The sequence below is a fragment of the Frankia sp. R43 genome, assembly GCF_001306465.1.
GTDB classification, from domain to species: Bacteria; Actinomycetota; Actinomycetes; order Frankiales; family Frankiaceae; genus Parafrankia; species Parafrankia irregularis.
This window is the reverse complement of record NZ_LFCW01000006.1, coordinates 692,058-749,728: the sequence shown is the minus strand read 5'-3', so window position 1 is coordinate 749,728 and position 57,671 is coordinate 692,058. Positions and strand designations below refer to the sequence as shown.

Sequence of the window (57,671 nt, the reverse complement as noted above, 5' to 3'; positions counted from 1 at the left end):
CCAGCTCCCCATCGGGCAGGGCACGATCAACTACCGGGCGACGTGCGCGGACGGCGACGTCTTCGTTAAGAACTACCTTCCAGGCACCGACCTGACCGGCGAGGCCGACGCGATCGAGCTGTCGGCGCTCGGCGGACAGCACGGTGTGCCGGTCGCCGAGCTGCTCCGTAACAATGCCGGCCACCTGATCGACGCCAGCACCCCCTACCCGATATCCGTGTGGGAATGGATGCCCGGGAAGGTCGTCACCACCGCGCTCACCGCGGGCCAGGCACGTGGCGCCGGCAACGCCCTCGGCCTCATCCACACCACCTTCGCGGCCCTGCCCGCGAGCGCCGCACCCTCCACGCAGGCACGCAGCTGGCTCGCCGTCGACGTCGCCGAGCTTGCCGCGACCATCGACCGCCTCACGGACATCGCCGAGGCCCGCCTCGCGACAGGCCCGGTGGACTCGTTCGACGCCGTCGCCGTCCGCACCCTCGCCGAGCGGCGACAGGTTCTCGATGAGATCCCCCGCCTCCTGGCTGACCTGCCCACGCTCACCACACAGGTCCTGCACGGCGACTACAGCCCGGTCAACCTGCTCTTCGACGACGACCGCCTCCGCGCGGTCATCGACTTCCGGCCGCCGGACCCGTTCTTCCTGGCATACGAGCTGGGCCGGGTCGCCTTCTACCCCAACACCGTCGCCACGACGACGGACTGGCTCGCCACGGCCCGCACACTGATCGAAAGCTACCTGGAGGCCAACCCCCGAGCTGCGGCCGACGACATCCGCGCCTGCGCCCGGGTCGCGCTACTGCAGCTGCTCACCAGCCTGTACGGCGTCAAGCAGCACTACCTCAAGCCGGGCCTGTTCCAGGACGCCCTCGACGAGTTCTGGCTCCATCGCCACCGGGCCGCGCGCATCCTGCTTGACCACCAAGCCGCCACCGACGCCCTTCTCCACGAGCTGACCGCACGCCGCTGACACCGCCGCCGCCCCCAGCGAGGGACATCATGACCACTCCAGCCCTGACAGCCGCACCGCGCGACCAGGAATGGCGCGTCGTGCACGGCCCGCTGAGCCCAGACGAACTACGCGCGGCGCTCGTGCAGATCACCGCCGCGCACGGACTGCCGGTCGAGTTTCCGCACCCCGACACAGCGGTCGTGCCGTTGAGCGGTGGCGCGCCAGCGGACCTCACAGTCCGCTGGCGCGCCACCTACCCGCCCGTTCCGGACGCCCAAGCCCACCCGCTGGAGTCCGAACCGCACCTTGAGATCCTGCTCGACTCCCACCCCGCTGGCGCACGGGAAGCGGCCCGGCTCATCGACGAGCTGGTGATGCGGCTACGCCGCCACAGCAGCGGCGAACTGGACCGCATCCGCGCCCATCTCCCGCTCATCGACCGGTACGCCACCACAGATCTCGGCCTCGAATGCTGGGCTCTGATCTTTCGCGATCACTACGTCGAGAACACCCTCGGCTTCCTGCTGGCCATCCACCGCGCAGGAATCCCCGCATCGAGGATCTACGCCCTCGCCAAGGGTGACCGCACCCAGCGGCGCGACCGGGTCCACGCCACCCTGCTCGCCCACGGCATCGCCAGCGCCGTCCTGGACAACACGGCCATCAACGCGCCCGAAAGCCACCACAGCGAACTGGCGGCAGCGCGGGCAGGCGTCGATGCCTTCATCGATGGCGCCCACGCCGCCGGATGCCGGGTGCTCGTCATCGACGACGGCGGGTTCATCGCGCAGGGCTATGGCAGCAAGGACGCCTCCCGGCGTGTCGACGCCGCCGTCGAGCTGACCGTCTCCGGGCTCAAGCGCATCGCCGCCGCCGGGCCATTGGCGATCCCAGTGCTCAATCTCGCCCGCTCCGAGCTCAAGACCCGGCTCGGCTACCCGGAGATCGCGGACTCCTGCGCCCGCCGCCTACGCAGCCTGCTGGCCGCCCACAAGATCATCGGACGCCAGGTGCTCGTGATCGGTTTCGGCGAGCTCGGCTCCCGGCTCGCCGGGAACCTGCGCGCCCAAGGCGCCCAGGTCCACATCGTCGACACTGACCCGCTCGCTCTCATCCTCGCCGCCGAGTCGGGCTACCCCACCCACCGCCGTGTCGCCGATGCACTACGCGCGACAGCCCCGTTCCTCATCGTTGGCACCACGGGGGATGACGCCCTGACCACCGCGGACCTGGCGCTCCTGCGCGACGACGTGTTCCTCGCGCCCTTCGCCACCCAGGACTTCAGCCTGCTGGCCACCACCCGCTACGCAGAACAGGCCACGCCCATCCCCGGCATCGGGCGCAGGTACCGTCTCGCCGGCGGGCACCACGCCACCGTCCTCGGCGACGGCCGGTCACTCAACCTGTACGAAGCCGACGCGATACCCAACCAGGGTTACGACGCCTACCGAGCCGGCACGCTGATCGCCACCGGTTGGCTCTGCCGCACCGCTGACCAGCTCACACCTGGAGTGCACACCGAGGCCGTCGACGACCTCCTCCGATCGGCCGGGCTCTACGAGGCGTACTACGACACCTACCTCGCGGGACCGCCAGCCCGCGATCCGGCCCCGACCGGTGATGCCCGCACCACCCCGTCCGATGTCAGCGGGCTGCACGCCTGTGTCGTCGGCTACGGCGTCGCCGGACGCCTGCACTCTGAGATCCTCGCCAAAGCAGGCGCCTCGCTGACCATCCTCGATCCCAAGCACCAGGACCTTCCCCGGGGATTCCGTAGTTTCACCTCCGGCATCGACGGGCTGCCCGACGCCGTCGCGTCGGCCGTGGCGCTGTGGTCGATCTGCTGCCCCACCGCCGATCATCTGCCGGTCCTCCGCGCCATCCTGGGCCGAGACCCGGCGGCACGGATACTGCTGGAAAAGCCTGCCTGTCAGGGACACGAGATCGCGGAGCTGACCGCGTTGCTGGCAGCCCACCGTGGCGCCCGGCTGGCCCTCGTCGATCAGTACCGACACAGCCGCGCACTCGACACACTGCGTCGACTCATCGCCGAGCTGGAGCCCGACGCGCCGCTCGACCACATCGGCATCACGTTCAGCAAGGACCGCACCGCCGACATCGCCCGCGGTCGCTTCGTCGATCGCTCCTACGGCGTGCTCGGCTACGAATGGCTGCACATGCTCACCGCGCTGCGCCAGTTTCTGCCCGCCGACGCCTGGGCCACCTACCTCGGCGACGACCCGCGGCGCTGCGAGCTGACCGCCACCTACGACCCGCGCATGTTCGTCTCCGCGCTGACCGAAAGATCGACCCTCGCCGTCGACGGCCATGCCACAAGCCTCGAACTCGCCTCGACGATCACCGGGTCTACCATCGTCCTCGGCGGCGCGCCCAGGACCGGACAGGTCAGCGACCGCCACTGGAGCCGAGGCCGGCGGCCCTCCGACGACAGGCACCGCCACATCACCGTGCACGCCGGGCGAACCAGATTCACCGCACACCTCGACCCCGTCACTGCCCCGGACGGCTGGCAGCTCGACCGCAACCAGCACCGGATCACCGCCCACCAGGACGGCCGTCTCCTGCACGACACGGTCATCGACGACTCGCCACTGCACACCGCCGTCGGTGAAGCGGTATCCCGCCTTCTCAGCGAGGATCCCCTGCCACGGCCGGACCTGGCCCCACTGACGCGCATCGCCTCCCTCGCCCAGTTCCTCCGCGCCCAGCAACCCACCATCGCGCTCACGGCGAACTGAGCGGCCACCACAGCCCGATATCCCCAGATCCTCGGAGACGCTCATGGTGACCCTCTGCATACGGCTCGACGACATTCACAGCGGCACCCCGCCGCACCTGCTCACACTGCTCGACCGGGACGTCTGGCGCGGCCGGCCCATCGTGCTGGGCGTCGTTCCTTTCCCCGCCTCAGGATGTCTCGGCGAGGCAGCGACTCGCCGCGAAGCCTGCGGACACCCACGCCGCTCCCTCGCGGACCGCGGCCTGCGTACCTATTTCGACCAGCAACTCAGCCTCGGGAAGGCGGACATCGCGGTCCATGGACTCACCCATGCCGACCACCCAACCGCTCACGGCCCCGGCACACCCGAACTCGTCGCCCCCAGCCGTAGACGGGTGGATCTACTCCTGCAGGTGTTGCGCGCTTTCCGCGACGATCTCGGCACGTCGACGCTCATACCACCGCACAACTTCATCGACGAGACAGTGGCCGCTCGCTGCACGACCGCGGGGTTCCACCTCAGCCGTGCCCTTATGAACCACGAAGTCCAGGCCCTCGGCCTTGATCCCGACCAGCCGGAAGACCGCGCAGAGGCAAAACGGCGACGCCCCTGCTACACAGCAGGCTCGGCAACGGTGATCTACCAGACCACGTCGGTATCACCCAGAAACATGCGCCAGAACACTCCACGTGAAATCGCGGCATTCGTGATGAACATCGCCAAGCCAGCCGGGATGGGAGTAATCACCTTCCACTGGTGGGACTTTCTCCACGACAACGGCACGATCAACGAAGCCTTCGCCACGTTTGCATCCCATTTCCTGGATGCCTGCCAGCATCTCGGCGCAGACAGCTTTACCAGCATCGCCGACCTCGCGCGCACAGCCTGCGGATCTCGGTGAGTGTCGCGTTCAGGCTGGCGTCACCCGGCACCGAATTGATCATCACAGCGCCGGCTCCCGGCCGCAGCGAGGAGCGCCGCGCGGTTCTCGCTGATGAAATCCTTGATCTTCGCGGGCCTGAGGTCGTACTCGGCGAGCTGATCAAGCGGTATCCGCTCCACCTCATAGCCGCCCCGGCCGGCGTCGGCGTACTCATCACCGGATCGCAACGACGCATCGAGCCTGATCAAACGAGCCGCGAAGAAGTACTGCACGGACTGGCCGCCATCAGCTGGTGTCGTTACCAGCGTCACCTCCTGACCCACGACAGCCGTCGCGCCCAGTTCCTCCAGCAGCTCACGCTCCAGCGCCGCCTGCCTGCTCGGATCGTCCGACTCGATCCCTCCGCCCGGCGTCGTCCAGTACGGCGCCGCCCCGGGCTTGGTCCGTTTGATCGTCACCAGCCGGGCCTCGTCATCGATCAACACCGCACGAGCCGACCTGCGCACAATCGGCACCACCGGCCTCGATGCCATCGTGACCTCCTGCTCTAATGCCACCTGGCCTATTTTGATCATGCTGCTGTCTGGGGTTCTCACGGGGTTGGCGGGCTCTGATGTCCGCTGGTCTTCGAAGCGGGGGCAAAGGCACTGGCCTAGCCAGTGGGCTTCCGCTCAACCAGGTTGGCAGTCACCGTGCCCAAGGTGGCTGATCAGAACGATCCGGGTTCGATGATCTCCTCGCCCTCGCGGTGAGGGGCCTCAAAGCGGGCGTAGAAGTCGTCGAGCGCGGACTCCGTCACCGTCAGCGCGTTCGCATCGTCCCGCAGGTTCCGCGCCGCCAGGCGCCGCAGTAGTTCCGGATGGGGGACGGGAAAGTACAGCAGCCGCCACTGCCCGCCGGCGTCCTCGACGACCTGTTTCCACTCCCGACGGGTGGAACGCAGCCATAGGCCGTGGTCCAGCACGACGTCCCGCCCCGCTACGACCAGTTCGACGAGGCGGGCACGCACCTCGGTGATGACCGGGGCCTCCAGAGCGAAGTAGTCCCGCTCCAGGTAGTCCACGCCGTATCGGCCGTGCCGGGCATGGACGAGCTCGTCCACGGACAGTCGGACCGCGCCGGCGGGCTCCAGTCGCCAGGTCGCGTAGGTGGTTTTACCCGACCCGGTCAGACCAACTAGCAGGTAGACCACCGGTTCGGCTTTCCCCTCGGAGCCGTTCCCTCGGGCCGGTACCGATGTCTCCACCACGTCGCCGATCATGGTCCTTCGAGGCCGATGACGGTCCCGAACGGGTCGATGATCTGGCAGATCCTTCGTCCTGCCGACACGGTGAGCGGGCCGCGATGGTGAACGCAGCCCGCGGTGAGGAGGCGCCCGCGGGTGGCGTCGAGGTCGGTGACGGCCCAGTAGACGACGGGTGACCCGCCGCGGGGGTTGCGGTCGTCGTCGGCCTGGTGGAAACCGATCTCCACGCCGGCGACGGTGAGCCAGGCGTAGACCGACTCCCCGTCGACGTCGAGATGAACCTCGGCGCCAAGCAGGCCTGCCCACCAGCGTGCGGATCTCTCGGGGTCCACGGCGAAGGTCATGACGGTGGTGACGGGACCGAACATCGGTGGCTCTCCGCAGGCAGGCGATGCTCTGGAGAGGCTACCCAGTCGTGTCCGTTGGCGAGGTCGGTCCGGTGGCACCGGAACCCATCGGGGAAACCACGACGTACACCCTGGCGATCGTCCAGGCATCGCGGCCTCGGCGCCGTGGGCACCGGTACCTCGTCGGGCGGGACGAAGCCGGCTGCCAGACTGGCGCCATGCGCACCCCGCCGCTGCGGAAGGCGGCCCGAGCCGTCGTTCTTGACCCCGACCAGCGTGTCCTGCTGCTCCACTACGACGAGAACGACGGCTTCTGGGCCAGCCCGGGCGGGGGCCTGGAACCGGGCGAGGACTACCCCACCGCCGTGCTCCGGGAACTACGCGAGGAACTCGGCGCCGAGAAGGTCGACCTCAGCGCCCAGATCGCCGAACGCAGCACGCATCACCCGGTCGGCGGCCTCACGGTCCGCCAGGTCGAGAAGTACTTCCTCTCGCGTATCGCACCCGGCGACATCGACCCGGACCGAGCCACCCAGACAGACAACATCCGATCCCACCGCTGGTGGACGCTGGAGAACCTGCGGACCACCCGCGAGACGGTCTACCCTCACGGCCTCAGCGAACTCGTCACCTGGGTACTCGCCGAAGGCCCACCCGAGAAGCCGATGATCCTGCGTTGACCCGTGCCCTGGAGGACTCCGCAGTGTGCCCCGTCTCCAGCTCAGGCCTCGTCAGCGGACCTCGCGCGAGGAGCTGGTCATCCTTCCAGGCGCGTAGACGCATCAGCCGGCGTCGTAGCCGCGGATCACCTGCTCGGTCATGACCGGCGGAGGCGCGCAGGGCAGCCGTCGCCGCGTACCCGGCCCGCTCCCCGGGCGAGGGCACCGTCGGCGGCTGTCTCCTCCGGACCGCCGTCGCTGTTCAACTCGCCGGAGCGCATCCACCGCATCAGACGGGCATCGACCAGCCGATAAAGTACGATCAAGGAATCCTTGTGATCATTTGGATTAACGGTCCGTTCGGAGTCGGGAAAACCACCACGGCGGATGCGCTGAAGGCCCTCATCCCACACGCGATCGTCTTCGACCCCGAAGAGATAGGTTTCCTGCTCCGCGACCTCATCCCTGTCCCGACCGGCGACTTCCAGGACCTTCCTGCGTGGCGGCGCCTCACGATCGCTACCATCGCAGAAGTCGTCGAGTCCACCAGCAGAACCGTCATCGCTCCCATGACCCTCCTGGAAGAGGCATACGCGGAGGAAATCTTCGCCGGACTCGCGAAAAGGAGCCTGGACACCCTTCACGTCGCTCTCCACGCGGACCAACACGCCCTCCGGGAAAGAATCGTCATGCACGATCTGTTCCCCGGCGACCCGGAACGAAGCAGCGCCGCCCGCGACTGGCGCCTGAGCCACCTCGCCACCTACAGCGAGGCACTGCCATGGATCACATCCCGCGCCCACCTCATCGATACCACCGATCTCGCACCGGCGGAGACCGCCCAGGCCATTCTGGCAGTCCCCTAGAACTATCGGCGCCTGCACCGCCTCGAAAGCCGCCCTCGAAGGACTCATCCGCGCCCTCGCCATCGAAATCGCCCCACACACCCACCGCAACACCATCGTGCCCGGCATCATCCCCCTCGATCAGGCATCACGCGATCCACGGATCTCGCCCCTATCGTCACCCTGTCGCATGTCAGTGCCACAGAGTTCGACGAGGGGGCCATGCCGGATCACCGCGCCGTACGCCAGCATGGTCGTACCGGCTTCGCTGCGCCTGATCCCCACGCCTTCCCTGATGGTGCTCCAGGCCCTCGGCGCTCCTGTCTCCGACCTGGCACACCTCGGAGACAGCGGGGAGCCGACGTACCCGGAGCCATGCGGGCGGGCACGCGCCGGCCCGAGTCCACCCGGGAGATCGTCCTGATCGGAGACGCACGACACCGCTTGCGGCCGACAACCCACCGGCCACGGTTCACCTTCTCCGCCCACATGTTCGCTGCTAGTCTCGCCGAGATCGCGAAGGATGGGTATGAGCAATTTTGCAGGCGCGGCCGGCTACTACAGCAAACTCCGGCCTGGAATCCCACCCGAGGTTGCCCATGTCCTGACAGACGCCGTGGCTGGTGAGCCTCACCGGGCACTGCTGGATCTCGGGACTGGCACCGGTCAAGTGATTCAGGCCCTCCACGAATCGTTCATCGACATTATCGGCGTCGATCCCGATCCCGAGATGCTGGAGCTGGCAGAGAACAACTGCCAGCCATTTGCCTCCCCAGACAGAATGATCAGATTCTTTAGCGTCTCCGCCGAGAGTTTCACTGCTCCCGCCGGCTGGCAGGCCTCTCTCGTGACCATCTGTCGCGCCTTCCACTGGATGGACCAGCCGCGAGTGCTGGCGTCATTGGAGCACATCATCCACGATGGCGGTGCCGTCGCTATCTTCGGCGACAGCGGCTTCTGGGAGGCCAGCAACGAGTGGAAGAAGGCCGTGCGGGCGGTCATCCAGGAGTTCCTGGGCGAGCAGCGGCGAGCCGGCAGCGGAGTGTTTTCGCACCATGATCTCTCCTACAGTGAGATTCTGTCCGAGTCCCCGTTCCACAAGGTCGAAGAGGTGAGGGTTCCCGTCAGAAGGATCTGGACCGCCGATAGCATCCTGGGCTACCTGTACTCCACCTCTTTTGCGGCACCCCCACTCTTCGGGGCGAGGATCGACTCCTTCGAGGCGCGCATTCGTGAGGTACTCGCCCAGCACTCCAGTTCCGACACCTACGAGGAAGACAACGAGTTCCTCATCCGCCTCGGACGCCCAGGCGCGGACGAGTCTCCGTGCTTGGGAGGATGACGGATGGCCATGGGGAGGCCGGTGCTGGCCGTCGTCAGCGGCCCGCCAGGAACCGGCAAGACCACCCTCGCCCGCGCGATCGCCGCGATGGTCGGCTGCCCGGCGGTGATCCGCGACGAGATCAAGCAGGGGATGGTCCTGGCCAGCCCCGGCTACCAGGCCGGCGGAAACGACCCCCTCAACATCCCCACCCTCCACGCCTTCTTCGGCGTGCTGGAAACCCTCACGAAGGCCGGTGTCACCCTCGTGGCCGAGGCCGCGTTCCAGGACCGGCTCTGGACACCTCACCTGGAACCACTCACCGCCCACGCCGACGTGCGGATCATCCGCGCCACCGTCGACCCGGCCGTGGCGCACCAGCGGATCGCCACCCGCGCCGGGCTCGACCCCCACCGCGCCGCCCACGGCGACCAGAACCTCCTCGACGACATCGCCGCGGGCCGCCACGCCCTGGACGCCTTCGCCGACATCCGCCTGGACCTCCCGCGGCTCACCGTCGACACCAGCGACGGCTACCACCCCGGCCCGGAGGCGATCACCGCTTTCCTCACCAAAACGGCCTGACGCGGGCTATCGGGGTGGCCTCTCAGGCGACGCGGCAACCGATGCCGTGGCGTAGCCGATGATCCAGCTCCCACAGGGCGGTGCGGTTCGAATCCCACCGCACGGCCCTCGCCGCGCCGTCGAGACCGAACCAGCCGTACTCGGTGTGCTCGTCCGACAACGTCACCTCGGCGTCCTCCGCTCGGACACCGAACGCGTACTCCGGGATCACCAGCACCTCGGCCCCCAGGTGAACTCCCCGTGACGTGGACGACGGGGATCGTGGCCCGCGCGTCCAGCGGGACGAACTCGCGTTCACCAACCAGGCCGGCTTCCTCGGCGGCTTCCCGCCGGGCGGCCCGCAGCGGGGACTCACCCGCCTCGCCACCACCGGCGACACCCTGCCAGCAGGCCGCGTCAGCACGCCGGAACAGGGCGTACTGCGTACCGTGCCCGGTCGGCCGGTAGGGCAGGACCAGGACCTGAAACGCTGCACGGCCACCCACCGCGTCGGTCACCCCACCACCGTAGGACCCAGCCGCCGGCCAGTGCCTGGCGGAAACCGAACGAGGTCGGGCTGGTAACCCGAAACGCGGAAGGCCGCCTCCTCGATCCCGATGCACAGGTAGCCACGCCGGGATGACGTCACCGTAGCGGTCCACCCGCCTTGGCGTCCTTCGCGAGCACCATGAGCGCCACACACTTGCGGAGGCCGGGACGACCATGCCGGGGCGGATGGTGGGGGCATCCGTTCCGCGGGATGGCGATCGTCCGCGCCCGCAGCGCCGCCACCGGCCCCGACTGCGCCGTGGACGCCCAATCCCCGTGCCGGGGTGACACGGGGTGAGGCGGTGCGTCGATAGCCGTCAGCCGACGCGCGTCGTTCTCGACGATCCCACCCACATCCCAGTACGACCGAAACTAACGGAATGTAACCGTCATCGGGGTGGTGTCGCGACCGCAGGCCCCGGCCTCGGCCGACCAAAGATGGCACCCGAACCAAGATCGCCCCAGCGCGCCAACGCGAAATGCGCACACCATGCGCACACCAACCCGGTTTGATCTTGAATAGATGATCTTCAACTTTGCAAAACCGCAGGTCAGGGGCCATCTATCTGGAGCCGGCGAGGGGACTCGAACCCCTAACCGCTCGATTACAAGTCGAGTGCGCTACCAATTGCGCCACGCCGGCCGGCCGCTCCACGATACCGGACCGAGGTCGCCGCGTTGCCAACACTGCGCCGACCCTGCCACCCGTCCGCGGAGAGGCGCCACCCGATGTTCGGTCCCGTCACCACCGTCATGACGTTCGCGGACGACCCCGAGACATCCGCACGCTGGTGGGCCGCACAACTCGGCGCCGACGTCCACCTCGACATCGACGGCGAATCGGTCTACGCCTGGCTCACCGTCGCCGGAGTGGAGATCGGTTTCCACCAGGCCGACGACGACCGCAACCCCCGCGGCGGATCACCCGTCGTCTACTGGGCCGTCACCGACCTCGACGCCACCCGCCGACACCTCCTCACCGCGGGCTGCCTCCACCATCGCGGCCCGCTCACCGTGTCGGAAGGACGGAGGATCTGCCAGATCATCGACCCGTTCGGAACCGTCATCGGCCTCGAAGGACCCTGACCGTGACCGGCCGGCCGGCGGCAGTGAAGTGGCGGCGTCTGCACCGGGCCGGAGAAACCGGCGCCGACGGGAAGCGGGAAGGCAGCACCCGTGGTCGACCTGCTGGTGGGGCTGACCGGCGAACTCCGACGCCGGAACCGGTGGACGGAAACCGCGTCGACGCGTCCTCTGATCATGACTGATCGGCGGCTACGCGAAGGTGGACATCGCCGATGCAACAGCGCGACTCGATCTGCACAGCACGAGGGCCAGGCGATACCAAGTCCACGAACGAACCAGCGAGCTCAGAACACCAGGGGCCACTTGCCTGGCGTCGAGTTTGCGTGATGTACCACGAGATCCGGATTTGCCCCTGCCAGGTCGAGCTCGGTAAGCGGAACGGGCCCCGCCGGGCGTGACCACCAACCCAAATGCTTTCGGGAGACGAAGAATCCCACGACGACGCCGAGGGCGGCGAGCTGCATACCCAGGTCGTCGCCGTGGAATTCTTCTCGTGTTACCGAGGGTTCACCGAAAAGGTTCCTACGCCGCCGATCCGCGGTAGGCGACCGGGCCCTCGCCGGGGAACTGCGCCGCGCCCTGGAACGACGCGCCGTTGTCGAAGAACGTGATGCTGCCGTTGCCCTGGGGGCCCGACCAGGTCACCTGGGTCCCGGTCTCCGGCCGGCCCGACGAGGGCACGACCTGGTTCCGGTTGCCGATGACGATCTGCAGGTCGGCATCCTTGTGCCATTCCGCCCCCGGGCCGCCCCACTGGATCTCAGTGTGATAAAGAGACATACGCCTACCCCTTCTGCCGGCGCGACCCGTCAGGTCACGCTTTAACTGGAACAGCGGGTACTGCGAATTCTGTTCGCCCGACGCCGACCCAGACAGGTCGGTCCACTCGTGTCAAGACACGGATCCCCCGAACAGGAAGTCGGCCGCTAACAAGTCGAGCGAACCTCCGCGGATTCAGCGTAACAACTCCGATACCCGGCGACAACGAAGTTTGCAGAACAACTGCAGCTTCACCTGATTGCCCGAGCTATGCTTGGAAATGCGGCTTTAGTTCCTTTTGATATACGGTGTGATTGTCAGGGATCAATGAATGTGACCTGCCGGGCCGACGTGAACATCTTTTTCGGTCAGGAACAGGCCGGTGAGAACGTGCTCGCCTGTCCACCGCCGCGCCACGGCCGCCGGCACCTGGTCCGCAGCCTTGGTCAGGGTCAGGTGGTGGAGCCGCCGTCGATGACAAGATCCGTGCCGGTGGTGTAGGACGACGCGGCGGATGCCAGGTAGAGGGCTCCTTCGGCGATCTCGTCGGACCGGCCGGGCCGGCCCATCGGGGTGCCCGCGGAGACCCGTTCGGCGGCTCCGGGCGGCAGCATCGGTGAGTCGATCGCCCCGGGCAGGATGCAGTTCACCCGGATCCGCGGGGCCAGTTCCAGGGCCGCGACCTTGGACATGCCCCGCAGCCCCCATTTCGCGGCTCCATAGACGCCGTGCCCGCGGAACGCCTTCACGCCCGCGATGGAGGCGATGTTGATGATGGAGCCGCCATCGCCCTCGAGCATCAGCGGCACGCAGGCCTGGATCCCGAGGAAGGGGCCGCGCAGGTTGACCGCGAGCAACCGATCGAGGTCGGCCGCGTTGTCCTCGAGCAGCGGGCGGATCCAGTGGATGGCCGCGTTGTTGACGAGCACGTCGAGCCGGCCGAACGAGGCGCGCAGCGCCGCCACCGCCGCGGCCCAGGCCGTCTCGTCGCTTACGTCCAGTTCCTGGAAGACGGCGGCGTCACCGAGCGAGGCCGCGACCTTCGCGCCCTCGGCGGCCAGAATGTCAGTGATCATCACCTGGGCGCCGGCCGCCACGAACCGACGCGCCGTCACCTCGCCCTGCCCGCGGGCCGAGCCGGTGATCAGGGCGACCTTTCCGGCGAGCGGGCCGGGCCGACCGAGCGGGCCGGGCGCACCAGCCGCGCGGGTGGTTTCGGTGCCGCCGGTCATGCCGACACCACCGGAGCCGAGGCGGATGCTGTGGCGGATGCAGTGGCGGCCAGTGCCTCCTGCGCGGCGCGGATCCCGGGCCGGGCGGAGGGATCGGCGGTGCCGGGGGCTCGGAACCGCGGGATCACGTTCTCCCCCCACTGCCGGATGGTCTCCAGACAGATCTCCTGCTCGACGGTTCCCATCTGGATCAGGCACATGACCTCGTCCACACCGGCCGCCTCGAGCTCGCGCACGTAGTCGATGGCCGTCTCCGCGTCGCCGTAGGCGTGGTCGATGTTGAAATTGGCCGCCGCGAGGGAGCGATCCTTCACCATCGGCAGCTCGCCGCGGTCGTAGCGGGCGGTCATCTCGGCCGCGAGACGCCGCATGTAGGCGATGTTGTCGTCGTCGTGGGTGTGGTCGCCGGCCGGGGTGGGCCGCCGGCCGCCCCAGTAACCGATCGACTCGCCGAAGAACCGCTGGCCGCGGGCCCCGACCCGGCGCGCCTCGGCGGCATCGTCGAGCACGATGGTCGGTGCCAGGGCGATGAAGCTGTCGTTCACGACCGACGAGACGAACTCCTCGCCGGTGCGGGTCGCGACGGTCTCGGCGTGCATCCGCTTCTGCAGCCGGACACTGTCGAGTCCGGCGAAGCCGAAGATCAGGGCCCCGACGCCGTAGGAAGCCGCACGGCGGACCGTGTCGGGCTTGGTGCAGGCCAGGAACAACGGCGGGTGTGGACGTTGGACCGGGCGGGGCAGGATCGTGTGCCGTTCGTTGCCCTCCGGGGCGGCGATGTCGAGCAGCGCGCCGTGCCACTCGAACGTCTCCTCCTGCCAGGCCCGGCCGATGATGCGCAGCGCCTCCTCGATCTCGGCGTAGGTTCGCTCGGGGTCGACGTTGGCGAGCGCCGCCTCCTGCGCGGTCGCCCCGCGCGCCGCGCCGACGTCGAGCCGGCCGCCCGAGAGCACGTCGAGCATGGCGATCCGTTCGGCGACCCTGGTCGGGTAGTTGAAGTTGAACGGCATGCAGACGGCGCCGTGCCCGATCCGGATGCGGGAGGTACGGGCCGCCACCGCGGCCAGGAAGATCTCCGGGGCGCTCATGTGTGAATAACGGGTCAGCGAATGGTGCTCCACAGCCCATACACCGTCGAAGCCGGCGGCCTCGGCGGCCACCGCCTGCTCGACACAGTCCCGCAGCAGTTGTCGCTCGCGGTCGGGCGTCGGCGAGGCGAGCTGGGCCTCGAAGATCATCGAGAATCGCATCGATCTGCTCCCTGCGTTCCGGGTCACGGTCTTCCTGGCCCGGCCGCTTCCTGCGGTCGGATCGCCCCTTCGCCCCTCTGGGGGCTGGGGGCTGGGCCGACGTGATCCACACGTCCTCTTGGGCCCTGCCTGCCTCGACCGAGAGCTAAGACCTATCGACCATAAAATGGACTATGAGTCCAGTCAATGGCATACGAGTCTTCCAGAACGAGTGAGGACACCTGACACGGGGCACCAGGACGCCTGGGCACCTGGGCACTCCGTCGGATGCGCCCAGCGGGCGGAGATCACCCGGCCGCCGCGTGCGACTCGGCGGCGGCACGCACGAACGGCCCGCTCGCCATCGGGGCAGTGCGGAGATCTCGCCAGGCGGCCGACCGGATCAGGCTCGGCAGCCAGTCGGATCAGAAGGGGCAGTGGCCAGCGGGCCCGGCGGCGCACCACCGGGTCGAGAGCCCGACCGGACCGCAGGCCAGCCCCTTTGCGTCGTGGTGCGACAGGGGCACCACCTCCGGGCTGATCAGCCTCGGGAGCGCGGCGGGGCGCCGTGGAGGATGATCGCGAGCCAGGCTGAGGCGAGCGCGTCGAGCACGCGGTCGATGTCGACCTGCTGACCGTGGATGAACTTGCTGAAGAAGTGCTGCAGCGGCATCAGCAGGATGGCCGCGGTGATCTCGGCGTCGGCCTGGGTCAGATCGTCACGCGCGGCGGCGAGCGCCGCGGCGAGGTACTCGACCTGCCTGTCATAGTCGCCTTCGGTGAGCGCCCGGATCTCCGGCTCGACGACCGCTCCCTCCCACAGGGGGGCCACATAGTCGCGCACCCGCTCCCAGCGCTCGACGGCGCGCGCCAGCCAGGCCCTGATCCCCTCCCAGGTGGGAGCCCGGGTCAGGTCGCCGAGATCGACATAGATGCCGTCGAAGGCCTCCAGCACACGCCCGTTCAGCTCGACCAGGATGTCGGCCTTGCCGCGGAAGTGCAGGTAGAAGGTCGCCTTGGTAGCCCCGGCGCGCTGGACGATCTCATCGATGGTGGTGCGGACGTAGCCGTGCTCGGCGAACGCCACCACCGCCGCGTCGATGAACCGGGCACGGGTGAACGCCCGCTGCGCGACCCGCAGTTCGCTACGCCGGCCCCGGTTCCCGACCCCGGAGGCCTCGGCCACGCCCGGCACCTCCCACCACACCGCTCCGATCCCGCCGCCTGCTCGACGGACACGATAGCCACTGACGGGACGTCGGAGCGGCGGCGCAGGCCGCACCGAGCCGGCGGGGCACTGGCCGGAGAACAACGGGCACCGCCCGAAGGCCGAGACCGCCGCGGATCGCGACCAGTCACCCAGGCACCCAGGCACCCCGGTTCCCAGGCGCCCAGGCACCCAGGCACCCGAGCCGACCAGCGGACCCGCACGAGCAGACCTCAGCGGTGCGTCACCCGGGCGAAGGTATTCGGCTGTCGGCATTCCGATGAACCACAGCGCGCGGCCGGCGCGGCTTCAACGGAGTATCCGCAAGCGAGACCTCGACCCCCTTTCGAGTCTCACATTCCCTCCCTATGATCCCTGAACTGCCCGGCGGCATACGCAGGCGAAAGACTGCGGAAAGTGCCGCGCATTCAATTTGCCCTGAGGCGAAGGAGTTGATAGTTGCCGTGTTCACAGGCAAACGAAAGAGGACAGGCGCGCTCGGAGCGGCCGCGGCGTTCCTGGCGGCCGGAGTCGGGCTCGGCTTAGGTCCGGCACCTACACCGGCGGCCGCGACGACCCCGGCGAGCTGCACCGGGACGCACTGGGTCGCGAGCTGGGCCGCGAGCCCCACGGACTCGATCGTGCCCACGGACGCCACCGGCGCCCTGACTCCGCAGACCCTGACCCGCCAGACGCTCCGGATGATCGTGACTCCGCACCTCGGCGGATCGAGCCTCCGAATCCACCTGTCGAACCGCTTCGGCACGACTCCGGTAACCTTCGGCCGGGTCACGGTCGGTGTGCAGACGAACGGCGCCGCGGCGAGGGACATCGTGCCCCTGACCTTCCAGAACTCCACTTCGGTGACGATTCCCGCCGGCCAGGATGTGGTGAGCGATCCGGCCGCACTGACGTTCACAGCCTTTGAGTCGCTGGCGGTCAGTCTCTATGTTCCCGGAATCTACATCGCGCCGACCAAGCACTGGAACGCCAACGCGACGTCCTACTACTCGCTTTCCCTGAGCGGCGACCTCAGCCAGCGCGAGTCCGGTGGGAGCTATCTCGGGCGGACCGGCGCCTGGTTGTTCGTCAACGGAGTCGACGTGGTCGCTCCCGCCCAGACCAGCGCGGTCGTCGCGTTCGGTGACTCCATCACCGACGGCTTCGTCGGAGCCACCGCTCTCAGCATCCCCGCCGACGCCTCGGTGGCGGACAAGAACGGACGGTATCCCGACAGGCTCCAGCGCCGCCTGGACGCCGGCGGCATTCCGATCTCCGTCGTCAATGCGGGAATCGGCGGCAACCAGCTCCTCACCGACGGCCAGCCGCTGCAGACCGGTCCGAGCGGCCTCGCACGTTTCGACGTCGACGCCCAGGCCTTGGCCGGCGCCGCGGGTGTGCTGGCGCTCGAAGGCATCAACGACCTGGGCCTGGGCGGCGCGACCGCCGACGAGCTCATCACCGGATACACCCAGCTGATCGACCGCGCGCACGCCGCCGGCCTCAAGATCTGGCTGGGAACCATCACACCGGCGTCCAACGCTCTGGTCGATGGCACTCTTCTCGCACCCGACAGCGAGCAGCACCGCCAGACGATCAACACCTGGATCCGCACCCAGACGCTCGCTGACGGTTTCGTCGACTTCGACGCCGCGCTGCGCGACCCGGCCAATCCGTCCGTTCTTCGGTCGGCCTACGCCTCGGTGGACAACCTCCACCCCAACCTCGCCGGCTATCAGGCGATGGCCGATGCCGTGAACCTGGAGCTGCTCCGCTCCGTCACCTGCCACGGCTGAACCGACCCATCCAGCCCGTCGAGAACCCACTGCCGAAGCCGCATCGGCCGCTGGACCCGCGCACTGCACGGGTCCGGCGGCCGATGTCCCGCCTCTTCCCATCTGGACCGGCCTACCCGTGGGTGGGACGAGTGAGCTGACGCCCGGACCGGGGTCAGGCACGCCCAGGCCACGCCCGCGGCAGCGCCGCCGATGACGGTGCGCCGGTCTGGGGGCTGGCCCTACCCCACCGATACGCCTGCGCTCGCCGATCCGACGTGGTGCGCTGCCGAGACCGCCGGGCCCACCTTGACACTATGCGAGCACCGATCGCATACTCGCCAACGGATAAGCGACCACTAGTCGCATAGGGGGTGGGTGTGCAGCCACGATTACCACGTCGACCGTCTCGTGCCGTGACGTGCCTCGCGGCCGCCACCGGAGATGAGACAGGAGCGTGTACATGACCGCGGTGATGCAGGGGGTGCGGATCCTCGAGGTCGCCGAGCACACGTTCGTACCCGCGGCGTCCGCGCTGCTCGCCGACTGGGGCGCCGACGTGATCAAGATCGAGCACGTCGAGCGCGGTGACGCGATGCGCGCGCTGGCCTCGTCCGGCGTGGCGGTTGTGCCCAAGGACGTCCACGTGCTGATGGAGCACTCCAACCGCGGCAAGCGCAGCCTGGGCCTCGACCTCACCTCCGAGGCCGGCCGCGAGATCCTCTACCGGCTCGCGGGCACCTGCGACGTCTTCCTGACCAACAAGCTGCCCAGCGTGCGGGCCAAGCTGCGCGTCGACGTCGACGACATCCGCGCCCACAACCCGCGCATCATCTACGTCCGGGGCACCGGCCAGGGCGAACGCGGCCCCGAAGCCGACCGAGGCGCCTACGACTCGCTGGCCTTCTGGTCCCGGGCCGGCGCCGCTGTCGGCGTCATGCGGCCCGAGTACGGCCACGTCCCGGTTCCGCCCGCGCCCGGCTTCGGGGACTCCATCGGCGCCATGACCATCGCCGGCGGCATCATGGGCGCGCTGTTCCATCGCGAGCGCACCGGCGAGGCCACCGAGGTCGACGTCTCTCTCATGTCGACCGGCATGTGGGCGATGGGCCAGGCCCTCGCTCTCTCCCTGCTGCTCGACATCCCGTGGACCCCGCCACCCGCCGACGCGCCGCGGTCCAACCCGCTCACCGGCAACTACCAGACCAAGGACGGCCGCTGGCTTTCCTTCACCTGTCTGCAGGCCGGCCGATACTGGCCACCGATGTGCGAGGTCATCCGTCGTCCCGATCTCGCGACCGACCCCCGGTTCGCCGACCACGCCGCCCTGATGGCGAACAGCAGGGCGGCCATCGCCATCCTCGAGAGCACCTTCGCGGCGCACCCGCTGGCCGAGTGGCGCGAGCGGCTGGCGGGCTTCGTCGGCCAGTGGAGCGTCGTCCAGGACACCCTGGAGGCCGCCGCGGACCCGCAGGCCGTCGCCAACGGTTACGTCCAGGAGTGCACCACCGCGACCGGCATCCCGTTCCGCCTCGCCGCCGCCCCTGTCCAGTACGGCAACGAGCCCGCGCCGGCGGGACGCGCGCCGCTGTTCAACGAGCACGGCGACGAGATCCTCGCCGAGCTCGGTCTCGATCAGGATGCCGTCCTCGATCTGAAGATCCGCGGCGTGGTCGCGTGACACGCACCTCGACGAAGAGCCTGGAGACACTGACATGACGCTGTTCGACGCCTTCCGCTTCGACGGGAAGCGGGTCCTGGTGGTCGGCGGTGCCACCGGCATGGGCGCCGCCGCCGCCGAACTCGCGCTGAGTGCCGGCGCCGAGGTGCTCGTCGCCGACTACGCCGAGGTCACGCTTCCGGGCGCCAGTGCCATCCACGTCAATCTCGCCGACGCCGCCTCCATCGACACCGCCGTCGACCGGCTCGGCGGCCCCGTCCACGCCCTGCTGCTCGCCGCCGGCGTCGCCGACGGAACCCCTGGCATCGAACGCATCAACTTCATCGGCCACCGCTACCTCATCGACCGCCTTCTCGCCGGCGGGCTGCTGCCCCGCGGCTCCGCCATCGGCTTCATCTCCTCCGCCGCCGGTCTGGGCTGGGAGTCGGACCTGCCGCTGCTGCGCGAGTACCTCGCCATCTCCGACTTCGACGAGGCCACGAAGTGGGCGGTGGACCACGGCAAGGCCGACTACATGTGGAGCAAGCGGGCCGTCTGCGCCTACGTCGCGTCCCAGGCGATGCCCCTGCTGAAGCAGGGCGTGCGGATCAACGCGATCTGCCCCGGCCCCACCGACACCCCCCTCGCCCGGGCGAACGAGGAGCGGTGGCTCGGCTTCGGCACCGACTACCGCGCCGAGGTGGGCTCCCTGCCCGCGACCCCGCTGGAGCAGGCCTACCCGCTGCTGTTCCTCTGCAGTGACGCCGCCTCGGCCGTCAACGGCATCACCCTCACCGCCGACTCGGGCTACTTCAGCGCCGGTATCGCCGAGTCCTTCCCCCCGGCCACGCCCGTCGTGAAATTCCTTCTCGGCCGATGAGCTGGCCGAAGCCCCGGGCCGGCTGCGCAGGCCCACCGCCCAGCAGATCTTCGACATTCACGAGGGACAGAAGACGATGAAAGAGCAGCGTCGGGGCCGCCGGATCGCCATGAGCCCGGCTGAGATCGATGCCTTCCTCGCCGAGGAGCGGACCTGCCGGGTGGCGACGTCCGGCCCGAGCGGACCGCATCTGACTCCGCTGTGGTTCGTCTGGGACGGCGCCGCGCTCTGGCTCAACTCGGTCGTGAAGAGCCAGCGCTGGACGGACATCGCCCGCGACCCGCGGGTGGCCGTCCTCGTGGACGGCGGGCATGCCTTCAACGAGCTGCACGGAGTCGAACTCCGCGGAAAGCTCGAAAGCGTCGGAGAGGCTCCCCGGAGCAGCACGCCGGATCCCGAGCTCGAAAAGCCCGAGCTGCTCTTCGCCCGTAAGTACACCGGCCGCGACGAGATGCACTACGACGGACGGCACGCCTGGCTGCGGCTGACCCCGGAAAAGGTCACCAGCTGGGATTTCCGAAAGATGTGAGAACCGCCGGCGCACCCGACGGCAGACCGCAGCAGGCCTGCGCCCCCAAGAAGCCTGGCCGGACACGACCGCCGGGCCATCCGACTCGTCGAGGAGGGTCATGAACGTCGACGACATGGTGCTGGTGAGCATCGACGACCACGTGGTCGAGCCGCCCGACATGTTCACCAACCACGTCCCGGCCGGGCTGGCCGACCAGGCCCCGCACGTCGAGACCGACGAGTCCGGTGTGGACAGGTGGATCTACCAGGGTCGGGTCACCGGTGTCAGCGGCCTGAACGCCGTCGTCTCCTGGCCACCGGAGGAATGGGCCAAGGATCCCGCGGGCTTCGCCGAGATGCGCCCCGCCGTTTACGACATCCATGACCGAGTGCGGGACATGGACCGCAACGGCATTCTGGCCTCGATGTGCTTCCCGACCTTCGCGGGGTTCTCGGCCGGGCACCTGAACCACTTCAAGGACCCCCTGACGGTCGTCATGATCCAGGCGTACAACGACTGGCACATCGACGACTGGTGCGGCACCTACCCGGGCCGGTTCATCCCGCTCGCGCTGCTGCCCACCTGGGACCCGCAGCTGATGGTCGACGAGATCCGCCGCGTCGCCGCCAAGGGCGCCCGGGCCGTCACCATGCCCGAACTGCCACATCTTGAAGGGCTTCCCAGCTACCACGACCTGGCCTACTGGGGCCCGGTTTTCGAGGCCCTTTCCGACACCGGCACCGTGATGTGCCTGCACATCGGCACCGGGTTCGGTGCGCTGAGACTGGCACCCGACGGCCCGATCGACAACCTGATCATCCTGGCCTGCCAGATCTCCTCGCTGGCCGTGCAGGACCTGCTCTGGGGCCCGGCGATGCGTAACTACCCGGGCCTGAAGTTCGCCTTCTCCGAGGGCGGCATCGGCTGGATCCCGTTCTACCTCGACCGCTGCGACCGCCACTACACCAACCAGAAGTGGCTGCGCCGCGACTTCGGCGGCCGGCTGCCCAGCGAGGTGTTCCGCGAGCACTCACTGGCCTGCTACGTCACCGACCCGACCTCGCTCAAGCTGCGCCGCGAGATCGGCATCGACAACATCGCCTGGGAATGCGACTACCCCCATGCCGACTCGATCTGGCCGGACGCGCCCGAGTTCGTCCTCAACGAGCTGAACGGGGCCGGGGCGACCGACGAGGAGATCAACAAGATCACCTGGGAGAACGCCTGCCGGTTCTTCAACTGGGACCCGTTCGCCGAGATCCCCCGCGAGCGGGCCACCGTCGGTGCCCGGCGCGCCATCGCGACGGACGTCGACACCGCCATCCGCTCCCGCAAGGAATGGGCTCGGCTTTACGCCGAGAAGCATCCCGGCTGACAGCGGATGCGGATCGTCGTCCAGGTCCCCTGAGCTGTCCAGAGCTATCCGGCCATCCAGATATCCGGCTATCCAGCTATCCCAGTGACGGGGGGCGACGTGAGATACCGCAGGTTCGGAACAACCGGCGTCGAGGTCAGCAGCCAGTGCCTGGGCACGATGAACTTCGGCCGGCTCGGCAACGTCGATCCCGACGAGAGCGCCCGGGTGATCAGCCGGGCGCTGGACGCCGGCATCAACTTCATCGACACCGCCGATGTCTACTCCGGCGGCCAGGCCGAGCAGATCGTCGGGCAGGCGGTCGCCGGACGCCGGGACGACGTGGTCCTGGCGACCAAGTGCTACTTCCCCATGGGCGGCCGGCTCCAGCGGGGATCGTCGCGGCGGTGGATCACGCAGGCCGTCGAGGGCAGTCTGCGTCGGCTGGGCACCGACCGCATCGACCTTTTCCAGATCCACAAGCTCGACTGGACCACCGATCTCGAGGAGACCCTCGGTGCGCTGACCGACCTCGTGCGCCAGGGCAAGGTCCTCTACCTGGGCTCGTCGTCGTTCCCCGCCGACTGGATCGTCGAGGCCCAGTGGGCGGCCGCCCGCCGCAACAGCGAACGGTTCGTCTGCGAGCAGCCGCAGTACTCGATCTTCGCGCGGTCGATCGAGCGTTCGGTGCTGCCTGCCTGCCAGCGGCACCGGATGGCGGTCATCCCGTGGAGCCCGCTCGCCGGCGGCTGGCTGACCGGCAAGTACCAGCGCGGCCAGGAGCCCGCGAACGGCTCGCGCTACGACCCGGCCAGCCCCTTCATGCAGGGCACGGTCAGCTCGGCCGCCGAGCGCGCCGACCCGGCCCGGTTCGACGCTGTGGATGCCCTGCGCGCCGTCGCCGACCAGGCCGGCCTCACCCTGACCGAGCTGGCGATGGCGTTCGTCGCCAGCCATCCCGCGATCACCTCGACGATCATCGGGCCGAGGACCATGAAGCACCTCGAGGACGCGCTCGACGCAGCCGACGTCGACCTCGGCAACGACGTGCTCGACGCCATCGACGAAATCGTGCCTCCCGGCTCGGACCTGCCCGGGGTCGATCACTTCATCCAGTACCCGTCCCTGCTGCCCACCGCCCGCAGGCGGCCGTCGGGCCTTTCGGTGTAGCGGTCGAGACGTACCGATGAAGGTCGAAGCGGCCGGTGTGACGAACGTGGGCGATCTGGGAGCGGCATACCCGCGGGCGTTCCAGCGGCCGTACCGTTTCCGGCCAGGCGGTCCGGGCGGGTCCGGGCGGTAGGCCTTTCGCGACCGAGGACAGACGGACCGCCGAGCGGCCATCCATACCCGATCACCGCCTGTCAGGCCGCGTTGCGGACGAGTTCAGCCGCCTGCTCCGGCCACCAGGCACCGGCCTGCGGGTTGCCTCGACCGCACTCCCCGTCGCTGGCTCCCGGCGTCTTGATCCAGAGGAAAGCGTCGGCGAGCGGGTTTCCGGTATCAGTCGTCGGTGCCGGGCCGAGGCCACGGCCCGGTGGGTTGCACCAGGCGTTCTCGATGCCCTCGGCGGGCCCCCGGCCGTTGCGGGACGTGTCGACGACGAAGTGGCTGTTGCCGGTCAGGCCGGAGATGACGGTTCCGCGGGCCACCTCGTCCTCGGTGCGGTGGTAGTTGGAGACGTTGACCGCGAACCCGCGGGCGCGGGCGACGCCGGCCCGCCGGAGTCGTTCGGCGATGGCGGCCGGAGCGGTCCAGCCGCAGTTCGTCCCGTCCAGGTACACGCTGGTGCCGCCCAGTCCGGCGTAGACGTCGACGGCGTCGTTCAGGAGCTGGTAACGCTCCTCCTGCAGGGCCGGGGCGAGGCTGTCGATCTGGCCGAGTGAGTCCGACTCCAGGATGACGACCGCATGGTTCGGACCGATGCCGACGGCCACCTGGCGGGTGAAGGCCCGGTAGGAGGCGGCGTTCAGGGCGCCACCGGCGGAGAAGCCCGCGCCCGCGTCGCGGTGCGGGATCGCGTAGATCGCGAAGACCGCGGTGGCGCCGGCCGCGGACGCGGCCTCGCTGCGCTGGCGCACCGCCGCCGTCACATCGGGCAGCCAGTCTCCGACCCAGAAGGCGGTCGGTGTCCGTACGAGTGGCTCGATCAGATCGGCGTGGGCCGGGTCCGCCGCGGCCGCGGCGGCCGCCTGGCTCGCCGGGTCGGTGAAGAACGGCTGCAGCGGAGCCTGGCCCCGCGGACCGCCTGCATCGGCTGCGGCCGAAGCAGGCGCGCCCGAGGCACCCGAGGCACCCGAGGCTCCCCCGCAGGTGACCGACTGGCTGCCGGCGGCGTTGAGCAGCGCCGCGGTCGGCGGATGAGGTGCGCCCGCCGCCTCGGACCCGCAGGCGGCGAGCCCGGACAGGAGGAGAAGCGCCACCAGGAACCGGGCCCGTACCGGTCGGCTCACCGGACCTGCCATATCCAACGCCGTCCTCCGACCCTCATCCGACTGTCATCCGATGGCATTCATCCGGCACTCACACGGTGTGATCACGAGGGTGCGACTGCCGGCCTGCGGGCGGAGGGCTCCCGCGTCACGTCGGAGTACCAGACGCCCAGGTCGGTCCGGTCGCCGTCAACGGATGACACGTAGACGTGAATGCTGAATGTCGAGTTGTCCGCGGCGCGGGTCGCGAGGCAGTTCATTTCGGCGCCCATCTGGTTGGGAAGGTCGCCGGGGCAGTCTGCCGTGTACGCCCCTCCGCTGCCCGATCCCCGGTACACCGGGCTGATCTGGGCTTCGACCTCCTCCTCGGGCACCACCGGCCGGAGCGGCTCAGGGGATGTGGCACCACCCGCCGGCGATGTGGCGGCGGCGCTTCCGGCGGGCGTCGCCGCCGGTGGCTCGGCGTCGCCGGCCGAGCCTGAGCAGGCGGTCACCGCGAGCACGGCGGCGGCCGCGATCGCCGCCGCCGCGCCGTACCCCCGCGCCCGGCGGCGTCCGGCCGCTCCATCGGCCCGAACACCCGCACCGGCGACGCGGGTGCGGGGCGACATCGGGCTAGGCGAGCGCGTCGAGGGCACCGGCGGTGTCGAGATCGACGTACGCGGCCGCGTAGCGTTGCGCGAGCGGGATGGACACCTCTGGTCGTTGCCATCCGTCGGCGGAGGCGGTGGCCATCCAGATGGCGAGGCCGTGGGCCACCGAGGCCCGATAGCGGAGCCAGATGCCGTCGCGGGTCGGCAGTTCCTCGGCGGGCAGGTCCAGGGCGCGGTGGTATTCGTCGACCAGGTCGCTCTCGCACGCCCGGCGGTCGTCGACGGTGAGTGCGCTCTGCACGAAATAGCCCAGGTCGATGACGTGATTTCCGCGGCGCAGCACCTGCCAGTCGAGGAAACCCGCCCGGTTTCCGGGAAGGGTGTAGGTGTTGCCGATGTGGGCATCGCCGTGCAGCAGGGTCTGGGGTCCGTCGGTCAGGGTGCCCACATAGGTGACCCACATCTGCTCGATCTGCGCGCCGGTGAGGGACCGGACCGCCGGTGGAACGGTTTCGGCGACCCTGCGCAGGCCGGTCTCGATGCCGTGCATCCCCTTCCACGCCGCGAAGGGCTGGACCCAGGCGAGGTCCTCCCGGTCGAGGCGATGCCCCCAGAAGGCACTGTGCAGCCGGGCAAGGCTTCGGACGGCGTCGGCCGCCTGGTCGGGATTCATGGGTGTGGTCGCGTCTCGAGGCTCCGCGCCTCGGATGGTGACGTCCTCCATGACGAGAACGAAGTCGAGTGTCGGCTCGTCCATGAGGGCGCAGTACGCGGCCGGGTGCTCCAGCGGTAGCCGCACACCGGCGCTGAACAGCCGGGTCTCGTTGAACAGTCCGCCGGTCATCGCGTTGAGCTTCGCGTGGGCCGGGTCGGCAGCCTTGACGAAGACAGCGGACGGACCTCGCTCGCCGATGTAGGAGAGCGCGAAGCGCGCGCGCCGGTTGGTGCCGTCGTCCCGCAGCACGAGGTCCGCCGTACGGACCTTCACGCCGGGAAAGGCGGCGGCCAGGGCCGCGGTCATCCACTCCGCGGTGACGTCGTCCCAGTCCGCCGGTATGCGTAAGGCCGGAGGCGCGCTTTCCATCTCGGTCCCCTCTCGTGTGGACATCCGGTCGCAGGTCGCACAGCCGGGGCGGGAGAGCGAGCCTGATCGTCGGCGGACGCAGCATAGCGCAATTCGCGTTAGACATCACACGCGAATTGCCGCAGCCTCGATCACCGTTCCCATCGCGGGAGGCACCCGTCCGGCCGCCCCCGGCAAGGCGGGCACGACACGACACGACACGAGGCAACTAGAGTCGCGTTCGGGATCGGCGGTCAGCCGACCAGCGGCGCCGGCCCCCGCTACTCCGGTGCGCAAGGATGGGTGACGATGTCGGACGGCCGGGCGGTCGGCACCTGTGAGTGACCCCGACCGCGGCGAGTCGGGCACGGCGGAAGAAATGGACGCACCCCCGCCGAAGCGGCGCCCGTACGAGAGCCCGACACGTCGCCAGCAGGCGGCCCAGACCCGTGATCGCATCGTCGCGGCCGGCGCCGAGATGGTCCACGGCTTCGCCAGCTGGGACTGGCGCGACCTGACGGTGCGGGCGGTCGCGCGTCGCGCCGGAGTCAGCGAGACCACCGTCTACCGGCACTTCGCCACCGACCGGCGGCTCCATGAGGCGGTGATGCGCCGCCTGGAGGAGGAGGCCGACATCGAGCTGGAAGACCTTCAGCTCGATACGTTCGACGACCTGATCCGGCGCATGTTCACCTATCTGGCGTCCTTCCCGATCAGTCCGCCGGCACAGGACGACCCCACCTTCGCGGCGGCCGACGAACGCCGGCGAGCGGCGCTGATCGCCGCGGTGACAGAGTCCGCGGACGGCTGGTCGGACGAGGATCGCGAGACCGCCGCGGCGATGTTGGACGTGTTGTGGAGCGTGCCCTCCTTCGAGCGGCTGACCACGGTGTGGCACTTCGACGCCGACCGTGCCACGAACGCCGCCACCTGGCTCGTGCGCCTCGTCCGAGCCGCCGTCCGGGAAGGGCTTGGCCCCAGTCGGTGACATGACCCGTTCTGCGGGTGTCGCCCGTCCGGCGGGCGGTGCCGGGAGAAGATCTTCTGGCTTTGCCCTCAAGCCTGGCGTGGTGCCACAGGCACCAGGGACCGGTACCGGATGGCGAACGCCTCGCGAGCCACACCGATGGTCGGCATCTCGTGGTGGATCCGACCGCGGACATCGACTGACGTCGGCGCGACCCTGGACAAAACGGACAACTCCGGGCAATTGATCGACGGCTTGCAACCTCCTTGCTTCAAGTCGACACAACTGCCACAAGTCCTGCGCAAATACGGCCTATAGTCGCCGATGGCTCCGTATCTGCGGATCCCGTGCAGCGTCGCACGCCCTGCGCTCCACCAGCGCAGAAGCTGTCACCCCCGGTGTGGACGGGCACATGTGCTCGCATCGCGCACCCCTGACGCGAAGGTCAACGTGAGATCACATCTGTCCGTGCGCAAGCACGCCGCGGCAACAGCACTGGTCCTGGGCACCGCGCTGGCCGTGGCCTTCCCGGGCGCGGCACACGCCAACACGGTGGGCGTCACGGTGAAGACACCCGGGGCTACCAGCGGTCCCGCGAGTGCCAACTCCGAGATCTCCACCCACGCGGACTGCAGCAGCGGCCTGATCTCCGGCGGTGGGATCAACCAGGCCACCGGCAGCGGCAACGGCAATCACGTGAAGGGCACCTCACCCAGCTCCGACGGCACCACCGAATACACCGGTTCCACCGGGGTCGTCGGCACCGATGTGACGCACTGGCTCGGGATCGGCGGTAGCGGCGGCCAGGTCGACAGCGGCTTCTCCACCACGCCCTTCGCGGTGTGCTTCACCAGCAACCTGATCAACCACACCCAGGTCGTCATGAACAAGACCAACGCACCCACCACCGCGACGACGGTGGGCCTGGTCACCGCGACCTGCCCGGCGAACACGGTCCTGCTCGGCGGCGGCGCGCGCACCACCCCGGGCACCATCGGCAACTTCAAGCCGATCGCCAGCTTCCCCACCTTCAACAACTCCGCCCACAACTACGGCCAGAAAGCCGCGGCCGACGGTGAGACCAACCCCGATTCCTGGACCGCTGTCGGGTGGGCCAACGGCAGCAACAGCACCAACTACACCTATGCATATGCGATCTGCAGCGGAAACAACATCAACGTCAGCGGCGTCACCGTGAAGGTCCGCTTCAGCGAGGCGAGCGGCCCGACCACGGCGAGCACCGGCCAGAAGGCGACCGTCGGCTGCTCCGGCGGGGACGGGAAACTGATCAGTGGGGGCGCCGCCATCAGCGGAGGCAGCGTCACCACGACCAACTTCACCGGACCGGGCTCGGGCGGCGACCACCTCAACGGAAGCTTCCCCAGCGATTCGAGCGGCAACCCGGTCAGCGACGGGACCACCACGGCGGCGTACTGGACGGCCTTCACCCATACCGGGGGCTCAAGCTCGCCGAGCACCTATTCCGACGTCTGGGCGCTGTGCGCCGACGACGGAGTCTGAAAACACCTTTAGCCCCGGACCCCGGGCGGGCATGGCAGCGAGCACGGCCCGCCCGGCCCTGCGCCGCGTGACGTGACGAAGAAGAAAAGGGGCCCGGCGATACGCGGCCAACGGCCGGCGGCCGGCAATGGCATGGTGCGGGCACGGCACGGCACGGCACCGCACGGCACGGGCGCGGCACGGGACAGCCGGCGCCGTTCCCGGCGCACACCTTCTCACCGAGGAGCGCGGCGATCGTGGCGATCGCCACGCCCCACGGCATCCACGACCTCACTGCCGGCACCACACCGGGGGGGCAGTGCCGGCAATGACGGAACGCTGCCGCGTTCGCGGTGGCGGTGGCGGCCCGGCGTCGCGGTGGGCCGGCGAGGCCGGGCCGGCCAGTTCTCATGGTTCATGAATGTTTTACCAGAGGGGGATGATCGTCATACGTAATCGTCGCGTATTCGCGTGGTCTGTTTCGGTGCTGGGTGTTCTGCTGAGTATGACGCTGACCAGCTGCGTGCCGGACCTTCCGGCGGGTGGCTCTCCGAAAAAAGCCTGCGGCAGCTCGGGTGCCCTCAACAAGAAGACCTGCACCTACAGCACCGTCGGTTCGGACACCTTCACCGTTCCCAGCGGCACAAAATGGGTCGAGATCACGGTTGTCGGCGCCCAGGGTGGTCATTACTACATCGCCGGTGACGACATTCACGGTGGCTCGCCGGTGGGCGATATCACCGGCCGTCCGGGTGGGGCCGGCGGCCGTGCGTACGGCGTGATATCGGGTCTGCCCGCAGGCCAGGTGCTGCAGGTCGATGTCGCCGGCAAGGGTACTGACGGCACTGCGGCGAGCCGGTCTGGTGGAAAGAACAACGGGCCGTCCGGCGGGCAGGGTGCCGCGGGCGGGTTCGGCGGCTCCAACGGTGGTGTCGTGGGCGGTAAGGGTGACGCCGGCGGTGCTGCTGGCGGCACCTCGAGCAACAACGGTGGCAACGGTGCCGGCGGCGGCGGCTCCTCGGATGTACGGGTCGCTACTGGCGGCTGCGCAAAGTTGACGTGCGGCCTGTCGGCTCGAGCCCTGGTTGGCGCGGGCGGCGGCGGCGGTGGCGGCACCGGGGGCCAGGGCTATGCGCTCGGCGGGGCCGGCGGTGCCGGTGGCGGTGACGCCGGCGCCGCTGGTGGCGCCATCGTCGACGGTGGCCATCCGGGGACTCCTGGGGGCGGTGGAACCCAGACCGCGGGTGGTGCGGCGGGTCTCAACGCCGGGCGGCACGCGACTCCGCCCGCTCCCGAGCCCGACGATCCGCGTTTCGGCGGCGATGGCAGCGCCGGTAGCGCTGGCACGGGAGGCGTCGGGGGCGCGGGAAACCAGCCCTGCCTGGGTGTGCACAACCCGCCCTGCAGGAACCCCGATGATCCGACCTCAGGTGGTGGCGCCGGTGGCGGCGGTGGCGGCGGCTACTTCGGCGGCGGTGGCGGCTCGGGTGGCGGAGGCCTCTCGATCGGCGGCGGCGGAGCGGGTGCCGGTGGCGGCGGGGGAAGCTCCTTCGCCGCATCCAACGCGAACATCAGCTCGACCCTCCTGACCGCTGGTATCAACACCGGAACCGTCAACAACGGAAACGGCCAGGTGATCATCACGTGGGGCAGCTCCAACGAGCCCAAGCCCACGCACCCGACCGAGCCGGAACCGACAACAACCCCGGAGCCGACAACGAGCCCGGGACCGACGACCACGCCGACACCGGAACCGACGACGACCCCGACAACGGAGCCGACCCAGGGGCCTGGTCCGAAGCCGGCGGCAGCCACCGCCTACGTGATCAACAACTTCGGTAACACGGTGACCCCGATCGACGTGGCCACCAATACCGCCGGTACCCCGATCCAGGTCGGTAAGACCCCGAGGGGAATCACGGTCACGCCTGACGGCAGGACCGTCTATGTGACGAACCGGTCCGACAACACGGTGACGCCGATCAATGCGGCCACGAACACCCCTGGTACCGCGATCCCGGTCGGCGAGTCCCCGTTCGGAATAGCGGTGACTCCCGACGGCCGGACCGCGTACGTGGTGAACAACGTCGGCGACAGCGTGACGCCGATCGATGTCGCCACCAACACCCCCGGCGCCAACATCCCGGTCGGGGACAACGCGCACAGTGTCGCGATCACACCCGACGGCAGGACCGCCTACGTCACCGACTCCGCCGACGGCACGGTGACACCGATCGACGTGGCCACCAACACCACCGGCACCCCGATCCCCGCCGGGAACAACCCGCAGGGGATCGCGATCACGCCGGACGGCAGAACCGCGTACGTCACCGACAACGCCAATGCCGAGAGTGCCACGGTGACACCGATCGATGTGGCTACCAACACCCCCGGTACCCCCATCAAGGTCAGTGACCGCCCGGTCGGAATCGCGATCACGCCCGACGGCACAACCGTGTACGTCACCAATGAGCGCGAAAACGTGGTGACGCCGATCGACGTGGCCACCAACACCCCCGGTGCCACCATCACCACCGGAGGCACCCTGCCGTTCGCGATCGCGATCACGCCGGACGGCGTGGCCGCCTACGCGGTCAACCGCGACAGCGACACCGTGACGCCGATCGACCTGGCCACCAAGGCCCCCGGCACCCCCATCCCCGTGGGTGACCGGCCGGTGGGGATCGCGATCACCCCGGCACCGGTGTGTGGGAGCACCGGTGTGCTGTCCGGGACGACGACCCTGACCTGCACGTATCACTCCGTTGGATCGGACACCTTCCGGGTGCCCGCGGGCGTGGGCTCGGTCGAGGTCGTCGTCACCGGCGCCCAGGGCGGGCACTACTTCATCGCCGGTGACGCCGCTCATGGCGGTTCGCCGACCGGTGACATCACCGGACGTCCCGGCGGAAGCGGTGGCCAGGCATCCGGGACACTGACAGGCCTCACGAGCGGCCAGGTCCTGCAGGTGGACGTGGCGGGCAAGGGCGCCAACGGCACCGGTGCCTCACGCTCGGGCGGGATGAGCAACGGCCCGTCCGGCGGTTCCGGCGCACTCGGCGGGTTCGGTGGGTCCACCGGCGGCGTGCCGGGCGGGCCTGGCGACGGCTCCGGCGCGAACGGCGGAACAGCCTTCAACGGCGGTAACGGTTCCGGCGGCGGCGGCTCCTCGGACGTCCGTCTGGCCACGGCGGGATGTGCCGCGCTGACCTGTGACCTGTCCACCCGGATGCTGGTCGGCGCGGGCGGCGGCGGCGGAGGCGGCACCGGGGGCCAGGGCAACGCGCTCGGCGGGGCCGGCGGTTCCGGTGGCGGTGACGCCGGCGCCGACGGCGGGACCACGGTCGATGGTGGCAACGCCGGATTCTCCGGCAAGGGCGGCACCCAGACGGCCGGCGGCATCGGAGGGCTGAACGCCTGCCGGCACGGCGCCGGGAGTCCCCCGCCCAGCGACCCGCTGACCGATCCGCGCTGCGCCGGGGACGGCGCTGACGCCGCTGCCGGGGCCGGCGGGATCGGCGGGGCCGGCAACCTGCCCTGCAACGGGGTGTACGTCCCGCCCTGCCAGAACCCGACCGCCACCACTTCCGGCGGTGGCGCGGGCGGCGGCGGTGGCGGCGGTTACTTCGCTGGCGGCGGCGGCAGCGGTGGCGGCGGCGCCTTCGGCGGCGGTGGTGGTGCCGGCGGTGGCGGCGGTGGCGGGAGCTCGTTCGCCGCGTCGGACGTCGTGAACGCCATCCTGACCGCCGGAGTCAACTCAGGCACGGTCAACGACGGCAACGGTGCGGTCACGATCACCTGGACGCCTCCCAGCACCCCGGCTGCGGCTGCGGCGCCGACTACCGCTTCGGCCGCGGCTGTATCTCCGGCGGCGGTTGCGATCTCGACCGTCCCGCTGACCCCGGAGCCCACTCCAACCCCAACCCCGACCCCGGTACCGACCCCCACACCGTCACTGGCCCCGAAGCCCTGACAGGACGAATGACAAACCCGCGGAGCGCGCGCAGGTAGCGCGCACGGGGCAGCGCAAACACCGCACTCGGCCGGTGATCGACTCGATCACCGGCCGAGTCGCGTTGACCCGTCACCCCGAGTCGCGCGCGACGTCCGGCCGGTACGGAATGCTGGTTCCAGATTCACCCGGCTCGCACCCGGGGTCAGGGCAGAATGGGGCTCGTGACCGATCGCTGGATCCAGCTCGACGGGTGTGTGAACGCGCGGGACCTCGGCGGTCTGCCGCTGACGGGCGGCGGCCGGACCGCCCGCGGTGTGCTGTTCCGGACCGACACAGTGCAGCTGCTCAGCCTGGACGACATCCGGCGGCTGGTTGACGGGATCGGCCTGCGCGCCGTGCTGGACCTGCGCACCCCGAGGGAGGCAGCGGCGGAAGGCCGTGGCCTGCTCGCCGAGACCGACGTGCGCTACCACAACCTGGCGTTCGTGCCGGACTCCTACCTGGTTCCCGGCGACCCGGAGCACAAGGTGATCGTCGAGCGCCGGTCGAAGCAGGAGGTCGCCGACCACTACCTCGACTATCTGCTCCGGACCGGCAGCGAGGCGCCGGACGCCGTCCGGCTGCTCACCCGGCCGGTGGAGCTGCCGGCGCTGTTCCACTGCGCTGCCGGCAAGGACCGCACCGGGGTGCTCGCCGCGCTCGTCCTCGACATCGCGGGGGTGGAGCGGTCGGCGATCGTCGACGACTACGTCCTCACCAACGAGCGGCTGCCACTGATCGCGGAACGGCTCGCCTCCCTGCCCACCTACGGCAGCCGGCCGGCCAGGCGGGACATCAGCTGCCGCCCGGAAACCATGTGGACGTTCTTCGAGCGGCTCGACGACAAGTGGGGCGGCGCCACCGGCTGGGCCGCCGCCCACGGCATCACCGACCCCGAGCTGGACGTCCTCCGGACCCGGCTGCGTTCGTAGAAATCACAGGTTTCCTGAGAATGTACGCTCCCTGAATTTCTGCGGACGAAAGCAGGTCGGGCGATTGCGCACATGCATTTTCCTGGCGCTGATACGCGGTAGCCGAGGTCTTCGGCCCTCGGTGGTGCTGCTACGCTCCGCGTGAGCGTTGCAACCACGGGGAAAATCAGGTGGAGGTTGTCATGCCGTTGAAATCCTACGGAGTTCTCGCCGGCCGCATACGTAACCACCGCCGCGAGGGCGGCGCGGACAGCCCGCATTACCAGATCGAGGTGGACGCGGCCGGAACAATGTTCCGGGTGGCGGTCAACGTGCTGTCCTCCCAGGCCCCGGCGGAGCTTCTCTACACCGCCTCCGAGGCCTTCGCCCATCCGATCCTGCCCGGGCTGGCGGCCCTGCCCGACGGATTCAACCCGCTGGACAGCACACCGGGTGGGCTCGCGCTGGATTTCATTCGCGGCAACCTGTTCGACCGCACCAGCCTGCGCGCACTGCCGTCGGACAAGCCCGGCCCCGACAACGACCTGGCGGACAAGCTCGACCACTACGTCCAACGCGCCGAGGCCGATTCGACCGCCCGGCTGTACGCCTTCGGGGAGCGCTGGGGCCCGGAACCCACCACCCCCGACAAGATCTTCGGATTTCTTCCCGGGAACGGCGTCCACGACATCCACATGAACCAGGGCAACAGCCGCCAGTTCACCCGGGATGACGGTGTCTGGCAGGACGGCGGGCTCCTGCTCGCGTTCGCAGACCGATGGGTCGCGATCTTCCTCGCGTTCCAGAACCAGATGTGGCACACCGACGACAGCACCGGCCACACCCTGGTCGGCGTTCCGCCCGCGGGCCCGGCCGGCCACCCCGCCCCCGGCGAGCCCGACCGGCAGATCCGTATCATCGCCGCGCTGGTCAACCCGCTCGGTCCCGCCCCGGAGGCCGAAACCGTCACGCTGCTCAACACCACCGCCGAACCGGTCGATCTGGCCGGCTGGTCCCTGCTCGACCGCGCCAGCCACCGCGCCCGCCTGACCGGCCCGGTGCTTCCCGCCGGCGACGCGGTGCGGATCCCCGTCCCAGCACCGGTCGCGCTCGGCAACAGCGGCGGCACCATCACCCTGGTCAACGCGGACGGGCTGAAGGTCGACGGCGTCGCCTACACCACCGCCCCCGAAGGACGCACCCTCACGTTCTGACCAGCCCGGCCCCGCAGGAACCGGGAACCGCCCGGATGACGAGCGGGTGGTGCGGGACACTTGGGCGGTGTCCGCTGTCACGACCGATGGCACGACCGATGACGATCGGCAGTCCGACGGCGTCCGGATCGTCAGCGCTTCTCTCGCCGATGCGGAGGAGCTTCTCGCGCTGTGGGAAGCCGCGGCCGAGAACGAGGCCAGGCCGGCGGACACCGCGGACGCCATCCGCACCATGCTCGCCCGCGACCCCGAGGCCTGCCTGGTCGCGCGGCAGGGCGATCGTATCGTCGGCTCGCTCATAGCCGGCTGGGACGGCTGGCGGGCGCACCTCTACCGGCTGGCCGTTCACCCCGGCGTCCGACGTCAGGGCATCGGCCGCGCGCTTCTCGACGCCGCGGCCCTCCGGCTCCACTCGCTGGGGGCGACCCGGCTCGATGCGATGGTGCTCGAGAACAACGAGCTCGGCCACACCTTCTGGCGAACCGCCGGCTTCCAGTCACAGGACGAGTGGCGAAGGTGGGTCAGACCGAGCTGAAACCGCTGCCGACAAGGAACCTGACCGGCAAACGGCAGTCATTGAGCCGACTGGTTGCGCGGGCGGGGTTTCCTGGACGCCGCCCAGCGCGCTGCCGCACGATCATTGCGTGGCAGCCAGCGGAGTCGTGGTGCTCGCAGCCCAGGGCGATACCTGGGGGATCAGCGGCCCTGCCTTCCTCAGCATCTACGGCTGGGCGTTGGTGGGAGTCGCTGGTCTTGTCTTTCTCATGCGGCAGCGGATGCTGAGCCGCGCCGATGGTTCTCCGGTTCACTCGAGCAGCCAGTTGCACGGTGACTATGCCTATCTGACCGGCGGCCTGGAACGGGCGGTGAACGTCGCCGTCGTCTCGCTGTGCGAACAGGGTTACCTGTGTCCGGCGGAGCCGCACGGGTGGCTTCAGGTCGCCCGGCGACCGGCCCCGGGGGTTGTTGGCCCGGTCGAGCAGATGGTGCTCGACGGGGTCGGCGCGATGGACGCAGCACGGCCTTCTCAGCTGGTGAGCCGTCTCGCGAGAGACCCTCGGGTCGTGGCTGCGCATGGCCATCTGGCCGGGTCCGGGTTCGTCGCGTCACCGCAGCAGGTCCGGACGATCCGGGCACTGAACAGTTTCTTTCTCCCGCTGCTGGGAATCGGTCTGATCAGGCTGGTGTTCGGGGTTTCCCGGCACCGGCCGGTCGGCTTCCTCGTGGGCGAACTGGTGGTCACCGTGCTGCTGGTCATCGTTGCCACCCTGCCGTGGCGCGGCCCGTTGCTCACGTCAGCCGGCCATCGCGTGGTGCGCCAGGCTCGGGCCGACTTCGGCGGGCTGCGTTCGGGCGGCCTGCAGGGCGAGCGCGCACTGGCCGTGTCACTGTTCGGCCTGGCCGCGCTGTGGACGGCCGACCGGAACCTCGCCGGATGGTTGGGGTTCGACCGGCCACGGCGCGATGGCAGCAGCTTCGGCGGTGGCAGCAGCGGCAGCTGCGGCGGCGGTTACGTCGGTGGTGGTGGTTGTGGTGGCGGCCATGGTGGTGGCGGTGGCGGCTGTGGTGGCGGTGGTGGTGGCTGCGGTGGGTGACGATCGCCCGAGACGAAAGCCATCCGGGCTGAGCCCAGGTCTGGGTGCCGGGTGGCGCCCGCCGCTGGCGAACGTGCTCGCGCAGCGCGCCGATCTGACGTTCGTCGAGGTCATCGCCGAGGCCGTGGACCCGCGGGCACCGCTGCCGGCTTCACTCGCCAGCCTTGCCGGCCGGGGCGTCCCGATCGTCCCGCATGGGATCCGGCTCTCCCTGGGAAGCACGGAGCGTCCGCAGCCTGCTCGCGTCGCGCGCCTCGCCGCGGTGGCCCAGCGGTGCCAGGCTCCACTGGTCAGCGAGCATGTCGCGATGGTCCGCGCCGGCGGCCTCGAGGCGGGGCACCTGCTGCCGGTGCCACTGACCCGGCAGTCGCTCGACGTGGTGGCGGGCAACGTCCGGGCGGTCACCGCCGAGCTGGGTGTGCCACTGGCGCTGGAACATCCGGCCTCCCTGCTGCGGTGGCCGGCGGACCATCTGCATCCGGCGGACTTCCTGACCGAGCTGGCCGAGCGAACCGACGCGCTGCTGATCCTGGACGTTGCCAATCTCCACGCCGACCGGCACAACCACAGCCTCGACCCGGCTCGGTTCCTCGACCGGCTCCCCTGGGAGCGAATCGCCTACGTGCACGTGGCCGGCGGAGTCGAACACGACGGCCGCTACCACGACACCCACCGCCACCCCGTGCCCCCGGCGGTGCTGGACCTGCTGGCCGAGGCGGTCCGCCGATGCCCGCACCACCTACCGGTCATGCTGGAACGCGACGGCGACTATCCCAGCGCCGCCCGGATGAACGCCGAGCTCGACGCCATCGCGGGCGTCCTGTCAGTCACGCCCGCGGCCCAGCCCGCGCCGCGGTTTGCCGACTCGCGCCGGGCCGCGAAGCCGGCTGGCGGCTGGAACGCGGCCCCACAGGCGGATCTGGCTGCCGAGCAGCCGGATCCGGCGGACGAACAGCGGGTCCCGGCGGCTGAGCAGCGCGACCTGGCAGCTGAGCAGCGCGACCTGGCAGCTGAGCAGGCTGATCTGGCGGTTGAGCAGGCTGATCTGGTGCGAGCGCTGGTCGACGGCGGGCCTGACCCGGCCGCGTTTGATCCGGCCGGTCTCGCGGCCACTCGGGCGGCCCTGCTGGACAAGCGGACGCGCGAGGTGGCAGCCGTGTGGCCGGCACTTGCGCGGATCCCCGACTTCGCTGACCGGTTCGCCCAATATGCGGCCGGCACGCCACCGCGCGGCCCGGTCGCCGACGGGCGTGCCTTCGCCGAGTCCGTCCGCACCACGCTCGGCATCGTTGCCGTGGCCGAACTCCTGACGCACACGCTGCCGAGACGACCGTTCGCCATACGGACCGGGCGTTCGGCCGACCGGCGTGCGGTTGCCGCCGTTCGGCTCCCGGGCGGTGCCGTTCGGATGCTGAAGCTTCCCGCTCCACCGATCGACCCGGGCTCGCGAAGCTCGCCGACCGAGCAACGCCCGCGGACCAGGCCGGACCAGTCGGCGACCGATCCGAGCCCGCCGAGATCTTGACTCCCCTATCTCTACATATCTAGATTTATGGCCATGGCAGGACTGTCCCGGGTGACGCCCGCAACGCTCGACGTCCTCGAGGTGCTCCTCGACGACGAGGTCGAACCGTACGGCCTGGCGATCGCCAAGAAGGCCGGGCTGGCGACCGGCAGCGTGTTTCCGATCCTGGCCCGGCTCGAACGCCTGGGATGGGTCGCCTCGGACTGGGAGGACACCGACCGCCCTGGTGCGCGTCGACGGCTCTACCGGTTCACCCCGGACGGGATGGCCGGCGCCCGGGTGCTGCTCGCCGAACGCCGCGGCCGCGATGCCGGGCGGCGCCGTGGGCTGGGCGGATTCACCCCGGCGCCGGAGGGCCCCCGATGACCACGGCTCCGGACGTCGCACCGCGCCTGGGTTTCGGCGCCACACCACACACGGCTCCCGCCGCCCCGCCCCGAACCCTGGCACGGCGGATGGTCTTCGGCGTCATCGCGGGCGCCTGCCTCGCCAACCTGCTGGCCCGTGCACTTCCCGCGGGTCTGACCTACACCGTCACCGCCGTCGGCGCGGCGCTGGGGCTGATCCTCGGCGCGGCCGCCGCGCACCGCCCTCGGCTGTCCAAGCCCGCCCTGGGAGCGGGGCTCGGCCTGCTGGCCGGATACCTGGCGCATCCCGTCTACCCGATCATGTCGACTCTGAACGCCATCACCTACCTCCGCAGTGACAGCTTCGACTTCGGATCTGGCCCGGCGTTCTCGATGCTGCTGGGCGCCGGCATCGGGGCGGTTACCGGGGCGTTCGTCGAACGTCGCCCGCGGCTGGCCTCGCCATTGCTGGGTGTCGTGCTGGGAGGGCTGGGAGGCCACCTCGCGGAGTTCGCCTGCCGGGCCGGCAACGCCGCCGTCTACTACGACAGCAGCATCCAGCGGTTCGCCGGCCGGGCTACGTCGACAGCCGTTCCCGACGGGTACCAGCAGTTGGCGTGGGTCGCCGTCGGTTCGGCGCTCGGCCTGCTGCTCGGCCTCGTTGTTCGCCGCCGCCCCCGGTGGACGGCAGTCCCGCTCGGGCTCGCGCTGGGTGTGGTCGCCGGCAGTGTCGGGTCCGCCACCAGCAGAACCAGCTTCGCGGCCTTCGACGGTGCCGATCACATGATCTTTTCCGGCTTTGCCAGCGACAACGTCGCCGGCTGCCCGCCCATGGTCTGGATCGCGGTGGCGGCTGCGCTCGGCCAGTTTCTCGGTGCGCTCGCCATCCGCTTCCAACCACTGGTCAGGCCCTGGTCAGGTCTGGCCATCGGCGCGTTCGGTGGATTCGCGCTCTTCCTCGGTGCGCGGTCGGCAGACGGGAACGAATACGAGTTCAGCGACGGACTCGACGCGGCAGCTGTTTTCTCAGAAACGTCGGTCGGGTACGTTCTGCGCGGCCATGAGCCGATCTTCGGAATGGCCGTCGGCGCCGCCGTCGGGTTGATCATCGGGGCACGGGCCTTCCGACGATTCCGCCCCGCGGTATCTCGGCTCGGCCTGGCTGCCGGAAGCGCTGCGGGCTTCCAGGTCGCCACCGCCTATATGTACATCTGGAGCTTTCGGGCAGCGCCGTCCGCCCCCACAGGCTACTTCTACACAGATTACGTCCCCTTCATCATCCTTGCGGTGGGCATGCTGGCCGGATTTGTTCTCTGGCCGGTCGCCGCCCGCCGGCCGCGCCTGGCCAGGCCACTGGCGGGAATCACTCTCGGCATGCTCACCGGCTACGTGGCGAGCAGTGCCGCGCTCAACGCCTATCTGCGGGTGGTCGATTACCACTTCGAGCAGCCGAGCGATGCCGGCTATGCCCCTGTCATAGGTGCGACCGCAGGTGCTGTCGTCGGGCTGGCGCTGGGCCTGCTCGCCAACCGGTACGCCCGCCCCACGACGATGGTTCTGGGCCTGGCCCTCGGCCTGCTGGGCGGCGAGGCAGCCGCCGAAGCCCTGCAGTTCCAGATCGTGCACTACCGACATGAAGATCCAGGTGCGCACCACGTGTACTTCCAGCTCGGCTTCTGTGGAGCTGGCGTGGTGGGTGGGCTGGTTCTCGGCGTACTCGCCCATCGCCATCCGCTGCGGAGCCGACCGGGCTTCGGCGCACTCGCAGGTGCTTTCATCGGGGTGACGCTTCCGGGCCTTGCCCTCGGAATGCCACCGCTCGAGACCGTCACGGTCTGCGCCGCCGTCGGAGCGGTCATCGCCACTCGCCGGCCCAGTTCCACCTGGCGGCTCGTGCCAGCCGGAGGTGGCCTGCACCGAACCGCGCTGTCCGTCCGAACGCTCGCCGGTGAACTTCGGCCCGGCGCTTTCACCCAGGGCCTGATCACGGCTGCGGCGGCCATCGCGGTCGACGACCGGCGGCAGGAACGCTACGCCGAGGAGTTTCGCGCGACCCTCGCCGAGATCACCGGGCCGCTGGCCGCTCCCCGGCGGCTCTGGTGCGCGCTCACGATCCTCGCCAACGCAGCCGCACTGCGCATCGAGCTGCGCCAGGCCCCTGAAACCGAAAACGAAGTCGACGCCGCGGATGAAGACGCGGACGAAACGGAGTCCTTGACCTGACGGCGTGCACGGGCGGCCGACGCGGGCAGTGCTGGCACTGATCGTGCTGGCCCCCGATATCGACCTGGCAGTCCGTCACTCCGCGCTATCCGCCGCACGATGTCCTACTGGGCATCCCGCGCCACCAAACAGCGCGAGCAATTTACCTCAATAGGAGAAACTGGGCCCATGGAGTTGCTTGACGCTTCGCAAGAAGTGCGGATTTCGACTGCCGCAGAGCCTGTCGCGGTTTGGCGAGTCGCAAGGGTGAAGGATTTTGGTTGTTCCGACGACCAAAATCCTTCACCCTTGCGCACGGCCAGGCGAATCTGCGCCCCTTTTGCGCATCTTGAGATGAAATGCCGGTGTTGTGTGGCAGTGCGGGTGCGGGTGCGGTTCGCCTTCCGTCAGCACGGATCCGCCAAGCCCATGCTGCTGGTCCGGATCCGTCGCGTCTCAGGATTCTGCGAAAAGCTCTGCGGAAGCCGAAACCCTCGCTTCTTACTCGGAAGCGGTGGAGGTGGACGCGTCCGGTCGGACGTCAGCAGTCGATGGAATGCTCGGTGAGTTCGGCCCGCAGCTGGGTGAGGGTCGGGTTGTCCGGCCAGGTGCGGTCGTCCTCGACCTCGTGCCCGGAGCCGCGGGCGTCGCGGACCTCGTCGACGTCGAAGTAGTCGACGAGACCGCGGCCCGAGGAGCGCACGTCGTTCTCGAGTTCGACGTCGCAGGTCTGCGGGTCGGCGTCGGTGTTCACCAGGACGTGCGCGTCGTAGGCGACAGTGCGCTTCTTCCCACCCTTGCGCTCGATGTCCGCGGACACGTGGACCTTGCCGTAGCCTTTCGTGCGCAGCTTCTCGGCGAACTTGTCCGCGTCGTTCTTGGAGCCGCAGGCCGTCAGACCGGTCAGCACGCTCGCGGTGAGCGCGAGGGCGATCCCGCCCCTGACCATGGGTGTCCGCTGCTGCCTGGTCATGTTTCCTCGTCCTGCCTTCCACCACGCAAGGTCGACACGTCTCGAGCAGAGGTCGACATGACCTGAGCCGGGTCGGTCCAGAATGACCCCTTCGCCCGGAAGGCACCCGCCTGTGTCATCTATTGGGCAGGCACCTCCGACCCAGACAGGCACCCCCGGGCAGGCACCGGCGTTGGTACGCACTGCCGGCCGTGACCTGGGCGCGAACCGAGTGAACCCGCCGCGCTCAGGACTGCACGGAGACCCTGAAGGCGCAGCCGGCCTCGGCGAGGTAAACCTTGTCAGGACCGCCCGCGTTGAGCACGACCGGGCCGTCGCCCTTGTGCGCCGTGACGAAGTCGAGCGACCGACCGTCGATCGCACGCAGCGTGAGTTCGCAGTCCGTCGCGTCGCCGAAGTCGATCGGGTCGACCGAGATCCTCCCCGACGTGTCGAACACGGAGGTGTCCCCGCTGTAGGCCATCTGGACGAAGGGGAGCCCGGTTTTGGCCGGGCTCTCGTCGGCGCTCACCAGGCAGCCGTCATTGTTGACGGTCCAGTGGAACACGCCGGTGTCCGCGACCTGGTAGGCCTTCCGGCTGTAGACCCCCTCGAACAGCTGGACCACGGCACCATCCGCGTCCAGCACCGTCACCGTGCAGCCTGTGTCGTCATTCCCCTCGATCTGGTCGTCGATGGTGATGCGCCATGGCTCGCCGGCTGTGAACTCGGCGGATTCGGCGGAATCGGCGGAATCGGCGGGTTCGGCGGACTCGGCGGACTCGGCGGGCGACCCGGTGTCGTCCTTCTGAGTCAGGACGAGGCCGATGATCCCACCCACCGCGGCGATCAGCAGCACGGCCAGGACCGCGACGAGCCGGCGCGCACCGCTGGGTCCGCTGGGTCCGGTTGCGGGCGGAGCGGCCGGCGGCACGCTCTCCCGTGCGGGCTGATCCGCCGAAGGCTGATCCGTCCAGGTCGCACGCACCGGGGTTGACGGTGGGGTGTCCGCCAGGTTGGCTCCGAGAACCCGGGTCACCGGGAAGGCGGCGTCGCTGGGCACCAGCCCCACCAGAGCTTCATAAAGATCCACGGCGGTCGGCCGGCTCGCCGGATCACGAATCATCGCGGTCGTCACCAGATCACGCAGCGCAGGTGCGATCAGCTCGCGGTCGACCACGGGCTCCGCGACGGCGACCCTGGCCAGCACAACCTCCGGGCTGCCGGTGCCGAACGGCGCCTTTCCGCTCGCGGCGTAGCAGAGCAGCGCGCCCCAGGCGAAGATATCCGCGGCGGCCGTGACCTCCTGGCCGGATATCTGCTCCGGCGAGTGCCATCCAGGGGTGCCGACGAAATGACCGGTCGACGTCAGGGCGACCGTGTCGGTCACGGCCGCGATGCCGAAGTCGATTACTTTCGGCCCGCTGGGCGTCCACAGCACGTTCGACGGCTTGAGGTCGCGGTGAACCAGACCCGTCGTGTGAATCGAGAGCAGCGCCTCGGCGAGCCCCGCTGCCAGGACCAGCTGCGCGTCCGCGGCGAGCGGGCCGTCCGCCCGCACCTGCTCGGCCAGGTTGGGAGCGTCGAAGAACTCTGTCGCGAGCCACGGGCGGTCGGCGGTGAGCTCGAAGTCGACCAGCCGGGCCGTACGTGCGCCCCCCACCCGGAAACAGGCCTGGACCTCGCGCTGGAAGCGGCGGCGGAAATCCGCGTCATCGGCCAGCTCCGCACGGACGAGTTTGACCGCCACCCGCCCGAACGGACCTTCAGCGAGATAGACGACACCCATGCCACCGGCGCCGAGCCGGCCCAGAACCCGGTGCCGCCCAAGCACTTCGGGGTCGCCAGGCCGAGGCTCCTGAACGAGAACACCGGTCTCGGTCATCGTCGGTGGCGCTCCTCAGAGGTCCGGGCTACGACTTATGGGGTCACGCGGCGCGCATACTCCACGCAGGCTGAATATGCCACGTGTGGGACACCGCCGGACAGCCAGCCGGTGCGGCAGGCGGCCGCGCCACGAGTCGTACCCGGTCGGTCTCGCCGCGCTTCGGAGAAGCGTCGATTGCCGCGGATTCACCGCGACCGGTCACACGACAGGTAATAGGCACCCGGCAGCGACCGCCGGGACCCAACCCGGCATTGACATCTGTCGCGAGACGGATGTTCCTGTCCACCAACGGTTCCGCGGCGGCGGCCACTTCTCCATCCGGGATGTGACGGGCTGCGCTCCGGGCGGATCCTGTGTCAGGATCCGCCCGGTGACCGCCCTGGGAGACACGCTGGAGGCGATGTCCACGTCGGCCCGGCGGTGGAGCTCGCTACAGGCCGACCTGCGGGGTTGGGTCGACCACGCGGCGGTGGCGGCGGCGAGCATGGCGCAGGCCACCCGCGGTTTCCGCGTCGTGGTCTCACCACCCGGCGCGCCGGGCAACCAGCAGGCTCCTGCCGGGATGGACACGCGGCGCGGCTCGCTCCAGGCCACGCCCGAATCGCTGCGGGTCGACTGGCACGGCGACAGCGACGGCGACCTCGACAGCGACGGCGTCGTCGTGCGGGGCCTGCAGTGGCGGCGGCGTCACTGCGGCAAGGTCTACGGCTCGCGGCCCGCCGCCGCCGAATTCGGGCTGACCGCCGTGGGGATATCCGAGCTCGTCCTTGTGCGGCCCTGGCTGGTCCTGTCCGGTCTGGACCTGGCGGCCCCGCGGCCTGATGCGCAGGAACGGGACGGACGGACGGCGACCTGGGTACGCGGGGTTCCGCGCGACCAGAATTTCGCCCCCCGCCTGCACAACCTGCCGGAAGGCGACTCCTACGACCTGGTCGTGGACGATGCCACCGGCGTGCTGCTGGAGCTGACCGCCTGGTCCGGCGAGCGGAAGACCGAGCAGCTGAGCCTGCGCGCCCCGCGGTTCGACGCGCCGATCGACCCGCGTCGCTTCGATCTGGGCTCAGTCGGCGCCGTCGCCGAATCCGAGCGCCTCGGCGGCCAGGCCCGACCGCTGGCCGCGCTGGCCCGCGAGGTGGATTTCACGGTGCTCGCCCCCCGCGACCTGACCTACGCGGGTGTTCTGGAGAACGACGAGGACGGGCCAGCGATAGTCGCGCATTCCTACGGAGGACGTCTCCCGATCAGCCGGGTGTGGTTTGTCCAGTCCCGGGGCGCGCGGATGGCGGACCCCGCCGAATGGAAGCCGATCGCACTGGCGGACGGCACGCCGGCACGCTGGTGGTCCCCTGCCGACGACCCCGATCAGGGCCATGTGCGCTTTGAACGGGCCGGCACCCAGATCTGGGTCCTGGGTCATGGGCGGCGTGAGATCCACGATCTGGCCATCAGCCTCGCGCCGGTCTCGTGGCCGGAGAGCGAGCCTCTTCCATCGTCGACCCAGGCCTGCGGCGGCCCTGGCCACGAGCCGTGAGAGGGAAACGGTTCAGCGATGAACCCTTTCTGAACCACTGGTGAAGGCGGCCGAGCGACGATGAGAGGTGGTCGGTTGAGCGCCCTGACCCTGGTGGGCGCGCCCGACCGCACCGGCAGGGCTGGCGGGCGTGCGGCCGATCAGCGGAAGGAGGATCACTCCTACGCGGACTCGGGATGAGGAAGCGGCGATGAAGGACAGGTACGCGGCACCGTCGATACGGGCACAGGGTTACTTCCGAGACGTCACCGGAACGTTCTTCTGGGGCTGGCGCCACGGCTGGGGCTGGGGCGGCTGGGGCTGGCGCCACGGCTGGGGCGGCTGGGGTCGGCACGGCGGTTGGGGCTGGTAGACACCAGCAGGGACCGAAGCCGCCGAGATCACGGTTGCCTGCCTTCCAGGAGCGTCATCCAGAGCTCATGAACCGAGGGCCTGTGGTTCGCTTTGAGAACCACAGGCCCTCGTCTCGTTCTCCCCGCCCTCCCAGAAAATGGACATACCCGGCAGCAACCCGGAATAACGGCATATGCGGCCGGTCGCCGTGGCACGCATACGGGCCGATTCGCGCGGACCGGGGTCACCCGATCACCCGGACTGGACGACCACGAGAACGGTCCTGACGCTGACCAGGGGAAGGGCCTGCGGCCCGGTGCGGGTCCCGGCCGAAGTGGGCTAGCACAGTTTGCACCGGACCGCGGGCGCACCGCGGCCGGTTACGTAGGCCAGGGTGGATACCCCGTGAAGCCCCGCGGGTTCTCCCTCGAATCCGCCATGGCGGGCCGTTGCACGCCGCTATGATTCCGGCCGTGCCCGCGGCGGCGGCGGGTCTCGGGAAGGCAGGCGGCATAGTGAGAATGGAAACCACGACCGTGCTGGTCGTGGATCTGGTGGGCTCCACCCGGGCCATGGCCTCCGTTCCACGGGTTCGTATGACCGAAATGATGACCGAGGCGGTCCTGCCGATTCGGAGGATCGTGGAGGAGCTCGGCGGCGAGATCATCAAGTTCACCGGTGACGGATATCTGACAGCTTTCCGCTCCGCCACCGATTCGCTGCACGCGGCGGCACAGATCGTCAACCTGTTCATTTCCGGCCCGCGTCTGCCGATCGGCGACTGGGTGGAGGGCTGCCGGGTCGCGATCCACACCTGCGACACGATCAGATTCGAGAACGACCTGCTGGGCGAGGGCGTCGTCGTGCCCGCGCGGATGGAGAAGCACGTACCCACGAACGAGGTGTACGTGACGTCGACCACGCGGGACGCGGCCAAGTCGGCGGAGTTCGGCTTCGACCTCGTCGGGGAACTGGCTCTCAACGGGATTCCCCGGCCGGTGCAGGTGCACCGCCTCCTCGCGGACCGCTACCGCGGCATAGAGCGCAACGCGTTCCTCACCGTCACCGACCTGGTCGGCCTGAACGCCCTCGCCGCCCGTGTGTCCCTGACCACGCTGAACGAACGGCTCCATCGTTGGGTCGAGCTTCACCATGAGGCGCTGGGCACGACCCACGGCCGGCTGCGTTCCGTCGCCGGCGACAACATCCTCGCGACCCACGACAACGCGGACGACGCCGCGGCCTTTCTCATCGCACTCGACCGGCTCTCCCGCCTACCGGCAGATCCGCCGACCACGGCGCGGACCAACCAACCTGACCAGCCCGACCAACCTGACGAGGCCAACGGGGCCGACGAGGCCGGACAGCCGCCGTTCGCCTTCAGCGCCGTCATCGCGCACGGCGATCTGTTCGTTCCGGATTTCGGGCTGGCCGGGCCGCTGGTGAGCAGTACCTGCCGCACACTGCAGGCGCTCTCCCCAGGCACGAAAATCGTGACCTCGGCGGTGCTGCAGCGCCTCACCTGCGGCCAGGCGGCTTTCGGCCAGGTCATGCCCCCGGCGCCGGGCGACGGGGTCGTCGGGGAATACCACCTCTTCATCGGCGCCAAAGGCCGGGATTCCTGAAATCGGCTCAGCTCAGCGCGGACACCAGCAGCGCTCCGACGAACAGGCAGCCGATATGCAGCGACTGGTCAGCGAGGTAGATTCCGTTCACGCCACTGCTGGTGCTCTTGGCGAAAAGGGGTGACCGCCCTCGCTGGAGCAGCACGCGTACCGGCCACCGGCGGTCGATGAATCCATGCGTGAGGACGGACCAGATCAGCGCCACCACGATGCCCGCCGGCCGCAGCGGGACGTCGATCACGACGAGCCCGAGCAGCGCGGCGCAGATACACAGGTGATAGTTGAACAGGTGGCCGATCATCGCCCGGGCGGCGGCCCAGCCGGATCCGTGCTTGCGGGCTGCCTGCCAGTCGGTCTGCGCGACGTGGTCACCAAGGTGATGACCGACAAATAACGCGATGAACACCGCGGAGAACAGAGCGGCGTGATTCATGAATTTTCCCCCTCCCACCGAAGATCACAGTAGGGGAGGAAAGCGCATCAATCCGGGAGTTCGGCGGACCGGGGCTCCTGGGTGTTGTGACTGTCTGGCATCGCGGGCACCTGAGGCCCGACCGACCGCTCTGGTCGACCGATCCGGTTGACGCGTCCGGCCGGATCGGCGGGTCTCGCCGTTGGGTCGGATGCGGCCGGTCGGGCTGCTCGTCGCGGCCAGTGCGGCCGCCGGGTGCGTGGTGCCGCTTAGAAGGTGCGCGTTCCGGTGGAGCTGACCGGGCCGGAGAACAGGACGTTGCCGTTCAGGTCGTAGGCAGTGGCCGTCCCGGTGGAGGTGTACGTGTTCCACGCGGTGAAGGTGGCCGAGTGCTTGATGTCGATGGTGCCGATCACCACGCCGCCGGGGCCGGGCAGGGTCCGGACGAACCCGTAGGTGAAGGTGCGCGGGCCGGTGGACTTCCAGCTGCCCGTGAAGTCGCCGGTGGGTGTGGAGACCTCGAACTTGCCGTTGAGGTAGAAGTGCGACTCAACCGACTCGGTCGCGCCGAGGGCCGTGGTGGCGGTGCCCGACCAGCAGCCGACCGGCAGGTAGTACACCGAAGCGGACGCCCCAGCCACCGGCGCCGCGCCGACCGTCAGGGCGAGCATGCTCGCCAGCGCCGCGAGGATCAGCGTCGCGCGCGCGGAAGCGCGGCGGACGGACGATCTCAACATTCATGTGCTCCTTTGTTGCCGTCAGCATCGAGGCGCCTGAACACCCGGACCTGGCGCGAAGATGTCGGGGGCTTTCAGACGTGCACGCTCAGGCGGCGCCATGCACGCGTTCGCACCCCGCGACAGATGTGGGACTCCAGCCCCCCGTCCGTGGTGTTGGGGGTTCGTGTCGGCCTGTGCGGGCACGAACCCCCGACTCCACGGCTGGCAGGACCCGCCTGTCAGCGGCGCGGCGACGACAGCGACGTAACGTGTGCGGGAAAGAGAATGAAACCGGACATATCGCCGTCCGCACTGAACGCGTCGAACCACTCCCCCGTAGGCGGAGCGACGACCCGCCAGTCGCCATCGGCCCAGTTCACCTCGACCCGCATCGTCACCGAGACGACGTCATCGCCGCCCCCGAACCGGGTGAGAACATACCGTACCGTCGCGTTCCCTGATGAATAGCTCTCAAGCTTCCATCCGGTGATCTCAATTTGCTCATAGGTGCGGCGGGTAAGATTGCCGACCGCTCGCCCGGTCGACCCGTGATCCTCTTTACGGTCGGAGTCGTTCACCTGGTTGCCCCGCCGACGCGGATCGGTTCCTGAACCGGACTCGGCCGCCGGCCAGTGACCGGAACCCCTCCTGGGCTCATCCATGGAACATTCACGCAGGTCAGCGCCCTGTTGCTGGGTGGCGATCCGCCGACAGGTGGTGATCACGCCGTCCATGCCTATGACCTGGAAGGCGATGTTCACAGCGCCGATGACCGCGCCGAGCGGAGAACGCGCAAATCCCGCCACGCCGTTCTCGTCCATCACCCACGGACCGGCCGACGGACTTCGCGGCAGTCTTATTCGCCCCACTTGACCCGATCCGTCCGCCGCCGTGTCGGTACTACCGGGGCGCCGACTGCCGGCGGGTTCACTGAAGGTGGTGGTGATTGCGGCGGGAATCATGCCGGTTCCGCATTCCTGGCCGGTTCCTGCCAACGGGTGGCCGGTTTCTGCCAGCGGGTCGTAGAAGTCGACGTCGGCCAGGCTGATGTCCCGCGTTCGGGCCCAGATCCGGAGCAGCACCCAGACCGTCACGCCGAACACCGTCCCGGCCTCGGCCGTCAACAGCAGCAGAGTCACGCGCATTCTCCGGGAACAGGCCCGTCCACCGGCACCATCCGCTGGTAGCCGGCCGCGAACGGCGTCGGCGGCCGATCGGCGAGGTCGGCAAGGTCGGCGAGCTCGGGATGCCGGTCCGGGCCGGCCGCGAACGGCGCCGCCGGCAGATCGGCCAGCTCGGGATGCCGGTCCGAGCCGGCCGCCATCCGGGCCGCGGCCAGCAGCGCCCGAGCCACCTGGGCCCATTCGCTGCAGTCACCGCCGATCGCGCCGCGGATCGTCTCCAGGCTGTGCAGCTCGTGGGAGAGCCCGCCGGCTACATAGGCCGGCATGCGCACCATGACCGCGGGGCGCCGGCTGTTCGGCGGGTCCTCGACCTCGATCTGGTCCTCCCAGTCGACATAGACCTCCATCTCGATTCCGGGCACTCGGCCACGCGGCCGGGGCAGGTCGAGGTTGTGGCTTGACATCACGGCCTCCTGAGATCCCCCCGAGCTGATCGTCACCGCCGAGCCCGGCCGGTCACGGACCATCCAGTGGTTCTCCGGTAAGGGCAAGTTCCAGGGCATGGCGCACGAGATGGACGAGCGTCGTCTGCGCGCTGTCCGGGCGCCGGGCGTCGCAGTACATCACCGGCCGGTGCGGAGCGAGGTCGGCGGCATCACGGACCATCGGGAGCGGGTATTCATGGGAGTTCGCCTCGAAGCGGTTGACCGCGACCAGGAACGGCACCTGGCGGTTCTCGAAGAAGTCGATGGCGGGGAACGAGTCGGCCATGCGGCGGGTGTCGACCAGCACCACCGCGCCGATCGCGCCCCGGACGAGCTCGTCCCACATGAACCAGAACCGGTCCTGGCCGGGAGTACCGAACAGATACAGGATGATGTTGTTGCTGAGCGTGAGGCGACCGAAGTCCATGGCCACGGTGGTGGTCGTCTTCCTGTTCACCGCGCTGGTGTCGTCGACGCCGACGCTGGCGCTGGTCATCGCCGCCTCGGTGGTGAGCGGCTCGATCTCGCTCACCGACCCGACGAACGTCGTCTTGCCAACTCCGAAGCCACCGGCGACGAGCACCTTCACCGCGGTGGGTGCGCGTCTAGAGAGTGGTGAGACCATGCAGAACCCTCCGTAGGAGCTCCGGGCTGGGTCGATCAGGATGTTCGGGGCGGTGGACGGAGACCATTCCGCCCCGCGCCATGTCGTCGATGAGTACCCGCACCACCATCAACGGCAGTTTCAGACGGGCGGAGATCTCGGCGATCGAGTGAATTCGCATGCACAGGATCGCGATGTCGTGTTCCTCGGGCGCGAGCCGGCCGCGCCGCCGGATCGCCGCCATGCCGCCGTCGGTGGTCGCGACGAGCGCGACGAGCTCCAGCGGCACCGCCGGCGTCGTGCGTCCTCGGGTCACCGCGTAGGGGCGGACGAACGCCTCTGCGTCGTCCCAGTGCTCGCCCGGTGCCGGCGACCCGGACCAGTCCTCGGGCACCGTCTACCTCCCTCCCCCGCTTGCACGCGGTCCAGGTCGACTCAGGACGGCAGGGCCGCCCGCATCTGGCTGCGAAGCTCCGGGGTCAGGAACCGGCCGGCCCTGCTGACCAGGTGCGCCATCTCGTAGGCGATCTGGCCGACGTCGGCGTCGGCGGTGCTGGAGACGGCGAGGCAGGCGCTGTGGCCGACAGCGGTGATGAACAGGTAGCCGTTCTCCATGTCGACCATCGTCTTGTTGACCTGGCCCCAGCCGTGCTGGCGAGCGGCACCGCGGGCCAGTGCGTCGAAGCCGGACGCGACCGCGGCGAGCTGGTCGGCCGCCGTGCGTTCGATCCCGCTCGACGTGGCGAGCAGCAGTCCGTCCGCGGACAGGACAACCGCGCACAGGATGTCGGGAACGGTCTCGCGCAGGCGATCGAGCAGAAAGGAGAGGTCGGGCTGTCGGTGCATCGCTTATCTCCCGTCGAGGTCGTCGGCGTCACGCATTCCGCGTTCGAATGCGCTGGTGAAGCCCTGGGCGAGCGCGCGGGCGGCCTCGGGGTCGGGCGGGCGGGCGGTGCGGCGGGCCGGCTGCTCCACATCGGGTTCGGAGCGCAGGCTCTCGGCGAGATGGGCCCCGCGGCGGCGGCGCGGCAGATCCTCAAGCCGTGGATGGCCCCCGGTGCCGCCCGCACCGCCCGTGCCGCCCGGCACGGTCGCGGCCGCGCCGTCGCTGCCCCGCAGCGGTCCGAACAGGGGGTCGAAGACGCCGCTGTCGGCCAGGTCCATGGCGCTGTGGGCAGCCAAGCCGGGCGGACGTCCTTCGCTGCCGCGACGCGAGGACGGGTCCAGGTCCGGATCCAGGCGCACCGGCCGGACGTCGTCCGGTGGCACCCTCGAACCGCTGTATCCGCTGTACTCGCCGTACCCGCCGCGCCGGCCGCCGCCGCCACTGCCGCCACTGCCGCCGCTGCTGCCACCGCCGTCTTGGCCGCTGTAACCGCCCGGCCTGCCGTTTCCGTCGTGCCTGCTGTATCCGTCCTGGCCGCCATACCCGCCACTGCCGCCATACCCGCTACTACCGCCGTGCCCGCCCGGTCCCCCGGAGCCCAGCGGTGCGCCGGCCCCCGCCGCGAGCGGGTCGAAACCGGGCGCCGCACCGGACCGGGCGGCCGCACCGGAACCGGCCGAGCCCCGAGCGCCCTCGGCGAAGTCGCGGGTGCCGTACATGCCTGCCTCGCCGGCCCCGTTGGCCCCGTGATCGCTGTGAGCGGCGTGCGCCCCGTGGGTCGCCTCGGCGAACCCGCCGAGGCGCACGTCCGCCCCGAACCCGTCGGGACGTCCATAGCCGTCGCCGTGCCCGTTGTCACCGCCCCGGCCCACGCGGACGGTGTCCCCGGAGCGGCTCGAACGGCCGTCCGCGTCGCCGGTCAGATCGACACCGATGCCGCTGCCGGCCCGCGCGCCGACCGGGTGGGGCGCCGTTCCCGTCCCGACGGGCAGGGCGAACTCCTCGGTGGGCGCATGCCGGCCGCCACCGGTGCCGCGATCCCCACCGGGACCGCCCCCAGGGCCCAGCTCCGGCCTGCGCCGCCCCGGATCGTCGGGACCACCACCGGTACCACCGGTGTTACCGGTGCCGCCCGCCCGGCCCGCCGGAAGCATCGCGGTCTGGTGGGCGACCTCGGTGTGGATGAGACCCGCGGGAATGATCGTGACCACGTGCACACCGCCGTAGACGCTGGGCTTGAAACGCACCGCGATCCGGTGCCGGGCGGCGAGGCGCGCGACGACGAACAGGCCGATCTGGCTGCCGTGCGTCGAGGCCTCGAACGGCGGCGGGTTCGCCATGCGGTGGTTGGTCGCGGCGTACATCTCGTCGTCGAGGCCGACCCCGCGGTCCTCGATCTCCACCGTCCAGCCCTGGCCGACCCGGCTGGCCTGCACCGTCACCGGCGTGTCGGGCGGGGAGAAGGCGGTGGCGTTCTCGATGAGCTCGGCGAGCATGTGGGTGAGGTCACCGACGGCGGAGCCGACGATCTCGACATCGGACGTCGGCAGGTGCACATGGACCCGGGTGTAGTCCTCGACCTCGCTGACCGCCGCCCGCAGCACCTGGACCAGCCGGACCGGGCCGCGGAAGGTGCGTCCCGGCTGGCCGCCGGACAGCACGATGAGGCTTTCGGCCAGCCGCCGCATTCTGGTGGCCTGGTGGTCGACGCCGAACAGCTTGGTCAGGATCTCGCCGTCCTGCTGGTCGCGCTCCAGCTCGTCGATCAGCCGGAGCTGGCGCTGGATGAGGCCCTGGGTGCGCCGCGCCAGCGTCTGCAGGATGGCGCCGACGCTGCGGCCCTCGGCGACCTCGTAGGCCGCCGTGACGGCCGACGAGTAGGTGACGTTGAAGGCGCGCGCGACGTCACCGATCTCGTCGCCGCCGGCGGTCGGGAAGGCTGCGGGCTCGGCCTCAAGGTCCACGGGCTGGCCCTGCCGTAGCTTCGAGGTGACCTCCGGCAGTCGGCGCTGGGCGACGTCGAGCGCACCGGTGCGCAGGTTACGCAGCCCGCCGACGATCCGGCTGGCGACACCGACGGACACCGCGACAGACAACGCGAGGACACCGGCCGCGAGCAGGCCGGACAGCGCGGCCTGGCGCAGCGCCGCGTCGGCCAGCGTCCCGCTGCGATGTTCCAGCTCCTCGACGACCTGCCGCTGGACCGCGCGGACCTGCTCGGACTTCGCCCCGCTCGCCGCCGCCCAGGCGCTGAAGTCGATCCGCTGGCCGTGCAGCACCTTGTCGCGCAGCTCGGTCACCGCCGCCTGGGTGGGGCCGACCAGCTTGTCGTAGAGGGCCACCTCGGCTGCGGTGGCGGACAGCCGGAACTGGGTCATCCAGGCGGTCTCCGTACCGATCGCCGACTGGACCCGGGTGACGCTGTCGGGCACCGCGGTACCGAGCACGGCCGCCGACGAGACGTACCCGTACTGCTGGCTGATCGACTCACCCACCCGGGAGATCGCGGACAGCGCGGTCGCGACCCGCACGACGTCCGTGTCCTCGCTGCCGATGCCGACCATGGCGGCGCCGACGTCCAGCCAGCCGGAGATCATCTGGTTGTAGGTGACGGTCCCTGGCCCGGGTTGCAGGGTCTGCGCGTCGACCCCGGCCCGCACGGTCGCCAGGCCCCCCATCTGGCCCTGGGCCGCGGCGACCGCGTCCCGGACCTGGTTGCGCGGGCCGGCGGGCAGCTCCGCGGCGGTCTTCGTGACGGTCGTGAGCGCCTCGTCGACGGGGCCTCGCGCGTTCGTCGAACGGACCGCGAAGTCGCGTTCCCGGTACCCGGAGCCCACCAGGCTGGAGACGGCGTACCGCTCCGTCTGCAGGGAGTACACAAGATCGTTGACGTGGATGAGGAACCGGGCCGCCGTGCGCGTCTGCTCGCTCGCCCGCTGCGCGGCGAGCTGACCGGAGACGACCCAGCCACCGAAGCCGACCAGAGCAAGCAGTGGCAGGAGCAGCACCACGGTGATCTTGTAGCGAATGGGCCAGTTCCGCACTCCGCCACCTCTCGTCGGGACGCGGGGTCCGCCGGACGTCAAGTCACCCGACGGGACCGGGGCGTGGCAGGGAGGGGACACGCCACGCCCAGCCGTCAGCGCTCTGGGTGGCTCCACGGCCGCGTGCCGAGTACATCCACCACGCCGGAGCAACTCTGAGCAGCTATCTCGATCCCGTCGGCGAGCAGGACGGTAGTCGTGGTTGACGGTTGACCGGAAGAGTAATCATGTGACGCTTAAGGGACGCCGTGTCCTGTTCATGCCATTCCAACCGTTCGACTGCCGGCGGCAGGGACCGTCGACGGGATCCCAGCGGCCGGCGGCGCGGCTGGCGGAACGGCCGAAGGAACGGCTGACGGGACGCCTGACGGGACGCCCACGGCTGGCGGGACAGCGGCGCCACCCTGCTCCGCGCCCCGGCCGCCCCTGGACAGATATCCGGACCGGGCGGCGGCGGCACCGAGCTGGAACCTGCTCAGGACGCCGAAGCGCTGGCACAGCTCGGCCACGTCACGCTTCACGGTGCGATCGGAGACCCCCAGCTCCCGGGCCGCCCGGCTGTCGTCCAGACCCATGTCGAGCAGGCGCAGCAGTGCTCGCTGGCGGCGCATCGTCGCCGGTTCGTCGACGACCACCTCCGCACTGCCGCGGACAGCGGCCGCCCGCTGGGTGCGGGTCACCATGTCGGCGACCGCCAGGACGAGCGTCGGCGCGACGACCGCGAACGCCCCGTCGTCGAGATCGTCGTCCCGCACGGGAACCAGGGCAGCGGTGGCGTCCCAGACGATCGCCCGCATCGGCAACGCGGGGGCCACATACACCTGACCGATGGGCGGCAGCCGCCGCCCGGCGTTTCGCCGCCTGGCCACCGTGACCGCACCGGGCGTCCAGACGCTGGCGATGTGCACTCCCCGGCCCGCGGCCGGGACCAGCAGATCCGGGACGTCCCCACCGAGGCCGGGCGGCGGTGGACCACTGAGCAGAAATCGGATGGACTGCGTGGACTTTCCGGTGAGCTCGGCCATTCGCGGGAAGATCTCATCGCGGGCGAGAACCTGGATGCCGGCATTCGTCCCCGCTCTGCGGCGGCCGGCGACGTAGTCCCCGAAGAGCCCCGAACGGTAGAGCTGAGCCCGTTCATCCGCCATTCGGGCTCGTTCGGCCACCAGCGCCGCCTCACGCACCGCGTGCCGTGCCTGCAACACGCGCGCCGGATCCTGAGGCTCCCACTGATGCCCGACCTGACGGACGAGACCGGCCTCTACCAGCCGCTCCATCTCCGCCTGGACGATCGGCTCCGGCCGGCGCAGCCATTCGGCCAGCAGGTCGACCCCGCTGTAGGGGTGGCGTGCCACCGCCCGCCACACCTCGTCTGAGAATTCATCCAGTCCATCGAATCCGAGTTCGGACAGGCGCATCTACACCCCTTCCCGTCTCCTGGCGGCACCGGCAACGAACATTCCAGACACGTCCCGGAAACACTCCGCTGGATTTACCGGAAATTGCGGCACGCGCCAGACACGACACTGCACTGACGCACCGATTACGACTGGTTACGGCAAGCTATAACAGCTCCGAGGACTCTTCAATGGCTTCGCGGGAAATTGCCGGGAGATTCCCGCAACACCACAACGTGCACGCAAAGATGATCGATCATTTGCGTTGTCATGGTCTTGCATGGTGTATTCAAAGGCAGATCTGTTCCGAATCCCGCTTGCGCGACCATGGCTCCAACGGTCGCCAACGCCAGCACATCGGGGCTCAGTGGGTGGACGTCCGCCCACGTCAAAAGGTTGCGGACGGCCGCGGCGGGCCGCGTCACACAGCCCGGTCCGTGCACCGGCCGGTAACTCGATCGTTACTCGCCCGCCTTCTGGTGCCCCGGCAGTAATCACCGGCCGTCCCGGCGGCGGGCTTTTCGGGGCCCGCCGGAGCGGCCGGAAAGAGATTCGAATTCGGCCGGCCGGGGGTCGTGCGGCGGCTTATCGCCCCGACGGTTCCCGATCCCGCCAGGGCACCGTCGCCTCGACACGCGTCGGCCCACCGTCCGGGCTGTGCACGAGCAGGGTGCCATCGATCGCGCCCAGTCGTTCCGCCAGCCCCGCGAGCCCGCTCCCGGAGCCGACCCGTGCCCCGCCCCGGCCGTCGTCGGTCACCACCAGCCGCAGCCGGCCCCCGACCCGGTTCAGGTCGAGAGCCGCGGAGACCGCCTGGCTGTGCTTGCTGATGTTCGTGACCAGCTCCGCCGCGGTGAAGTAGACGATGCCCTCGATCGCCGGGGCCGGCCGCCGCGCCAACTCGACCGTGACCTGCACCGGAACGGTGCACCGTGCGCCGAGCGAGGCAACCGCCGCCGGCAGGCCGCGGTCGGTCAGGATCGCGGGGTGGATCCCGCGGGCGAGATCCCGCAGCTCGCGCAGTGCCAGCTTCACCTCGTCATGGGCCTGCTCGACCATCGTCGCCGCGGCCTCGGGGTCCTCCGCGAGCTTCTCCCGCGCCATCCCCAGCCCCATGGCGAGTGCGACCAGCCGTGCCTGCGCGCCGTCGTGCAGGTCTCGCTCGATGCGGCGCAGATCGGCGGCAGCCGTGTCGACGACGGTGCCCCGCCCCGCCTCCAGCTCCCGGATCCGGCGTTCCATCCGGTCGGACGGCGACAGCAGCGCGGAGATCATGGCCTTGTCCACGGCGCCGAGGGCCCGTGTCACCACCGGCAGCACCGGCCAGGCGACCAGAAGCAACACCAGCGTCACGACGAACGTGATGATCGCCCAGGGCAGGCGGACGAAGAAGTACAGAACATGCCGCCAGCCGACCGGATCCGCCAGCGCGGACCACAGTCGCGCCATCGAGCCGGGCGGCGGTGGCGCCGGCCGGGACGCCGCCGGGATGTGCAGCCCCAGCAGCACCCGGGCGCGCGCCCGCTCGACCGTGCCGAGCGCGCGGGTGACGACCAGCCCGATGCGGAGCAACGGCAGGCCGATGACGGTGATGGCCAGGCCCAGCGCGAGGGAGAACCACGTGACGACGAAGACGAACCCGACCAGCCCCAGCGGAAGATCCAGAAGCAGGAACAGCACGCGCCGCCAGGAACGGACGTCCAGCGCCAGGACTGGCTCCGCGGCCGCGCCGGTGCCCGCGCGCCCGGCCGCGCCGGTGCCCGCACGCTCAGCGCCGTCAGCGTGCACGCGCACACCGGCACCCGTGCCCAGGCCCACGCTCCCGCCGGCATCCACGCTTCCGCCGGCATCCACGCTTCCGCCGACACCTCTGCTCCCGCCGGTCTCCATGCTCGCGCCGGCTCCGGCGCCCGCGTCGACGGGACCGGCCACGGGCGCTCCTTTCGATCGGGCGGCACGGCGAACTCGCCCCGGGCGGGTCGGCGCCGCCGCGCGCTGACCAGCGTTGCGCTGGCAGGTCCGCCGGAATGGCAGGGGGTGGCGAGCCGCGTCCGGTTCGCCCCCCGGAACGCAGAGAAGCGTGGTTCCCGGCCCTCGTCAAGAGTCGACCGATAACCGCCGGCGACACTTCACTATGGAAACACTCCGATTCAACACCCCTCGCCGTGCACCTCCCGGTGAACAGTCACGGCATCCGGGGTTCATTCCGGCGGAGCGGGCGACGTCCGCTCCGCCGTGATCCGAGATCACGGGACCACGGTTCATGGCGACCCGGCCCAGGGTGTCGCCGCGGGCGCCCACGGAGCCGGGTCGCGCGGCGACGGAATGCTCCCGATGCCCCCCGGATGCCGGGTTGGGAGCAGCCGGCGCGGCAGCCCCGCCCAACCCGGCCCGCGTGGCCACCGGCCCCGGTCACCCACGACCGGGGAATACCGATCCAGCCCGATCGCAATGCCGTTCATGCTGTGGCGCCTGAAGTTCTACCGGGCGCCGAGAGGGCTGGGCCCAGAACTGGCCAGGCGCCACCG

The 57,671-nt window shown here is 69.8% G+C and carries 51 protein-coding genes, 1 tRNA gene and 1 pseudogene (1 of these 53 only partly in view); 27 read left to right on the top strand and 26 right to left on the bottom strand.

The genetic code is table 11. The annotated features are described in order from the left end of the window. The 3 genes in view from ACG83_RS27545 to ACG83_RS27535 are tightly spaced (at most 43 nt apart) and all read left to right on the top strand, a layout consistent with a single transcriptional unit that may run on beyond the window. Positions 1-970, top strand: the 3' portion of a protein-coding gene (locus tag ACG83_RS27545; RefSeq protein WP_054569098.1) for a phosphotransferase enzyme family protein. It extends 83 nt beyond the left edge of the window; the window shows 970 of its 1,053 coding nt (coding positions 84-1,053); its start codon lies off the left edge, out of view; it ends in the stop codon at positions 968-970. Positions 971-999: 29 nt separating this feature from the next. Continuing rightward, positions 1,000-3,711, top strand: coding sequence for a hypothetical protein (locus ACG83_RS27540; protein WP_083473596.1), 2,712 nt, complete (start codon positions 1,000-1,002; stop codon positions 3,709-3,711). Between the two features lie 43 nt (positions 3,712-3,754). Beyond that, positions 3,755-4,594 (top strand): hypothetical protein, encoded by an 840-nt coding sequence (locus ACG83_RS27535; RefSeq protein ID WP_054569096.1) that lies wholly within the window; start codon positions 3,755-3,757, stop codon positions 4,592-4,594. A 20-nt stretch (positions 4,595-4,614) separates the two neighbouring features. Here ACG83_RS27535 and ACG83_RS27530 read toward each other — a convergent pair whose 3' ends face one another. The 3 genes from ACG83_RS27530 to ACG83_RS27520 all read right to left on the bottom strand — a co-directional run bounded on the left by ACG83_RS27530 (position 4,615) and on the right by ACG83_RS27520 (position 6,190). Continuing rightward, on the bottom strand, positions 4,615-5,109 hold the full coding sequence (locus ACG83_RS27530) for an NUDIX domain-containing protein (protein ID WP_054569199.1): 495 nt from the start codon (positions 5,107-5,109) through the stop codon (positions 4,615-4,617). Between the two features lie 176 nt (positions 5,110-5,285). After that, the gene (locus ACG83_RS27525; protein WP_193209793.1) at positions 5,286-5,837 is read right to left on the bottom strand and encodes an ATP-binding protein; all 552 of its coding nucleotides are present in this window, start codon (positions 5,835-5,837) and stop codon (positions 5,286-5,288) included. After that, positions 5,834-6,190 carry a VOC family protein gene (locus ACG83_RS27520; protein ID WP_054569095.1) on the bottom strand — a complete coding sequence of 119 codons (357 nt, stop codon included), beginning with the start codon at positions 6,188-6,190 and terminating at the stop codon, positions 5,834-5,836. Before ACG83_RS27520 ends, ACG83_RS27525 begins: the two co-directional genes overlap by 4 nt. 71 nt (positions 6,191-6,261) lie before the next feature. Here ACG83_RS27520 and ACG83_RS27515 point away from each other — a divergent pair, with 71 nt between their 5' ends. Further along, entirely contained in the window at positions 6,262-6,849 is a 588-nt protein-coding gene (locus ACG83_RS27515) for an NUDIX hydrolase (protein WP_200931381.1), read from the top strand. A 137-nt stretch (positions 6,850-6,986) separates the two neighbouring features. Here ACG83_RS27515 and ACG83_RS44585 read toward each other — a convergent pair whose 3' ends face one another. Then, positions 6,987-7,523 carry a hypothetical protein gene (locus ACG83_RS44585; protein WP_131799620.1) on the bottom strand — a complete coding sequence of 179 codons (537 nt, stop codon included), beginning with the start codon at positions 7,521-7,523 and terminating at the stop codon, positions 6,987-6,989. On the opposite strand from ACG83_RS44585, the gene ACG83_RS45535 reads away from it, so the two are divergent. From ACG83_RS45535 to ACG83_RS27500, 3 genes are all read left to right on the top strand, one after another. Continuing rightward, complete coding sequence (locus ACG83_RS45535) at positions 7,518-7,694, top strand: hypothetical protein (protein WP_161934798.1); 177 nt, start codon at positions 7,518-7,520, stop codon at positions 7,692-7,694. The two genes, ACG83_RS44585 and ACG83_RS45535, sit on opposite strands and share 6 nt — an antisense overlap. 508 nt (positions 7,695-8,202) lie before the next feature. Beyond that, positions 8,203-9,015, top strand: coding sequence for a trans-aconitate 2-methyltransferase (locus ACG83_RS27505; protein WP_054569093.1), 813 nt, complete (start codon positions 8,203-8,205; stop codon positions 9,013-9,015). A 3-nt stretch (positions 9,016-9,018) separates the two neighbouring features. Continuing rightward, positions 9,019-9,579 carry an AAA family ATPase gene (locus ACG83_RS27500; protein ID WP_083473595.1) on the top strand — a complete coding sequence of 187 codons (561 nt, stop codon included), beginning with the start codon at positions 9,019-9,021 and terminating at the stop codon, positions 9,577-9,579. 22 nt (positions 9,580-9,601) lie between these two features. Here ACG83_RS27500 and ACG83_RS47040 read toward each other — a convergent pair whose 3' ends face one another. The 3 genes and pseudogenes from ACG83_RS47040 to ACG83_RS27485 form a co-directional block, all read right to left on the bottom strand. Further along, complete coding sequence (locus ACG83_RS47040; protein ID WP_226933202.1) at positions 9,602-9,796, bottom strand: hypothetical protein; 195 nt, start codon at positions 9,794-9,796, stop codon at positions 9,602-9,604. A gap of 139 nt (positions 9,797-9,935) precedes the next feature. Beyond that, a pseudogene (locus ACG83_RS48090) lies at positions 9,936-10,283 on the bottom strand (hypothetical protein); the annotation flags it as partial. A 391-nt stretch (positions 10,284-10,674) separates the two neighbouring features. Next, positions 10,675-10,750 (bottom strand) — tRNA-Thr (locus ACG83_RS27485). A gap of 86 nt (positions 10,751-10,836) precedes the next feature. Between ACG83_RS27485 and ACG83_RS27480 the strand changes: the two genes are divergently transcribed. Continuing rightward, on the top strand, positions 10,837-11,193 hold the full coding sequence (locus tag ACG83_RS27480; protein WP_054569090.1) for a VOC family protein: 357 nt from the start codon (positions 10,837-10,839) through the stop codon (positions 11,191-11,193). 522 nt (positions 11,194-11,715) lie between these two features. On the opposite strand, the gene ACG83_RS27475 is transcribed toward ACG83_RS27480, so the two are convergent. The 4 genes from ACG83_RS27475 to ACG83_RS42945 form a co-directional block, all read right to left on the bottom strand. After that, positions 11,716-11,973 carry a hypothetical protein gene (locus tag ACG83_RS27475; protein ID WP_006544017.1) on the bottom strand — a complete coding sequence of 86 codons (258 nt, stop codon included), beginning with the start codon at positions 11,971-11,973 and terminating at the stop codon, positions 11,716-11,718. Between the two features lie 431 nt (positions 11,974-12,404). Then, the gene (locus ACG83_RS27470; RefSeq protein WP_083473593.1) at positions 12,405-13,184 is read right to left on the bottom strand and encodes an SDR family NAD(P)-dependent oxidoreductase; all 780 of its coding nucleotides are present in this window, start codon (positions 13,182-13,184) and stop codon (positions 12,405-12,407) included. After that, positions 13,181-14,434 carry an LLM class flavin-dependent oxidoreductase gene (locus ACG83_RS27465; protein WP_063793210.1) on the bottom strand — a complete coding sequence of 418 codons (1,254 nt, stop codon included), beginning with the start codon at positions 14,432-14,434 and terminating at the stop codon, positions 13,181-13,183. The genes ACG83_RS27470 and ACG83_RS27465 overlap by 4 nt, the downstream gene beginning before the upstream one ends. 520 nt (positions 14,435-14,954) lie before the next feature. Further along, the gene (locus tag ACG83_RS42945) at positions 14,955-15,599 is read right to left on the bottom strand and encodes a TetR/AcrR family transcriptional regulator (protein WP_235498213.1); all 645 of its coding nucleotides are present in this window, start codon (positions 15,597-15,599) and stop codon (positions 14,955-14,957) included. 485 nt (positions 15,600-16,084) lie between these two features. On the opposite strand from ACG83_RS42945, the gene ACG83_RS27455 reads away from it, so the two are divergent. From ACG83_RS27455 to ACG83_RS27430, 6 genes are all read left to right on the top strand, one after another. Beyond that, positions 16,085-17,416: a GDSL-type esterase/lipase family protein gene (locus ACG83_RS27455; protein ID WP_235498212.1), complete on the top strand. Its 1,332-nt coding sequence runs from the start codon at positions 16,085-16,087 to the stop codon at positions 17,414-17,416. Positions 17,417-17,858: 442 nt separating this feature from the next. Beyond that, on the top strand, positions 17,859-19,076 hold the full coding sequence (locus ACG83_RS27450; protein WP_054569089.1) for a CaiB/BaiF CoA-transferase family protein: 1,218 nt from the start codon (positions 17,859-17,861) through the stop codon (positions 19,074-19,076). A 34-nt stretch (positions 19,077-19,110) separates the two neighbouring features. Further along, positions 19,111-19,935, top strand: coding sequence for an SDR family oxidoreductase (locus tag ACG83_RS27445; RefSeq protein WP_054569088.1), 825 nt, complete (start codon positions 19,111-19,113; stop codon positions 19,933-19,935). 76 nt (positions 19,936-20,011) lie between these two features. Continuing rightward, the gene (locus ACG83_RS27440) at positions 20,012-20,464 is read left to right on the top strand and encodes a pyridoxamine 5'-phosphate oxidase family protein (protein ID WP_054569087.1); all 453 of its coding nucleotides are present in this window, start codon (positions 20,012-20,014) and stop codon (positions 20,462-20,464) included. Positions 20,465-20,564: 100 nt separating this feature from the next. Continuing rightward, positions 20,565-21,821, top strand: a complete 1,257-nt coding sequence (locus ACG83_RS27435; protein ID WP_054569086.1) for an amidohydrolase family protein — start codon at positions 20,565-20,567, stop codon at positions 21,819-21,821. A gap of 99 nt (positions 21,822-21,920) precedes the next feature. Beyond that, the gene (locus tag ACG83_RS27430; protein ID WP_054569192.1) at positions 21,921-22,970 is read left to right on the top strand and encodes an aldo/keto reductase; all 1,050 of its coding nucleotides are present in this window, start codon (positions 21,921-21,923) and stop codon (positions 22,968-22,970) included. 194 nt (positions 22,971-23,164) lie between these two features. Here the strand turns inward: ACG83_RS27430 and ACG83_RS27425 are convergent, their stop codons facing one another. From ACG83_RS27425 to ACG83_RS27415, 3 genes are all read right to left on the bottom strand, one after another. Further along, the gene (locus tag ACG83_RS27425) at positions 23,165-24,265 is read right to left on the bottom strand and encodes a glycoside hydrolase family 6 protein (protein ID WP_235498211.1); all 1,101 of its coding nucleotides are present in this window, start codon (positions 24,263-24,265) and stop codon (positions 23,165-23,167) included. Between the two features lie 71 nt (positions 24,266-24,336). Further along, entirely contained in the window at positions 24,337-24,843 is a 507-nt protein-coding gene (locus ACG83_RS27420) for a DUF4333 domain-containing protein (protein ID WP_054569084.1), read from the bottom strand. Positions 24,844-24,847: 4 nt separating this feature from the next. Next, positions 24,848-25,909 (bottom strand): phosphotransferase, encoded by a 1,062-nt coding sequence (locus ACG83_RS27415; RefSeq protein WP_054569083.1) that lies wholly within the window; start codon positions 25,907-25,909, stop codon positions 24,848-24,850. Positions 25,910-26,267: 358 nt separating this feature from the next. On the opposite strand from ACG83_RS27415, the gene ACG83_RS27410 reads away from it, so the two are divergent. From ACG83_RS27410 to ACG83_RS27365, 10 genes are all read left to right on the top strand, one after another. After that, positions 26,268-26,876, top strand: a complete 609-nt coding sequence (locus tag ACG83_RS27410) for a TetR/AcrR family transcriptional regulator (protein ID WP_054569082.1) — start codon at positions 26,268-26,270, stop codon at positions 26,874-26,876. 429 nt (positions 26,877-27,305) lie between these two features. Beyond that, complete coding sequence (locus tag ACG83_RS27405; RefSeq protein ID WP_054569191.1) at positions 27,306-28,376, top strand: hypothetical protein; 1,071 nt, start codon at positions 27,306-27,308, stop codon at positions 28,374-28,376. Between the two features lie 484 nt (positions 28,377-28,860). Beyond that, positions 28,861-32,328: a beta-propeller fold lactonase family protein gene (locus ACG83_RS47650; protein WP_304438445.1), complete on the top strand. Its 3,468-nt coding sequence runs from the start codon at positions 28,861-28,863 to the stop codon at positions 32,326-32,328. 203 nt (positions 32,329-32,531) lie between these two features. After that, positions 32,532-33,281 (top strand): tyrosine-protein phosphatase, encoded by a 750-nt coding sequence (locus ACG83_RS27395; protein WP_235498209.1) that lies wholly within the window; start codon positions 32,532-32,534, stop codon positions 33,279-33,281. A 182-nt stretch (positions 33,282-33,463) separates the two neighbouring features. Continuing rightward, positions 33,464-34,474, top strand: a complete 1,011-nt coding sequence (locus tag ACG83_RS27390; protein WP_054569079.1) for a DUF2278 family protein — start codon at positions 33,464-33,466, stop codon at positions 34,472-34,474. 49 nt (positions 34,475-34,523) lie between these two features. Next, a complete protein-coding gene (locus ACG83_RS27385) occupies positions 34,524-35,009 on the top strand; it encodes a GNAT family N-acetyltransferase (RefSeq protein WP_235498208.1) in 486 nt (161 codons plus the stop codon). A gap of 109 nt (positions 35,010-35,118) precedes the next feature. Next, the gene (locus ACG83_RS27380; protein WP_161934796.1) at positions 35,119-36,069 is read left to right on the top strand and encodes a TIGR04222 domain-containing membrane protein; all 951 of its coding nucleotides are present in this window, start codon (positions 35,119-35,121) and stop codon (positions 36,067-36,069) included. Continuing rightward, positions 35,993-37,594 (top strand): DUF692 domain-containing protein, encoded by a 1,602-nt coding sequence (locus tag ACG83_RS41670; RefSeq protein ID WP_235498207.1) that lies wholly within the window; start codon positions 35,993-35,995, stop codon positions 37,592-37,594. The genes ACG83_RS27380 and ACG83_RS41670 overlap by 77 nt, the downstream gene beginning before the upstream one ends. A 51-nt stretch (positions 37,595-37,645) precedes the next feature. Beyond that, complete coding sequence (locus ACG83_RS27370) at positions 37,646-37,960, top strand: PadR family transcriptional regulator (protein ID WP_235498206.1); 315 nt, start codon at positions 37,646-37,648, stop codon at positions 37,958-37,960. Continuing rightward, entirely contained in the window at positions 37,957-40,164 is a 2,208-nt protein-coding gene (locus tag ACG83_RS27365) for a hypothetical protein (protein ID WP_054569077.1), read from the top strand. Before ACG83_RS27370 ends, ACG83_RS27365 begins: the two co-directional genes overlap by 4 nt. Before the next feature lie 520 nt (positions 40,165-40,684). Here ACG83_RS27365 and ACG83_RS27360 read toward each other — a convergent pair. Both ACG83_RS27360 and ACG83_RS27355 read right to left on the bottom strand, forming a co-directional pair. Further along, the gene (locus ACG83_RS27360; protein ID WP_054569076.1) at positions 40,685-41,116 is read right to left on the bottom strand and encodes a hypothetical protein; all 432 of its coding nucleotides are present in this window, start codon (positions 41,114-41,116) and stop codon (positions 40,685-40,687) included. Positions 41,117-41,342: 226 nt separating this feature from the next. Continuing rightward, entirely contained in the window at positions 41,343-42,980 is a 1,638-nt protein-coding gene (locus ACG83_RS27355; RefSeq protein WP_054569075.1) for a serine/threonine-protein kinase, read from the bottom strand. A gap of 373 nt (positions 42,981-43,353) precedes the next feature. Between ACG83_RS27355 and ACG83_RS27350 the strand changes: the two genes are divergently transcribed. The 3 genes from ACG83_RS27350 (at position 43,354) to ACG83_RS27345 (ending at position 46,472) form a co-directional block, all read left to right on the top strand. Next, positions 43,354-44,514 (top strand): hypothetical protein, encoded by a 1,161-nt coding sequence (locus ACG83_RS27350; protein WP_054569074.1) that lies wholly within the window; start codon positions 43,354-43,356, stop codon positions 44,512-44,514. A gap of 190 nt (positions 44,515-44,704) precedes the next feature. Continuing rightward, positions 44,705-44,866, top strand: a complete 162-nt coding sequence (locus tag ACG83_RS46195; RefSeq protein WP_200931380.1) for a putative RiPP precursor — start codon at positions 44,705-44,707, stop codon at positions 44,864-44,866. 502 nt (positions 44,867-45,368) lie between these two features. Beyond that, on the top strand, positions 45,369-46,472 hold the full coding sequence (locus tag ACG83_RS27345; protein ID WP_054569073.1) for an adenylate/guanylate cyclase domain-containing protein: 1,104 nt from the start codon (positions 45,369-45,371) through the stop codon (positions 46,470-46,472). Positions 46,473-46,479: 7 nt separating this feature from the next. Here the strand turns inward: ACG83_RS27345 and ACG83_RS27340 are convergent, their stop codons facing one another. The 10 genes from ACG83_RS27340 to ACG83_RS27295 all read right to left on the bottom strand — a co-directional run bounded on the left by ACG83_RS27340 (position 46,480) and on the right by ACG83_RS27295 (position 57,075). Next, positions 46,480-46,905, bottom strand: a complete 426-nt coding sequence (locus ACG83_RS27340) for a DUF3307 domain-containing protein (RefSeq protein ID WP_054569072.1) — start codon at positions 46,903-46,905, stop codon at positions 46,480-46,482. Positions 46,906-47,153: 248 nt separating this feature from the next. Next, positions 47,154-47,621, bottom strand: coding sequence for a hypothetical protein (locus ACG83_RS27335; protein ID WP_054569071.1), 468 nt, complete (start codon positions 47,619-47,621; stop codon positions 47,154-47,156). A 221-nt stretch (positions 47,622-47,842) separates the two neighbouring features. Beyond that, a complete protein-coding gene (locus tag ACG83_RS27330; RefSeq protein ID WP_131831148.1) occupies positions 47,843-48,742 on the bottom strand; it encodes a hypothetical protein in 900 nt (299 codons plus the stop codon). Continuing rightward, positions 48,739-49,191, bottom strand: coding sequence for a hypothetical protein (locus ACG83_RS27325; RefSeq protein ID WP_054569188.1), 453 nt, complete (start codon positions 49,189-49,191; stop codon positions 48,739-48,741). The genes ACG83_RS27330 and ACG83_RS27325 overlap by 4 nt, the downstream gene beginning before the upstream one ends. 52 nt (positions 49,192-49,243) lie before the next feature. Beyond that, on the bottom strand, positions 49,244-49,837 hold the full coding sequence (locus tag ACG83_RS27320) for an ATP/GTP-binding protein (RefSeq protein WP_006545326.1): 594 nt from the start codon (positions 49,835-49,837) through the stop codon (positions 49,244-49,246). Beyond that, complete coding sequence (locus tag ACG83_RS27315; RefSeq protein WP_006545325.1) at positions 49,818-50,210, bottom strand: DUF742 domain-containing protein; 393 nt, start codon at positions 50,208-50,210, stop codon at positions 49,818-49,820. Before ACG83_RS27315 ends, ACG83_RS27320 begins: the two co-directional genes overlap by 20 nt. A gap of 41 nt (positions 50,211-50,251) precedes the next feature. Further along, positions 50,252-50,662, bottom strand: coding sequence for a roadblock/LC7 domain-containing protein (locus ACG83_RS27310; RefSeq protein ID WP_006545324.1), 411 nt, complete (start codon positions 50,660-50,662; stop codon positions 50,252-50,254). Positions 50,663-50,665: 3 nt separating this feature from the next. Then, a complete protein-coding gene (locus ACG83_RS47645) occupies positions 50,666-53,746 on the bottom strand; it encodes a nitrate- and nitrite sensing domain-containing protein (protein ID WP_054569069.1) in 3,081 nt (1,026 codons plus the stop codon). Positions 53,747-54,003: 257 nt separating this feature from the next. Beyond that, positions 54,004-55,101 carry a LuxR family transcriptional regulator gene (locus ACG83_RS27300; protein WP_235498205.1) on the bottom strand — a complete coding sequence of 366 codons (1,098 nt, stop codon included), beginning with the start codon at positions 55,099-55,101 and terminating at the stop codon, positions 54,004-54,006. 627 nt (positions 55,102-55,728) lie between these two features. Further along, positions 55,729-57,075 carry a sensor histidine kinase gene (locus ACG83_RS27295; RefSeq protein WP_369812918.1) on the bottom strand — a complete coding sequence of 449 codons (1,347 nt, stop codon included), beginning with the start codon at positions 57,073-57,075 and terminating at the stop codon, positions 55,729-55,731. Positions 57,076-57,671 lie beyond the last annotated feature (596 nt).

What these genes read in the sequence shown, in the direction of transcription:
- ACG83_RS27470 (WP_083473593.1), bottom strand. Translation starts at nt 13,184, where the DNA reads ATGACCGGCGGCACCGAAACCACCCGCGCGGCTGGTGCGCCCGGCCCG.
- ACG83_RS27335 (WP_054569071.1), bottom strand. Translation starts at nt 47,621, where the DNA reads ATGTTGAGATCGTCCGTCCGCCGCGCTTCCGCGCGCGCGACGCTGATC.
- ACG83_RS27410 (WP_054569082.1), top strand. Translation starts at nt 26,268, where the DNA reads ATGGACGCACCCCCGCCGAAGCGGCGCCCGTACGAGAGCCCGACACGT.
- ACG83_RS27325 (WP_054569188.1), bottom strand. Translation starts at nt 49,191, where the DNA reads ATGTCAAGCCACAACCTCGACCTGCCCCGGCCGCGTGGCCGAGTGCCC.
- ACG83_RS27415 (WP_054569083.1), bottom strand. Translation starts at nt 25,909, where the DNA reads ATGGAAAGCGCGCCTCCGGCCTTACGCATACCGGCGGACTGGGACGAC.
- ACG83_RS27365 (WP_054569077.1), top strand. Translation starts at nt 37,957, where the DNA reads ATGACCACGGCTCCGGACGTCGCACCGCGCCTGGGTTTCGGCGCCACA.
- ACG83_RS27475 (WP_006544017.1), bottom strand. Translation starts at nt 11,973, where the DNA reads ATGTCTCTTTATCACACTGAGATCCAGTGGGGCGGCCCGGGGGCGGAA.
- ACG83_RS27390 (WP_054569079.1), top strand. Translation starts at nt 33,464, where the DNA reads ATGCCGTTGAAATCCTACGGAGTTCTCGCCGGCCGCATACGTAACCAC.
- ACG83_RS27530 (WP_054569199.1), bottom strand. Translation starts at nt 5,109, where the DNA reads ATGGCATCGAGGCCGGTGGTGCCGATTGTGCGCAGGTCGGCTCGTGCG.
- ACG83_RS27465 (WP_063793210.1), bottom strand. Translation starts at nt 14,434, where the DNA reads ATGCGATTCTCGATGATCTTCGAGGCCCAGCTCGCCTCGCCGACGCCC.
- ACG83_RS27505 (WP_054569093.1), top strand. Translation starts at nt 8,203, where the DNA reads ATGAGCAATTTTGCAGGCGCGGCCGGCTACTACAGCAAACTCCGGCCT.
- ACG83_RS27320 (WP_006545326.1), bottom strand. Translation starts at nt 49,837, where the DNA reads ATGGTCTCACCACTCTCTAGACGCGCACCCACCGCGGTGAAGGTGCTC.
- ACG83_RS27425 (WP_235498211.1), bottom strand. Translation starts at nt 24,265, where the DNA reads ATGGCAGGTCCGGTGAGCCGACCGGTACGGGCCCGGTTCCTGGTGGCG.
- ACG83_RS27440 (WP_054569087.1), top strand. Translation starts at nt 20,012, where the DNA reads ATGAAAGAGCAGCGTCGGGGCCGCCGGATCGCCATGAGCCCGGCTGAG.
- ACG83_RS27340 (WP_054569072.1), bottom strand. Translation starts at nt 46,905, where the DNA reads ATGAATCACGCCGCTCTGTTCTCCGCGGTGTTCATCGCGTTATTTGTC.
- ACG83_RS27435 (WP_054569086.1), top strand. Translation starts at nt 20,565, where the DNA reads ATGAACGTCGACGACATGGTGCTGGTGAGCATCGACGACCACGTGGTC.
- ACG83_RS27540 (WP_083473596.1), top strand. Translation starts at nt 1,000, where the DNA reads ATGACCACTCCAGCCCTGACAGCCGCACCGCGCGACCAGGAATGGCGC.
- ACG83_RS27445 (WP_054569088.1), top strand. Translation starts at nt 19,111, where the DNA reads ATGACGCTGTTCGACGCCTTCCGCTTCGACGGGAAGCGGGTCCTGGTG.
- ACG83_RS27500 (WP_083473595.1), top strand. Translation starts at nt 9,019, where the DNA reads ATGGCCATGGGGAGGCCGGTGCTGGCCGTCGTCAGCGGCCCGCCAGGA.
- ACG83_RS27310 (WP_006545324.1), bottom strand. Translation starts at nt 50,662, where the DNA reads ATGCACCGACAGCCCGACCTCTCCTTTCTGCTCGATCGCCTGCGCGAG.
- ACG83_RS47650 (WP_304438445.1), top strand. Translation starts at nt 28,861, where the DNA reads ATGACGCTGACCAGCTGCGTGCCGGACCTTCCGGCGGGTGGCTCTCCG.
- ACG83_RS27525 (WP_193209793.1), bottom strand. Translation starts at nt 5,837, where the DNA reads ATGATCGGCGACGTGGTGGAGACATCGGTACCGGCCCGAGGGAACGGC.
- ACG83_RS27420 (WP_054569084.1), bottom strand. Translation starts at nt 24,843, where the DNA reads ATGTCGCCCCGCACCCGCGTCGCCGGTGCGGGTGTTCGGGCCGATGGA.
- ACG83_RS27535 (WP_054569096.1), top strand. Translation starts at nt 3,755, where the DNA reads ATGGTGACCCTCTGCATACGGCTCGACGACATTCACAGCGGCACCCCG.
- ACG83_RS27520 (WP_054569095.1), bottom strand. Translation starts at nt 6,190, where the DNA reads ATGTTCGGTCCCGTCACCACCGTCATGACCTTCGCCGTGGACCCCGAG.
- ACG83_RS45535 (WP_161934798.1), top strand. Translation starts at nt 7,518, where the DNA reads ATGCACGATCTGTTCCCCGGCGACCCGGAACGAAGCAGCGCCGCCCGC.
- ACG83_RS27355 (WP_054569075.1), bottom strand. Translation starts at nt 42,980, where the DNA reads ATGACCGAGACCGGTGTTCTCGTTCAGGAGCCTCGGCCTGGCGACCCC.
- ACG83_RS46195 (WP_200931380.1), top strand. Translation starts at nt 44,705, where the DNA reads ATGAAGGACAGGTACGCGGCACCGTCGATACGGGCACAGGGTTACTTC.
- ACG83_RS27480 (WP_054569090.1), top strand. Translation starts at nt 10,837, where the DNA reads ATGTTCGGTCCCGTCACCACCGTCATGACGTTCGCGGACGACCCCGAG.
- ACG83_RS27360 (WP_054569076.1), bottom strand. Translation starts at nt 41,116, where the DNA reads ATGACCAGGCAGCAGCGGACACCCATGGTCAGGGGCGGGATCGCCCTC.
- ACG83_RS27450 (WP_054569089.1), top strand. Translation starts at nt 17,859, where the DNA reads ATGACCGCGGTGATGCAGGGGGTGCGGATCCTCGAGGTCGCCGAGCAC.
- ACG83_RS27345 (WP_054569073.1), top strand. Translation starts at nt 45,369, where the DNA reads ATGGAAACCACGACCGTGCTGGTCGTGGATCTGGTGGGCTCCACCCGG.